Source organism: Streptomyces spiralis (genome assembly GCF_014654675.1).
GTDB classification, from domain to species: domain Bacteria; phylum Actinomycetota; class Actinomycetes; order Streptomycetales; family Streptomycetaceae; genus Streptomyces; species Streptomyces spiralis.
In genome coordinates this window covers 1-57671 of the sequence record NZ_BNBC01000015.1, presented here as the reverse complement: position 1 = coordinate 57671, position 57671 = coordinate 1, and the positions used below count along the sequence as shown (strand labels likewise).

At 72.2% G+C, this 57671-nt stretch carries 42 protein-coding genes, 3 tRNA genes and 1 pseudogene (1 of these 46 running past the window's edge); 27 read left to right on the top strand and 19 right to left on the bottom strand.

Going from position 1 to position 57671, the window contains the following annotated elements; genetic code table 11:
- On the bottom strand, window positions 1-729 hold the 5' portion of the coding sequence (locus IE318_RS17380) for an NADP-dependent oxidoreductase (protein ID WP_030173363.1). Its footprint begins 294 nt before the window's first position; 729 of the gene's 1023 nt are visible here — the first part of the coding sequence; it begins with the start codon at window positions 727-729; its stop codon lies beyond the left edge, outside the window.
- Between the two features lie 145 nt (window positions 730-874).
- Here IE318_RS17380 and IE318_RS17375 point away from each other — a divergent pair, with 145 nt between their 5' ends.
- Complete coding sequence (locus IE318_RS17375; RefSeq protein ID WP_030173358.1) at window positions 875-1318, top strand: MarR family winged helix-turn-helix transcriptional regulator; 444 nt, start codon at window positions 875-877, stop codon at window positions 1316-1318.
- A 94-nt stretch (window positions 1319-1412) separates the two neighbouring features.
- Here IE318_RS17375 and IE318_RS17370 read toward each other — a convergent pair whose 3' ends face one another.
- Window positions 1413-2210: an SCO2400 family protein gene (locus IE318_RS17370; RefSeq protein WP_189901370.1), complete on the bottom strand. Its 798-nt coding sequence runs from the start codon at window positions 2208-2210 to the stop codon at window positions 1413-1415.
- Between the two features lie 191 nt (window positions 2211-2401).
- On the opposite strand from IE318_RS17370, the gene IE318_RS17365 reads away from it, so the two are divergent.
- From IE318_RS17365 to IE318_RS17330, 8 genes are all read left to right on the top strand, one after another.
- Window positions 2402-3565: a mandelate racemase/muconate lactonizing enzyme family protein gene (locus tag IE318_RS17365; protein WP_189901368.1), complete on the top strand. Its 1164-nt coding sequence runs from the start codon at window positions 2402-2404 to the stop codon at window positions 3563-3565.
- An 8-nt stretch (window positions 3566-3573) separates the two neighbouring features.
- Window positions 3574-4578 (top strand): zinc-dependent alcohol dehydrogenase, encoded by a 1005-nt coding sequence (locus tag IE318_RS17360; protein ID WP_189901366.1) that lies wholly within the window; start codon window positions 3574-3576, stop codon window positions 4576-4578.
- A 138-nt stretch (window positions 4579-4716) separates the two neighbouring features.
- Window positions 4717-5685, top strand: coding sequence for a hypothetical protein (locus tag IE318_RS17355; RefSeq protein ID WP_030173346.1), 969 nt, complete (start codon window positions 4717-4719; stop codon window positions 5683-5685).
- 221 nt (window positions 5686-5906) lie between these two features.
- The gene (chvE, locus tag IE318_RS17350; RefSeq protein WP_189901363.1) at window positions 5907-7016 is read left to right on the top strand and encodes a multiple monosaccharide ABC transporter substrate-binding protein; all 1110 of its coding nucleotides are present in this window, start codon (window positions 5907-5909) and stop codon (window positions 7014-7016) included.
- 42 nt (window positions 7017-7058) lie between these two features.
- Window positions 7059-8609: a multiple monosaccharide ABC transporter ATP-binding protein gene (gene mmsA, locus IE318_RS17345; protein ID WP_189901362.1), complete on the top strand. Its 1551-nt coding sequence runs from the start codon at window positions 7059-7061 to the stop codon at window positions 8607-8609.
- Entirely contained in the window at window positions 8606-9850 is a 1245-nt protein-coding gene (gene mmsB / locus IE318_RS17340) for a multiple monosaccharide ABC transporter permease (protein ID WP_189901360.1), read from the top strand. Before mmsA ends, mmsB begins: the two co-directional genes overlap by 4 nt.
- A gap of 53 nt (window positions 9851-9903) precedes the next feature.
- Window positions 9904-11067, top strand: a complete 1164-nt coding sequence (locus IE318_RS17335; RefSeq protein WP_189901358.1) for an aldose epimerase family protein — start codon at window positions 9904-9906, stop codon at window positions 11065-11067.
- 111 nt (window positions 11068-11178) lie between these two features.
- Window positions 11179-12930: a pyridoxal phosphate-dependent aminotransferase gene (locus IE318_RS17330; protein WP_189901356.1), complete on the top strand. Its 1752-nt coding sequence runs from the start codon at window positions 11179-11181 to the stop codon at window positions 12928-12930.
- Between the two features lie 47 nt (window positions 12931-12977).
- On the opposite strand, the gene IE318_RS17325 is transcribed toward IE318_RS17330, so the two are convergent.
- Together IE318_RS17325 and IE318_RS17320 are read right to left on the bottom strand one after the other, a co-directional pair.
- Window positions 12978-14462, bottom strand: a complete 1485-nt coding sequence (locus IE318_RS17325; RefSeq protein ID WP_189901353.1) for a hypothetical protein — start codon at window positions 14460-14462, stop codon at window positions 12978-12980.
- 41 nt (window positions 14463-14503) lie between these two features.
- Window positions 14504-15154, bottom strand: coding sequence for a DUF4360 domain-containing protein (locus IE318_RS17320; RefSeq protein WP_030173324.1), 651 nt, complete (start codon window positions 15152-15154; stop codon window positions 14504-14506).
- A gap of 358 nt (window positions 15155-15512) precedes the next feature.
- Between IE318_RS17320 and IE318_RS17315 the strand changes: the two genes are divergently transcribed.
- On the top strand, window positions 15513-18482 hold the full coding sequence (locus IE318_RS17315; protein ID WP_189901351.1) for a glycoside hydrolase family 35 protein: 2970 nt from the start codon (window positions 15513-15515) through the stop codon (window positions 18480-18482).
- A 13-nt stretch (window positions 18483-18495) separates the two neighbouring features.
- On the opposite strand, the gene arfA is transcribed toward IE318_RS17315, so the two are convergent.
- Both arfA and IE318_RS17305 read right to left on the bottom strand, forming a co-directional pair.
- Window positions 18496-20001 (bottom strand): arabinosylfuranosidase ArfA, encoded by a 1506-nt coding sequence (gene arfA, locus IE318_RS17310; protein WP_189901349.1) that lies wholly within the window; start codon window positions 19999-20001, stop codon window positions 18496-18498.
- Between the two features lie 158 nt (window positions 20002-20159).
- A pseudogene (locus IE318_RS17305) lies at window positions 20160-20318 on the bottom strand (extracellular solute-binding protein); the annotation flags it as partial.
- A gap of 365 nt (window positions 20319-20683) precedes the next feature.
- Here IE318_RS17305 and IE318_RS17300 point away from each other — a divergent pair.
- Genes IE318_RS17300 through IE318_RS17285 form a run of 4 tightly spaced genes read left to right on the top strand, consistent with a single transcriptional unit; the run spans window position 20684 to window position 25247 of the window.
- Window positions 20684-21208 (top strand): toxin, encoded by a 525-nt coding sequence (locus IE318_RS17300; protein WP_189901347.1) that lies wholly within the window; start codon window positions 20684-20686, stop codon window positions 21206-21208.
- Window positions 21205-22554: an MAB_1171c family putative transporter gene (locus IE318_RS17295; protein ID WP_189901344.1), complete on the top strand. Its 1350-nt coding sequence runs from the start codon at window positions 21205-21207 to the stop codon at window positions 22552-22554. The genes IE318_RS17300 and IE318_RS17295 overlap by 4 nt, the downstream gene beginning before the upstream one ends.
- Window positions 22555-22609: 55 nt before the next feature.
- A complete protein-coding gene (locus IE318_RS17290) occupies window positions 22610-23791 on the top strand; it encodes an MAB_1171c family putative transporter (RefSeq protein ID WP_189901342.1) in 1182 nt (393 codons plus the stop codon).
- 25 nt (window positions 23792-23816) lie between these two features.
- Window positions 23817-25247 carry an NAD(P)/FAD-dependent oxidoreductase gene (locus tag IE318_RS17285; protein WP_189901340.1) on the top strand — a complete coding sequence of 477 codons (1431 nt, stop codon included), beginning with the start codon at window positions 23817-23819 and terminating at the stop codon, window positions 25245-25247.
- A gap of 8 nt (window positions 25248-25255) precedes the next feature.
- On the opposite strand, the gene IE318_RS17280 is transcribed toward IE318_RS17285, so the two are convergent.
- Window positions 25256-26113, bottom strand: a complete 858-nt coding sequence (locus IE318_RS17280; RefSeq protein WP_189901338.1) for an SMP-30/gluconolactonase/LRE family protein — start codon at window positions 26111-26113, stop codon at window positions 25256-25258.
- Entirely contained in the window at window positions 26110-26883 is a 774-nt protein-coding gene (locus tag IE318_RS17275) for an IclR family transcriptional regulator (RefSeq protein WP_189901336.1), read from the bottom strand. The genes IE318_RS17280 and IE318_RS17275 overlap by 4 nt, the downstream gene beginning before the upstream one ends.
- A gap of 165 nt (window positions 26884-27048) precedes the next feature.
- On the opposite strand from IE318_RS17275, the gene IE318_RS17270 reads away from it, so the two are divergent.
- Entirely contained in the window at window positions 27049-27642 is a 594-nt protein-coding gene (locus tag IE318_RS17270; protein ID WP_189901334.1) for a hypothetical protein, read from the top strand.
- Window positions 27643-27654: 12 nt separating this feature from the next.
- Here IE318_RS17270 and IE318_RS17265 read toward each other — a convergent pair whose 3' ends face one another.
- A complete protein-coding gene (locus IE318_RS17265) occupies window positions 27655-28554 on the bottom strand; it encodes an ATP-grasp domain-containing protein (RefSeq protein WP_189901332.1) in 900 nt (299 codons plus the stop codon).
- Window positions 28555-28767: 213 nt separating this feature from the next.
- Here IE318_RS17265 and IE318_RS17260 point away from each other — a divergent pair, with 213 nt between their 5' ends.
- Both IE318_RS17260 and IE318_RS17255 read left to right on the top strand, forming a co-directional pair.
- Entirely contained in the window at window positions 28768-30225 is a 1458-nt protein-coding gene (locus IE318_RS17260; RefSeq protein WP_189901329.1) for an acyl-CoA synthetase, read from the top strand.
- Window positions 30218-31654 (top strand): carboxyl transferase domain-containing protein, encoded by a 1437-nt coding sequence (locus IE318_RS17255; protein ID WP_189901327.1) that lies wholly within the window; start codon window positions 30218-30220, stop codon window positions 31652-31654. The genes IE318_RS17260 and IE318_RS17255 overlap by 8 nt, the downstream gene beginning before the upstream one ends.
- A 25-nt stretch (window positions 31655-31679) precedes the next feature.
- Here IE318_RS17255 and IE318_RS17250 read toward each other — a convergent pair whose 3' ends face one another.
- Entirely contained in the window at window positions 31680-35420 is a 3741-nt protein-coding gene (locus IE318_RS17250; protein WP_189901324.1) for a S8 family serine peptidase, read from the bottom strand.
- A gap of 349 nt (window positions 35421-35769) precedes the next feature.
- On the opposite strand from IE318_RS17250, the gene IE318_RS17245 reads away from it, so the two are divergent.
- The 3 genes from IE318_RS17245 to IE318_RS17235 all read left to right on the top strand — a co-directional run bounded on the left by IE318_RS17245 (window position 35770) and on the right by IE318_RS17235 (window position 38189).
- Window positions 35770-36813 carry a rod shape-determining protein gene (locus IE318_RS17245; RefSeq protein WP_189901322.1) on the top strand — a complete coding sequence of 348 codons (1044 nt, stop codon included), beginning with the start codon at window positions 35770-35772 and terminating at the stop codon, window positions 36811-36813.
- 204 nt (window positions 36814-37017) lie between these two features.
- Complete coding sequence (locus IE318_RS17240) at window positions 37018-37173, top strand: hypothetical protein (RefSeq protein WP_189901320.1); 156 nt, start codon at window positions 37018-37020, stop codon at window positions 37171-37173.
- 227 nt (window positions 37174-37400) lie between these two features.
- Window positions 37401-38189, top strand: a complete 789-nt coding sequence (locus IE318_RS17235) for a VOC family protein (protein WP_189901318.1) — start codon at window positions 37401-37403, stop codon at window positions 38187-38189.
- Between the two features lie 120 nt (window positions 38190-38309).
- On the opposite strand, the gene IE318_RS17230 is transcribed toward IE318_RS17235, so the two are convergent.
- From IE318_RS17230 to IE318_RS17220, 3 genes are all read right to left on the bottom strand, one after another.
- Window positions 38310-38386: transfer RNA gene (locus IE318_RS17230), tRNA-Ile, on the bottom strand.
- 279 nt (window positions 38387-38665) lie between these two features.
- A tRNA-Asn gene (locus IE318_RS17225) sits at window positions 38666-38738 on the bottom strand.
- Between the two features lie 5 nt (window positions 38739-38743).
- Window positions 38744-38816: transfer RNA gene (locus IE318_RS17220), tRNA-Asn, on the bottom strand.
- Window positions 38817-38961: 145 nt separating this feature from the next.
- On the opposite strand from IE318_RS17220, the gene IE318_RS17215 reads away from it, so the two are divergent.
- From IE318_RS17215 to IE318_RS17200, 4 genes are all read left to right on the top strand, one after another.
- A complete protein-coding gene (locus tag IE318_RS17215) occupies window positions 38962-39261 on the top strand; it encodes a hypothetical protein (RefSeq protein WP_030173178.1) in 300 nt (99 codons plus the stop codon).
- 65 nt (window positions 39262-39326) lie between these two features.
- Window positions 39327-40781 (top strand): FGGY family carbohydrate kinase, encoded by a 1455-nt coding sequence (locus IE318_RS17210; protein ID WP_189901316.1) that lies wholly within the window; start codon window positions 39327-39329, stop codon window positions 40779-40781.
- Between the two features lie 172 nt (window positions 40782-40953).
- Window positions 40954-42687 (top strand): ABC transporter ATP-binding protein, encoded by a 1734-nt coding sequence (locus IE318_RS17205; RefSeq protein ID WP_030173172.1) that lies wholly within the window; start codon window positions 40954-40956, stop codon window positions 42685-42687.
- A complete protein-coding gene (locus IE318_RS17200) occupies window positions 42687-44615 on the top strand; it encodes an ABC transporter ATP-binding protein (protein ID WP_189901314.1) in 1929 nt (642 codons plus the stop codon). The genes IE318_RS17205 and IE318_RS17200 overlap by 1 nt, the downstream gene beginning before the upstream one ends.
- 72 nt (window positions 44616-44687) lie before the next feature.
- Here the strand turns inward: IE318_RS17200 and IE318_RS17195 are convergent, their stop codons facing one another.
- The 5 genes from IE318_RS17195 to IE318_RS17175 all read right to left on the bottom strand — a co-directional run bounded on the left by IE318_RS17195 (window position 44688) and on the right by IE318_RS17175 (window position 52059).
- Window positions 44688-45974: an RNA polymerase sigma factor gene (locus IE318_RS17195; protein WP_189901311.1), complete on the bottom strand. Its 1287-nt coding sequence runs from the start codon at window positions 45972-45974 to the stop codon at window positions 44688-44690.
- A gap of 228 nt (window positions 45975-46202) precedes the next feature.
- Window positions 46203-48122 carry a DNA primase gene (gene dnaG / locus IE318_RS17190; RefSeq protein ID WP_189901309.1) on the bottom strand — a complete coding sequence of 640 codons (1920 nt, stop codon included), beginning with the start codon at window positions 48120-48122 and terminating at the stop codon, window positions 46203-46205.
- A gap of 114 nt (window positions 48123-48236) precedes the next feature.
- Entirely contained in the window at window positions 48237-49502 is a 1266-nt protein-coding gene (locus IE318_RS17185) for an NAD(P)/FAD-dependent oxidoreductase (RefSeq protein ID WP_189901307.1), read from the bottom strand.
- A 195-nt stretch (window positions 49503-49697) separates the two neighbouring features.
- Entirely contained in the window at window positions 49698-51032 is a 1335-nt protein-coding gene (locus IE318_RS17180) for a deoxyguanosinetriphosphate triphosphohydrolase (protein ID WP_189901305.1), read from the bottom strand.
- A gap of 109 nt (window positions 51033-51141) precedes the next feature.
- Entirely contained in the window at window positions 51142-52059 is a 918-nt protein-coding gene (locus IE318_RS17175; protein WP_189901303.1) for a sirohydrochlorin chelatase, read from the bottom strand.
- A gap of 168 nt (window positions 52060-52227) precedes the next feature.
- On the opposite strand from IE318_RS17175, the gene IE318_RS17170 reads away from it, so the two are divergent.
- On the top strand, window positions 52228-52932 hold the full coding sequence (locus tag IE318_RS17170; protein WP_229903560.1) for a SanA/YdcF family protein: 705 nt from the start codon (window positions 52228-52230) through the stop codon (window positions 52930-52932).
- Between the two features lie 119 nt (window positions 52933-53051).
- On the top strand, window positions 53052-55196 hold the full coding sequence (locus IE318_RS17165; RefSeq protein ID WP_189901300.1) for a molybdopterin oxidoreductase family protein: 2145 nt from the start codon (window positions 53052-53054) through the stop codon (window positions 55194-55196).
- Window positions 55197-55299: 103 nt separating this feature from the next.
- Here the strand turns inward: IE318_RS17165 and IE318_RS17160 are convergent, their stop codons facing one another.
- A complete protein-coding gene (locus IE318_RS17160) occupies window positions 55300-55743 on the bottom strand; it encodes a gamma-glutamylcyclotransferase family protein (protein ID WP_229903559.1) in 444 nt (147 codons plus the stop codon).
- A gap of 151 nt (window positions 55744-55894) precedes the next feature.
- Between IE318_RS17160 and IE318_RS17155 the strand changes: the two genes are divergently transcribed.
- A complete protein-coding gene (locus tag IE318_RS17155; protein ID WP_189901298.1) occupies window positions 55895-57538 on the top strand; it encodes a M4 family metallopeptidase in 1644 nt (547 codons plus the stop codon).
- Window positions 57539-57671: the final 133 nt, after the last annotated feature.

The window sequence follows — 57671 nt, the reverse complement described above, 5'->3', positions numbered from 1 at the left end:
GTTCAGGGAGCCGATGGCGGCCTCCAGGTGGTCGCCGCCGACGTTGTCGAAGTAGACGTCGATGCCGTCGGGGGCGGCGGCGCGCAGCTGCTCGCTCACCGGGCCGCTCTTGTAGTTGAAGGCGGCGTCGAAGCCGTACTCCTCCAGGAGCAGCTTCACCTTCTCGTCGGAGCCGGCGGAGCCGATCACGCGCGAGGCGCCCTTGAGCCTGGCGAGCTGCCCGACCTGGCTGCCGACCGCGCCGGCCGCGCCGGAGACGAACACGACGTCGCCCTCCTTGAAGGAGGCGGTGCGCAGCAGGCCCGCGTAGGCGGTCAGCCCGGTCATGCCGAGCACACCGAGGTACGTCGACAGGGGCGCGGCCTCCGGGTCGACCTTGACCGTGTGCCGGGCGTCCACGGCGGCGTACTCGCGCCAGCCGCCGAAGTGCAGGACGTGGTCGCCGACGGCGAAGCCCTCGGCGCGCGAGGCGACGATCCGGCCGACCGCGCCGCCCTGCATGGGCTTGTTCAGCTCGTACGGCGCCACGTAGGACTTCGCCGCACTCATCCGGCCGCGCATGTACGGGTCGACGGAGAGGTACTCGTTCCGTACCAGGATCTGACCCTCGCCCGGCTGCGGGAGCGGGGCCTCGACCAGGGCGAAGTCCTCGGGCTTCGGCCAGCCGACCGGGCGGCTGAGCAGGTGCCATTCACGGCTGACGGCGGGGAGTGTGGGGGTGTCGGACACGGTGGCGCCTCTCGTCGGTGCGGTGCGGTTCCTGGCGGGTCTGGTGCGGTCCTGGCGGGGTGTGACGCCCAAAATACTTCAGTACCTGAAACAACCATGCGCCTGAATATTTCAGGATGTCAAGTAAGTGGGTACTCTGGATGCCATGGCCACTCCATCGAAGACACACCGCCCCGATGCGCTGACCCAGGAGGTCGTCGAGCTCATCGGCGACGTCGTGGCCCGGTTCTACGAGGACTACGAGGACGCCGCCGGGGAGCACGCGCTGACCGGCGCGCAGGCGCGGCTGCTGAGTCTGCTGTCGCTGGAGCCGCTGCCGATGCGGAAGCTGGCGCAGAAGCTGAAGTGCGAGCCGTCGAACGTGACGGGGATCGTGGACCGGCTGGAGGCGCGGGGGCTGGCGGAGCGGCGGCCCGATCCGGCGGACCGGCGGGTGAAGCTGGCGGCGGCGACGGAGGAGGGGCGGCGGGTGGCACGGGAACTGCGGGAGGGGCTGCGGTTCGCGCGGGAGCCGTTGGCCGGGCTGAGCGAGGGGGAGCGGTTGGTGTTGCGGGATCTGTTGCGGCGGATGCTGGGTGAGGGAGCTTGAGTGAGCGGGCGTCGCTGCAGCAGCTGACCTGAGTTGCAGCCGGCGTGGGGCGGGGGTGCCTGCCCGCGCTTGCGGGGTGCCGCCCGCAGCTACGTCACGTGCACCACCACAGGAAGCGTTCGCACTTCGTGTGTGTCGGGGTCGGGGTGGGTGCTGGAGCCGAGGGCGCCGGTTGGCTTGTGGGGGTGCTGCTCGGGCGGGGCGGCGCCGCGGTCGTACCGGAGGAGCCGCCGCTCGTGCCCGAGCCTGTCCCCGTGCCCGTCGACGCCGGTGCCGAAGGTGCGGAGGATCCCGAGGCGCTCTCGTCCGGTTTCGGTTTCTTGTCCTTTGCGGAGGCCGACGGGGACACCGAAGTCGTGGCCGAGGCCTTGTGCGCGGTCGTGCTGCCGCCGGGGATGCCGCCCGGCGGCCGGGCCGCCCCGGACGCGCCGGGGCTCGCCGTGCCGCCGTCGGCCGCCTCGTCGCCCGCGGCGGCCGGCTCCGGGCTGGAGAAGCCCGGCAGGATCGGGGCGTCCGTGCCCAGTTCGGCCAGGCTCAGGCCGCCCGCCGCCAGGACGAAACCGGCGCCGATCAGCAGGGTCCGGCGGCGGCGCCTGCGATGGGCGGCGGCCTTGCGGTCGCGGCGGCTCGCCACGGGGCCCTGCCGGTCCCCCTCGGGCGTACCGCGCCCGCGCCCACGGCCCCGGCGCCGATCCACCCGGCCCCGGGGTTCCTCGGGGCCGTCCCCGCCGTCACCCGCGCCGTCCTCGAACTCCCGCTCCTCCTCGAGGGGTTCCAGGGGTTCGGCCGGCGCAGCGTCCGCGTACTCCTGGAGCGCTGCGGCCGAAGCGCCGCAGCCGGGGCAGGTGAGCGCGCCGTTGAGATGGCGTCGGCACGGGTGGCAGTAGTTCATGACGCGGGAAGACTAGATTCCGCGCGCGTCGCGTTCCTAGGCATCGCTGTGAAGGTTCCGTGGGGAAGCGTCGAAAGGCTTGCCTAAACCGTTACGTGTCGGACCCATTGACACTCCCCACCGCGCGTCCTTACTGTCACGCCAGCATTTCGAACGGGTGACGAAATATCGAACAGCGAGAGGCAACCGCCGTGCGCATCACCGGAATCAGCACACACGTGGTCGGAACGCCGTGGCGCAACCTGACCTACGTCCAGGTGCACACCGACGAGGGGATCACGGGGGTCGGCGAGACCCGGATGCTGGGTCACACCGACGCGCTGATCGGCTATCTGCGGGAGGCCGAGACCAACCACATTCTCGGATCCGACCCGTTCGCTGTCGAGGACCTGGTCCGCAGGATGAAGTACGGCGACTACGGGCGCGCCGGCGAGATCGTCATGTCGGGCATCGCCGTCGTGGAGATGGCCTGCTGGGACATCAAGGGCAAGGCCCTGGGCGTACCGGTGTGGCAGCTGCTGGGCGGGAAGGTCACGGACAAGGTCAAGGCGTACGCCAACGGGTGGTACACCACCGAGCGGACGCCGGAGGCCTACCACAAGGCCGCCCAGGGGGTGATGGAGCGCGGGTACCGGGCGCTGAAGATCGACCCGTTCGGCACCGGGCACTTCGAACTCGACCACGAGCAGACCCTGTACGCCGTCTCGCTGATCGAGGCCGTGCGCGACGCCATCGGGCCCGAGGCCGAGCTGATGCTGGAGATGCACGGCCGCTTCTCCCCCGCCACCGCCGTGCGGCTGGCCAAGGAGCTGGCCCCCTTCAAGCCGGCCTGGCTGGAGGAGCCGGTGCCGCCGGAGAACCTGAAGGCGCTGGAGAAGGTCGCCGCCAAGGTGGACATCCCGGTCGCCACGGGCGAGCGCATCCACGACCGGATCGAGTTCCGGGAGCTGTTCGACAGCCAGGCCGTCGACATCATCCAGCCGGACGTCGGCCACATCGGGGGCATCTGGGAGACGCGGAAGCTCGCCGCGACCGCCGAGACCCACTACATGCTCGTCGCCCCGCACAACGTGGGCGGGTCCGTGCTGACCGCGGCCTCCCTCCAGGTGGGCTTCACCTCCCCCAACTTCAAGATCCTGGAGCACTTCAACGACTTCGCCGACGCGGAGATCAAGAAGGTGGTCAAGGGCGCCCCGCAGGTCGACCCGGAGGACGGTTGCTTCCACCTCTCCGACGCGCCGGGTCTGGGCGTGGAGCTGGACGTGGACGCGGCCGCCGAGTTCCCGCAGCAGCAGGCCCGGTTCGACCTGTGGGCCGAGGGCTGGGAGCAGCGCAAGCCCAAGGCCACGAAGTGAGCACGGCCGTGAGCACCGCCGTCGTCGTGGAGGCGCCGGGCGTGCACCGGCTCGCCGAGCACACCCCGCGCGAGCCGGGTCCGGGCGAGGCCCTGGTCGCCGTGCACGCCGTGGGGATCTGCGGCAGCGACCGCGAGGTGTACCAGGGCAACCGGCCCGAGGGGTACGTCCGTTACCCGCTCACGCCCGGCCACGAGTGGTCCGGAACCGTGCGCGCGGTCGGCGCGGGGGTGCCGGGGGACCTGGTGGGCCGCAGGGTGGTCGGCGAGGGCTTTCGCAACTGCCAGGTCTGCGACCACTGCCACGCGGGCGAGACGACCCTGTGCGGCGCGGGGTACGAGGAGACCGGTTTCACCCAGCCGGGGGCGATGGCGGCCACGCTGACGCTGCCGGCCCGGCTGCTGCACGTGCTGCCGGAGGACGCCGACCTCACCGCCGCGGCGCTGCTGGAGCCGGCCGCCTGTATCGCCGCCGCCGCGCTGAAGGCGGACGTCCGTCCCGGTGAGCGGGTCGCGGTGGTGGGCACCGGGACGCTCGGGATGTTCGCCGTGCAGTTCCTGCGGGCCGTCTCTCCGGCCCAGTTGCTGGTGGTCGGCACGCGGCGGGACCGGGAGGCGCTGTCCCGGCGGTTCGGCGCCACGGACTTCCGCACCAAGGACGAGGACCTGCCGGGCGGCTTCGACGTGGTCGTCGAGACCGCCGGGTCCGCGGACGCCGCCCGCACGGCCGCCGCGCTGCTGAAGCGGGGCGGACGGCTGGTGCTGACGGGCATCCCGGCGCCGGGCGCCGAGGGGCTCGACCCGACCGACCTGGTGGTGCGGCAGCTGGAGGTGCACACGGTGTTCGGGGCGCCGCCCGCCGCCTGGGCGCACACGGTACGGGTGTTCGCGGCCGGGCTGCTCGATCCGCTGCCGCTGGTCACGCATGAACTCCCGCTCACCGAGTTCTCCCAGGCCATCGAGCTGGTCGGGGCCGGCGATCCGAAGGTGGGCAAGGTCCTGCTCCGCCCCTAGTCGTGCGCCGGTCACGGCGCGACCTGACACGCAGCAACACGCCGTGACCGGCGCACCCCACCCCTCTTTTCATACCCCGGGCCACGAACTTCGTTCGACATATCGAACGAGTGGCCCGGCGAACCCGAAGGACAGCTTGTGACCGACGCTTCCGCCACGGCAGCCCGCAGGCCCGGTGAGCAGCTGCTCACCGCGCTCGGCCTGGGCGCCCCCGCCCTCGACCCCGCCGACGCCTCGCCGCACACCTTCCCCGGCGGCGGCCGCTGGCGCACCGAGATCCCCTCGTGCGAGGGTCCCGAGGCGCTGGCGGTGGTCCTGAAGGAGTCCGCACGGCTCGACGTCCCGATCCACCGGATCAGCCAGGGCAGCGGCGTGTGGATGCTCACCGACGACGAGATCACCGAGATGGTCGAGGCGACCGCCGAACGCGACATCGAGCTCTGCCTGTTCACCGGCCCCCGCGGCACCTGGGACACGGGCGCCTCGGTGCGCTCGGACTCGCGGGGCGCCGGGCTGCGCGCCCGCGGCCACGACGCGGTCGCCGGGTGCGTCGAGGACGCCGTACGGGCGACGGAGCTGGGCGTCAAGTGCCTGCTGGTCGCCGACGAGGGTGTGCTGTGGACGCTGCACCGGGCGCGCACGGCGGGCATCCTCCCCGCCGACACCACGCTCAAGGTGTCCGCGCTGATCGGCCCGGTGAACCCGGCCTCCTACGCCGTCTACGAGCACCTGGGCGCCGACTCCGTCAACGTGCCCAGCGACCTGACGCTCGATCACCTCACCGAGATCCGGCGGGTGTCGGCCGCCCCGATGGACATGTACATCGAGGCGCCGGACGATCTGGGCGGCTATGTCCGGATGTACGAGGTGGCCGAGCTGATCCGGCGCGGGGCGCCGCTGTATCTGAAGTTCGGCCTGTCCAAGGCGCCCGGGATCTACCCGTACGGCCACCAGCTGCGCGAGGTCACCCTGGCCACCGCCCGGGAGCGGGTGCGCCGCGGCCGGCTCGCGCTGGATCTGCTCGAACGCCACGGCGCCACGGGGGACATGGCGCCGCTGGGCTCCCGACTGCCGGGCGCGCTGCGCCGGTTCGAAACACCGGCATAACGTTCCGGAAAACCAGCTTCACAGAACACCACACGTCCGCGCACAATCCCACACAACCGTTCCCGGTCCACCAGTGCTCCGCCCCACACGTCCGTAGGCACCATCCCGACGCATCACCGCAGGACCACGCCGAGCACCACCCCGGGCACCACCTAGGCGCAGCGCCCCGCACGGCCCTCGCACCACCCGACCGACCCCGCCACACACCAAGGATGATGACCATGCGCAACCGCAGAGCCGCACTCGCCGCGATGGCCACCGCCGCCTCGCTCGCCCTGACACTCTCCGCCTGTGGCCAGAGCGGCGAGGGTGGCAGCAAGGAGAAGTCGGGCGACGCCAAGGGCGCCACCATCGGCATCGCGATGCCGACCAAGTCCTCCGAGCGCTGGATCGCCGACGGAGCCAACGTCGTGAAGGACCTCAAGGCCAAGGGCTACAAGACGAAGCTCGTCTACGGCGAGGACGACCCGGACACCCAGGTCTCCCAGATCGAGAACCTGATCACCCAGGGCGTCAAGGGCCTGATCATCGCGGCCATCGACAACAAGTCCCTGAACAACGTGCTCCAGGAGGCCGCGGACGCCCACATCCCGGTCATCTCCTACGACCGCCTGATCCTCGGCACCAAGAACGTCGACTACTACGCCTCGTTCGACAACGAGAAGGTCGGCAAGCTGCAGGGCACGTACATCGTGCACAAGCTCGGCCTGGACAGCGGCAAGAAGGGCCCGTTCAACATCGAGCTGTTCGCCGGCTCCAACGACGACAACAACACCCGCTACTTCTTCAACGGCGCGATGAGCGTGCTCCAGCCGTACATCGACAAGAAGCAGCTGGTCGTCAAGTCCGGGCAGACCGAGCTGACCAAGGTCACCACCCTGCGCTGGGACGGCGCCACCGCACAGAAGCGCATGGAGGACATCCTCACCTCCAAGTACACGAGCGGCAAGGTCGACGCCGTGCTCTCGCCTTACGACGGCATCTCCATCGGCATCCTCGCCGCGCTGAAGTCGGACGGCTACGGCTCCAAGAGCAAGCCGCTGCCGGTCATCACCGGCCAGGACGCCGAGGTCGCCTCGGTGAAGTCGATCATCGCGGGTGAGCAGACGCAGACGATCTACAAGGACCTCCGCAAGCTCGCCGAGGTCGCCACCACCATGGTCGACGACGTGCTCAAGGGCAAGAAGCCGGAGGTCAACGACACCAAGTCGTACAACAACGGCACCAAGGTCGTCCCCGCCTACCTGCTGCAGCCGGTGAGCGTCGACAAGAGCAACTACGAGGATGTCCTGGTCAAGGGCGGCTACTACACCGACGCCCAGCTCAAGTAATCCCGCCAACCGACCGACCCACACTGATTGGAAGGCACAACCATGGCGGGACCCGTCCTGGAAATGCGCTCGATCGTCAAGACCTTTCCCGGTGTCAAGGCGCTGTCGGACGTCACTCTGACGGTACGGCAGGGCGAGGTCCACGCCATCTGCGGGGAGAACGGCGCCGGCAAGTCCACCCTGATGAAGGTGCTCTCCGGCGTCCATCCGCACGGCACCTACGACGGAGAGATCCTCTTCGAGGGTGAGGTCTGCGAGTTCAAGGACATCCGTGCCAGCGAGCAACACGGCATCGTGATCATCCACCAGGAGCTCGCGCTGGTGCCGTACCTCTCCATCGCGGAGAACATCTTCCTCGGCAATGAGCACGCCAGCCGCGGCTTCATCGACTGGAGCGAGACTCTGAGGCACGCCACCGAGCTGCTGCGCCGGGTCGGTCTGACCGACCACCCGGAGACCCGCGTCGCCGACATCGGTGTGGGCAAGCAGCAGCTCGTGGAGATCGCCAAGGCGCTGTCGAAGAAGGTGAAGCTGCTCATCCTGGACGAGCCGACGGCGGCGCTCAACGACGAGGACAGCGGCAAACTCCTCGACCTGATCCTGGAGCTGAAGAACCAGGGCATCACATCGATCATCATCTCCCACAAGCTGAACGAGATCCGCCGGGTCGCCGACTCGGTGACGATCATCCGCGACGGGCGCTCCATCGAGACGCTCGACGTGAAGTCGAAGGAGACGACCGAGGACCGGATCATCAGCGGCATGGTCGGCCGCGACCTCGACCACCGGTTCCCCGAGCGCACCCCGCACGAACCGGAGGAGGGGGCGGCCCCCGCCCTGGAGATCCGTGGCTGGACCGTGCACCACCCGATCGACCAGCAGCGCAAGGTGGTCGACGACGTGTCGATCCAGGTGCGGCGTGGGGAGATCGTCGGCATCGCGGGCCTGATGGGCGCGGGCCGTACGGAACTGGCGATGAGCGTCTTCGGCCGCTCCTACGGCCGGTACGCGGGTGGCACCGTCCTGAAGGACGGCACCGAGATCCGTACCAGGACCGTCGCCGACGCCATCCAGCACGGCATCGCCTACGTCACCGAGGACCGCAAGCACTACGGCCTCAACCTCATCGACACCATCAACCGCAACGTCTCGCTGACCGCGCTGAAGAAGGTCGCCAAGCGGGGCGTGGTGGACGAGCACGAGGAGCGGCAGGTCGCCGAGCGCTTCCGGAAGTCCATGAACATCAAGGCGCCGACCGTCTTCGAGCCGGTGGGCAAGCTGTCCGGCGGCAACCAGCAGAAGGTCGTCCTCAGCAAGTGGATCTTCGCGGGTCCGGACGTGCTGATCCTGGACGAGCCCACGCGCGGCATCGACGTGGGCGCCAAGTACGAGATCTACACGGTCATCGACCAACTGGCCGCGCAGGGCAAGGCGGTCGTCTTCATCTCCTCCGAGCTGCCGGAGCTGCTCGGCATGTGCGACCGCATCTACACCATGGCCGCGGGGCGGCTGACCGGCGAGTTCTCGCGGGCCGAGGCCTCGCAGGAATCGCTGATGCGCCAGATGACGAAGGACAAAGAGGTAACCCGATGAGCACGGATGTGACCGCCAAGACCCCGGCCCCCGCGCCGCCGGGCAAAAGCGGATCGGCCAGCGACGAGGGCCTGCTCCAGCTGATACTGGGCGGTCTGCGCCGCAACATGCGGCAGTACGGCATGCTGATCGCGCTCGGCCTGATCGTCGTCCTCTTCCAGATCTGGACGGGCGGGGACCTGCTGCTGCCGCGCAACGTCTCCAACCTGGTCCTGCAGAACAGCTACATCCTGATCCTCGCGATCGGCATGATGCTGGTCATCATCGCGGGACACATCGACCTGTCGGTCGGCTCGCTCACGGCGTTCGTCGGCGCGACGGCGGCCGTACTGACGGTGAACCACCATGTGGCCTGGCCCCTCGCCACGGCGATCTGCCTGCTGACGGGTGCGGTCGCGGGCGCGATACAGGGCTATCTCATCGCCTACTTCGGCATACCGTCGTTCATCGTCACGCTCGCCGGGATGCTGCTCTTCCGCGGCCTCACGGAGATCGTGCTCAAGGGTCAGACCGTCGGCCCGTTCCCGGGCGGTCTGCAGAAGCTCGGCAACGGCTTCCTGCCGGAGGTCGGCCCGAACACCAACTACCACAACCTGACGGTGCTGCTGGGTCTCGTCCTCCTCGCCTCCGTGGTGTGGCAGGAGGTGCGTGACCGGCGCCGGCAGCAGGAGTTCGCGCTCGACGTGCTGCCCGCGAAGGCGTTCGCGCTGAAGCTCGTCGCGCTGGTCGCCGCCGTCCTCTCCGTCACGCTGCTGCTGGCGAGTTACAAGGGCGCGCCGATCATCCTCATCGTCCTCGGTGTCCTGGTGGTCGGCTACGGCTACGTCATGCGCAACGCGGTCTTCGGTCGCCACATCTACGCGATCGGCGGCAACCTGCCGGCCGCGAAGCTGTCCGGCGTGAAGGACAAGCGGGTCACCTTCCAGGTGTTCCTGAACATGGGCGTGCTCGCGGCCCTGGCGGGTCTGGTGGTCGCCGCCCGTCTGAACGCGGCCTCGCCGAAGGCGGGCGTCAACTTCGAGCTCGAGGCGATCGCCTCGTCGTTCATCGGTGGCGCCTCGATGAGCGGCGGTGTCGGCACCGTGCTCGGCGCAATCGTCGGCGGTCTCGTCCTCGGCGTGCTGAACAACGGCATGAACCTCCTCAGCGTCGGCACCGACTGGCAGCAGGTCATCAAGGGTCTGGCCCTGCTGGCGGCGGTCGGGTTCGACGTGTGGAACAAGCGCAAGTCCGGTTCGTGAGTCAGCTCGGGCCCCGCGGGACGGCGGGGCCCTTCCTCTTACGGGAGCAGCAGATGGAACTGAACAGACGAACGGTCATCGCAGGAGCAGCGGCGGCGGGGATGGCCGCCACCACCCTCGGCTCGGGCACCGCCCAGGCCGCCGACCGCAACTCCGGAGTGGGCAGGCCGGTGAAGGAGCTCTTCGGCAAGCTCGCCGACGGCACGAAGGTCTACCGCTGGTCGCTGGCGAACGGCGGCACCCGGCTGAAGGTCCTCTCCTACGGCGGCATCATCCAGTCGCTGGAGATCCCGGACCGCCACGGTCGGTACACCAACGTCTCCCTCGGCTACGACAACCTGGAGGCGTACGTCAAGGGCACCACCTTCTTCGGTGCCACCATCGGCCGCTACGGCAACCGCATCGCCAAGGGCCGCTTCACCCTGGACGGCAAGACCTACCAGCTCTCCGTCAACGACGGCGAGAACAGCCTGCACGGCGGCGCGCAGGGCTTCAACACCAAGGTGTGGGACGTCGAGCCCTTCACCTCCGGCTCCGAGGTCGGCCTGCACCTGTACTACACGAGCGTCGACGGCGAGATGGGCTACCCGGGCACGCTGAGGACGAAGGTCACCTTCACCCTGGACCGGCACGGCGACTGGAGGATCGACTACGAGGCCACCACCGACAAGCCGACGGTCGTCAACCTCACCAACCACACGTACTACAACCTCGCGGGCGAAGGCAGCGGCAGCATCTACGACCACGAACTCTGGCTCGCCGCGGGCCGCTACACCCCCACCGACTCGGGCCTGATCCCCACCGGCGAACTGGCCGGGGTCAAGGGCACCCCGTTCGACTTCACCCGGGCCAAGCCGATCGGCCGGGACATCCGCATCGGCCACCCGCAGCTGGTCACCGCCAAGGGCTTCGACCACAACTTCGTCCTCGACAAGGGCGTGACCGCGGCGCCGGTGCACGTCGCCACCCTGCGCGACCCGGAGTCCGGCCGCACCCTGAAGATCTCCACCGACCAGCCCGGCGTGCAGTTCTACTCCGGCAACTTCCTCGACGGCACGCTCACCGGCCCGTCCGGGCACACCTACCGACAGAGCGACGGCCTGTGCCTGGAGACCCAGCACTTCCCGGACTCGCCGAACCAGCCGTCGTTCCCCTCGACCGTGCTCCGGCCGGGCCAGACGTACCGGTCGACGACCATCCACTCGTTCGACGCCTGACCAGGGTCAAGTCACCCGCGTACCACCTCGGTTGAACGGCACCACCAGGACCACCGTATGTAAGGGCGGCCCGTGCTCCCCCGCACGGGCCACCCACGGACGGAGGTTCCCTTGGCCGGCAACGTCACCTCGCTCTTCCGCGGCCCGTCGGCGCACAGCCCCTCGATGGCGGCGCTGACGCGGGTGGGCGGCGACGGGGAGGGCGGCCCGGTCGACTTCTGCATCCCGTGCAACCCGTACTTCCCCACGCCCGCCATGTTCCAGGAGATGGCGGCCGGGCTGCGCGAGATCCTCACGTACTACCCGAGCGGCGCCGAGACGATCACGGCCGAACTGTGCGACCTGCTCCAACTGCCCCCGCAGTGCGTGGCCATGGGCAACGGCTCCACCGAGCTGATCACCTGGATCGACCACCTCCTGGTCCGCGAGTCCCTCGCCGTCCCCGTCCCCACCTTCGGCCGCTGGACCGACCAGCCGATGGAGACCGGCAAGCGGGTCGACATGTTCCCGCTCCAGGAGGCCGGCGGCTTCGCCCTGGACCTGGCGCAGTACGCCGAGTTCATCCGCAGGCGCGGCACCCGGGTCGCGGTCGTCTGCAACCCGAACAACCCCGACGGCGGCTTCCTGCACAAGCAGGCACTGGTGCAGTTCATGGACGCCATGGCCGACCTGGACCTGGTGGTGATCGACGAGTCCTTCCTGGAGTTCGCCGACGCCGAGGCCGAGCCGAGCGTCGTCCAGGAGGCGATGCTGCGCCCCAACGTGATCGTCCTACGCAGCCTCGGCAAGAACTTCGGACTGCACGGCATCCGCTTCGGCTACCTGGTGGCCAACCCCGCCCTGGCCGGCCGCGTCCGCGCCATGCTGCCCAAGTGGAACCTCAACTCCTTCGCCGAACACGTCGTCTTCATGCTGAAGGAGCACGGCGCCGAGTACCGGCAGAGTCTTCAGCAGGTGCGCCGCGACCGTCTGGAGATGGCCGGCCACCTCTCCACGCTGCCCGGTCTGACGGTGTACCCGTCCCAGGGCAACTTCCTCTTCGTACGCCTTCCCGTGGGTGCCGAGGGGACCGTGGTCCGCGACCGGCTGCTCGCCGAGCACCGGATCCTGGTCCGCGAGTGCGGCAACAAGATCGGCTCCTCCAGCCGCTTCCTGCGGCTCGTGGTGCGCCCCGAGGTGGACGTGCGTCGCCTGGTGTCCGCCCTTGAACAGGTGCTCTACGGGACCAGGAGGGGAGCCGCCGTACCCGAGCAGGCCACCGGGACCGGCTACAGCTCGGGTACGGCGGCGGTGGACCGGCTGATGAGCCAGACCAACGGGTCCGGTGCGCGGCTCGCCGCTCAGGCCGCCGCCGGTCCCGTCCCGGCCGTCGGCACCGGCATGCCGCTCCCCGCCGCCGTGCCCGCCGCACCCGCGGCGGGGCCGGGCGACGGGATGCCGATGCCGGCGGCAGCCCAGGTCGCACCGGGCCGGCAGCCACTGCCGGCGGCTCCGCTGCCGGCCGCTCCCGCACCGGCGCCGATGCCCACGCCGACCCCCGTCCCCGCCCCGGCACCGGTCCCCGCGCCCTTCCCCGCACCGGCCCCGGCGGTCGCCTCCATGCCGGTCCCCACCGCCACACCGTTTCCCGCCGCCACGCCGTTTCTCGCCGCCACACCGTTCCCGGCCCCGGCGGCGGCCGGTCCGACCCCGCCCGGTGTCCCGGCCCGGGGCGGCCTGACCGCCGCCCAGGTGCGCGGTATGACGGCCCCGGCCGCCGCCCCCGGCCTTGCCCCCGCGCCCGCGACCGGCTGGCCCGGCGCGCAGAGCCGGCCGAACGGCCAGAATTGGCCGGACGCGGCCGGGATGGGGCAGGCGGGCTAGACACCCCTAGGAACCCGAGTGTCTCGGGCTCCTGGGAAGCCGTCGGCTCAGGGGCCGTACTCCACCTTCACCGGCGCGGTGTTGTTCCGCTGGTCCGGGTCGACGGACGGGTCGGAGTGGAACGTGACGCTGCCGCGCGCCCCCTCGACGCGCTTGTCGATGCGGACGCGCATCACCGTGCCGGGCGGCTCCGGGCCGGAGCAGACGGCGCGGCCCTCCTTGTCCGGGTCCGGGGAGCAGTAGGGGATGTCGCCGGAGTGGGACTCGGGGGGCACGTCGATCACGGTGACGCCCTGGGGCAGGGTCACCCAGAAACTGCCCGACCGGCCTCGCGGGGTCCATCCCTCGCCCAGCGGGTACGGGACGGTGACGTCGAGCACCTGGCCGACCTTGCCCTTGATGGTGAAGCCGACGGCCTCCACGTCGTACTTCTGCGTCGTCTCGAACGACAGCCCCGCTCCGGCGGACTCGCTGCGCCGCAGGTCCACACCGGTGAACGCGCTGCCGTCGACGGGCCGCAGCCGCAGTGGAGCCCCGCTGCCGCGCGGGGCGGACGCGGGCAGCCGCGACAGGTAGTCGCCGTCGACGGTGCGCCACACGGAGAAGCGCATCTCGCCGGTGCGTGCCTCGGCGTCGGCGACGGCGGTGACCGGGCCGTCGGTCTCGTACGCCGCCCCGGCGGGCAGCGGCCCGGGAAGGTCGCACCAGGCGAAGGTGGCGCCGGTCGCCTTGTTGTAGCGGCAGTTGCCGTACCGGAGCGGCAGGGTGGCATCGCGGGTCGAGATCAGCAGGGTCAGGCCGCCGTCGACGGCGGTGTCCCCCTTGTTGCCGAAGGCCGGGGTGAGCCGGATCTCGCCGCCGGGGCGCACTCCCGTGAGCCTGGGGTAGTCCTGCCGGGCGGTGAGGTACGGAGAGCCGACGATCAGGCGGGTGGTGTGCCGGAGGGTGGGCGCGTTGGCGCTGCGCACGGTCATCTTCAGCGAGCCGGCGGGGCCGCGGGCCGTGTCGGGCTTCGGCTTGGCACGGAAGGGGACGAAGATCGCTCCCTGCTCGATGCCCCCCAGCGCGCAGTCCAGGTGGAAGTCCGTGCGGACGCAGCCGTATCCCTTGTTCACGTCGTAGATGTCCGCCTTGCCCTTGAAGGCGGAGAGATCGAGGGAGACGCGCACGTCCCTGACGGGCGTCGGGCTCTGGCCGGGCGAGGCCGGGAGCGACTTGAGGTCGATGGTGTACTCGGGCGCGAACGGGGCCCCGGCGGGCGGGCTGTAGCGCGGCAGGTAGAAGACGTTCAGGGCGAAGCGGAGCCCCAGCACCGCCTTGCCGGTCCCGGTGGCCGCGGTCGTCCCGTGGGGGTCGGGCGTCCATACGGTCCTGGCCGCGGTGCCCGGTGCCCGTGTCCCGGCCGCCCCGCCCGCCTTTCCGCTCCCGCGCGTGATCAGGGCCACGGCGCACACCACGGCCACCACCAGGACCGTGGCGCACGCCATGACCGCGTAGCGCCGCCGTTCACGGTTCGCCCACAGAGCACCCATGTGACTTCAGACGGCGTGGAGCACGCGGTGGTTGCCCTCGGTCAGGACTTCGGGCACTCCTTCCACGCCAGGTGGTACACCGTGCTGATGTCGCCGTCCGTCGAGTCCATGGTCATGAAGCTGACCTTGCCGGGCGCCGAGGTGCCGGCGTTCACGCGCAGCTCGGTGTTGATGTTGAAGTTGCGCAGCACGCCGCAGGGGGACCAGACCAGTTGGGCCCAGTCGGTGCTGTCGGTGGCCTGCCAGTCGTCGTTGTACGGGCCGTTGAACGGGTGGGTTCTGAACGCCGTGCTCGACGAGCCCTGGAAGTAGTACGAGGCCCGCTGGGTGCCGGTCGCGCCGGGCTGGAGGGAGAGGAAGCCCCGGTAGTCGGCGCTCGCGATGGCGTAGGTGAAGCCCTGCGGGACGTGGACGATCAGGTTGAGCTGGCAGTTCTTGCGGAAGGCGGTGGGGTCGGAGTTGCCGCCCGCCTGGGCGAGGTAGTCGCTGTAGGTGACGGTGAAGGCGGTGTTGTCCGGGGCGACGGCGACGGCGGCGGTGCCCTGGGGGCAGCCCGAGCCGTTCACCGTGGCGACGTCGATGACGATCTTGTCCGGGGGCGGGTCGGTCACCACCGGGGACGACGGGTGCGCGGGAAGCGCGGTGGTCAGGAGCGCGGCGATCGCACTGCTCAGGAGCAGTCCGCCAGCCATGGTTCTCCATCCGTTCGGTGGGGGGTTGTCGGCGCCTTGCGTCCGTGCGTCTGTGCCTGTGCCTGTGCCTGTGCCTGCCGGAATAGACATGTTCATGCCAAGCCCGCGCACGCATGCTCCCCGTCCGTGAAGGAATCATGGATGCCCTGTGAAGGCCGGGAGCGGTCGCATCGTACGCAGCGCTCGGCGGGGCGATAAGGTCGCTCTCCGGCCAATCACGGATTTCGAACGACCGGTTCGCAAGCCGCCCGTACCACGTAATCCGCCCGACCGGGATCCTCCTGGGTCCGATGTGGCCTCCGGGGCCATGGAGAATGGCGCCACCGCACGCCGTAAGATCCGCCCGGGAGGCACAGCTTTGGCGCTCAGCAGACGTACATTCAGCGCCCTCGCCGGCACCGCCGCGCTCGGTCTGGCCCTGGGCGGCAGCGGCGGTACGGGGGCGTTGTCGGCCTACGCGGCGCGCGAGGTGCCCACGGGTCCGCCGCCGCCGGCGCCGAGCGTCGACGGGCGGCGCCACACCGTCGGGTTCGACCACTACTCGCTGCTGGTGGACGGCAGGCGGCTGGTGCTGTGGTCCGGCGAGATGCACCCCTTCCGGCTGCCCAGCCCCTCGCTGTGGCGGGACGTCCTGCAGAAGATGCGCGCCCACGGTCACAACGCCGTCAGCATCTACGTGTCCTGGAACTACCACTCCCCCGCCCCCGGCCGGTACGACTTCACCGGGGTCCGGGACCTGGACCTCTTCCTGCGCACGGCCGCCGAGACCGGGCTGTACGTCGTCCTGCGTCCCGGCCCCTACATCAACGCCGAGATCGACGGCGGCGGCTTCCCCGGCTGGCTCACCACCACCGAAGGCAGGGCGCGGACCGCCGATCCGACGTACCTGAAGCACGTCGACGAGTGGCTGACCCACGTCGACTCCATCGCCGCCCGGCACCTGTTCACCCGGGGGCGTGGCACGGTCCTGCTCTACCAGATCGAGAACGAGTACGACTCGTACGTCCATGACGCCACCGGCCGCGCCTACATGTCCCATCTGTACAAGAAGGTGCGCGCCGACGGCATCGACGTCCCCCTCTTCCACAACGACAAGAGCAGAAACGGCTACTGGACCCCGGGCACCTTCGACACCGGCGGGGAGAAGGGGCGGTGGCTGTACGGGTTCGACGGGTATCCCTCGCCGTCGAAGACCCCGCCCGACTGGGGGAGGTTCGGCACGGGCGGGGCGACGGGCGGGACCACCGCCAGTCCCCGTACGCCCGGGTTCGTGCCGGAGTTCGGAGCCGGCTGGTTCGACCCGTGGGGCGGGTACTGGTTCAAGGGCGAGGGCTACGAGGGGTCCCGGCGCACCCGGGACGCGGCGTACGAACGGCGCTTCTACCTGACCAACCTCGCCAACGGCATCACCCTGCACAACACCTACATGGCCTTCGGCGGCACCTCCTGGGGCTGGCTGCCCGCGCCGGTCGTCTACACGTCCTACGACTACGGGGCCGCCTTCACCGAGGGACGGCAGCCCACCGACAAACTGGTGCCGATGCACCAGATCGGGCACATGCTCCAGCGCGTCCCGGACTTCGCCAAGCTGGACCGGGCGCCGGACGTCGAGGCGGCCGGGCTGACCACGTACCACCTGAAGAACCCGGACACGGACGCGCACGTCTACGTGCTGCGCAACGACGGCGACAAGGAGGTGTCGTCCACACTGCGCGCCGGCGGCGAGGACCTCCCGGTGACCGTGCCGGGCCGGGACGCCCGGCTGCTGGTGGCCGGACTGTCGCTGGGGCAGCGCAGGCTGCGGTACGCCACCGCGCAGCCGATGCTGTTCCAGGCCGCCGGGCGGCAGGACGTCGCCGTGTTCTGCGGACGGCGCGGCGACATGGCGCGGGTGGTCGTCGAGTGCGCCGAGGAGCCGCTGGTCAGCCGGCTGAGCCAGCAGGCCGCGTACGTCTACGACCGGGGTCTGCTGCGGGTGACCGTCCCGCTGGGCGCGGGCGGGCTGATCGGGGCCCGGGTGGAGGGCGGCGACGGGGTCGACCGGCCGCTGCTGCTGCTCTTCGCCGACGAGACGACCTCCCTGCGCCTGTGGCCCTACGACACCCCGTCCGGGCCCCTGCTGGTGTACGGCCCGAAGCTGCTGCGCACCGCCGTCCTGTCCGGCTCCACCGTCCATCTGACCGGTGACACGGTGGAGGCGACCGACCTGGAGGTGTGGGGTCCGCGGGGCATCGACACCGTGACGTGGAACGGCCGGGCGGTGCGCACGAGTGCGACCGGCTCGGGCAGCCTGCGCGCCGTCGCCCCGCTGGCCGGTGTGCCGAAGGTGGAGCTGCCCGCGCTCGGCGGCTGGCGGATGCGCACGGAGAACCCGGAGGCCGGGCCGGACTTCGACGACACGGCCTGGCAGGTCGCCGACAAGGCCGCCTCGCACAGCACCACCGCCGTCCCCGCGGGGCAGCCGGTGCTGTTCGCCGACGACTACGGCTTCCACTACGGGGACGTCTGGTACCGGGGCACCTTCACGGACGCCACCGGCATCGAGTCGGTCTCCCTCGCCCACAGCACCGGCACACAGGGGCTGCTGATGGCGTGGCTGGACGGGGAGCCTTTGGGCTCGCACCGGATGCCGGTGCCGGACGGCGACACGATCCGCCGGGGCACGTGGACGGACACGGCCGTCCTCCCGGTGCCGCGGCGGTTGCGCACCGGCGGCCGGCACGTGCTGTCGGTGCTGGTGCGGCGGATGGCGCACGACCAGGACGGCAAGGCCCAGGACACGCACAAGGCGGCACGCGGGCTGACCGCGGTCACCTTCACCGGGGGCTCGCCCCGGGTGCGGTGGCGCGTCCAGGGCGGGACCGCACCCGACCCCGTGCGCGGGCCGCTGAACAACGGCGGCCTGTACGGGGAGCGGGAGGGCTGGCACCTGCCCGGCTTCCCGGACGGCGACTGGGAGCCGGTCGCCTTCCCGCGGGCCGCGCGGCGGCAGGGGGTGACCTGGTACCGGACCACCTTCGAGCTGGCGGTGGCCCCGGGCGTGGACGCGTCGGTGGGACTCACCCTGGACGACGACCCGAACCGGGCCTGGCGGGCGCAGATCTTCCTGAACGGCTGGAACATGGGCCAGTACATCAACGACGTCGGCCCTCAGCACACCTTCGTCCTGCCCAACGGCATTCTGCGCACTCGGGGCACCAACACCCTGGCCCTGGCCGTGCTGTCGGAGCGGACCACGCTGTCGGGTCCGGGGCAGGTGCGGCTGACGCTGCTGGGCAGCGCGGCCGGAGGAGTGCCGGTGACACCGGTGCCCTCCCCCGGCCGCTGAGGCCCGAGGGCTGTCAGGCGAGGCGGATCACGTTCCAGGACAGCGGTTCCAGGGTCGCGGTCAGCGTGCCGTCGGTGAGGGTGGCGCCCTCGACCGGGTGCGGGGTGACGCGCTCGGGGTCGGTGAGGGTGTTGCGGGCGTCGGGGTCGGCGTCCGCGAGGGCGCTGTGCTCGACGACCCTGGACAGGTTCAGGCCGGCCAGAGCGACCTCCAGGGGCAGGGGTTCGGTGCGGGAGCGGTTGACCGCGAAGACGGTCACCGTGCCGTCCTCGGCGCGGACCGCGGTGGCGTGCAGCAGGTCCGTATCGCCGTACTTGCCCGTCGGGTACGTCGGCGAGTCCACGCGCACGTCGAGGACCTGGCCGCGGCCGTACTTCGAGGCCTGCGCGAACGGGAAGAACGTGGTCTGCCGCCAGGCCGGGCCGCCCGGCTCGGTCATGATCGGGGCGATGACGTTGACGAGCTGGGCCAGGCAGGCGACGGTGACGCGGTCGGCGTGCCGGAGCAGGGCGATGAGCAGGGAGCCGAAGACGACGGCGTCCAGGACGCTGTAGTTGTCCTCCAGCAGGCGGGGGGCCTCGGGCCAGTCCAGCGCGCTGACCTGGGCGTCCGTCCGGGACATGTACCAGACGTTCCACTCGTCGAAGGAGAGGTTGATCTTCTTCTTCGACTTCAGCCGGGCGCCCACGTGGTCGCAGGTGGCGACGACGTTCTCGATGAAGGACTCCATGTCGACGGCGGAGGCGAGGAAGGAGTCGATGTCGCCGTCGAGCGGCTCGTAGTAGGCGTGCAGCGAGATGTGGTCGACGAGGTCGTACGTCTCCTGCAGGACGGTGGCCTCCCACTCGGCGAAGGTGGCCATGGACTGGCCGGAGGAGCCGCAGGCGACGAGTTCGAGGTGCGGGTCGATCTGGCGCATCGCGCGGGCGGTCTCGGCGGCGAGGCGGCCGTACTCGGCGGCGGTCTTGTGGCCGGTCTGCCAGGGGCCGTCCATCTCGTTGCCCAGGCACCACAGGCGGATGCCGAAGGCGTCCTTGTCGCCGTGCGCGATGCGCAGGTCCGACAGCGCGGTGCCGGAGGGGTGGTTGGCGTACTCCTGGAGTTCCAGGGCCTCGGCGACGCCTCGGGTGCCGAGGTTCACGGCCATCATGGGCTCGGCCTGCGGGCCGATCTTCTTCAGGAAGGCGATGTACTCGGACAGGCCGAAGCGGTTGGTCTCCGTGGAGCGCCAGGCGAGGTCGAGGCGGCGGGGCCGCTCCTCGACGGGGCCGACGGAGTCCTCCCATTTGTAGCCGGAGACGAAGTTGCCGCCGGGGTAGCGGATGGCGGTGACGCCGAGTTCGCGGACCAGCTCCAGTACGTCGGTGCGCAGGCCGGAGGCGTCGGCGGAGGGGTGGTCCGGTTCGAAGATGCCGGTGTAGACGCAGCGGCCGAGGTGTTCGACGAAGGAGCCGAAGAGACGGGGGTCGACCGTGCCGACGGTGAAGGCGGGGTCGAGGGTGAAGCGGGCGGAGCGCATGGGTTCCCTTCGAGGAAGAGGGTGGGCTGTGGGGCTGTGGGGCTGTGGGGCTACTCGAGGGTGGGCCGGCCGTCCTTGGACCGGACCAGCCGGTCCAGCCCCGGCTTGGCCGTGCCGTTGTCCTCGGCGTCGTAGTGGTGGTACGCCAGCCGGTCCTGGCCGCCGCTGAAGAGGTGCCAGTAGCGCACGCGGGTGCGCGCCCCGGAGGCGAGTGCGTCGGCGCCCGTGCCGAGGGCGGCGAAGCCGAAGCTGCCCGCGACGGCCAGGCCGCCCGCGGTGGCCAGAAGTTGCCTGCGATTCAGGCCAGGTCGTCCCATTGCCCGCCCTTGCGTTCCGGAGGTGTGGTGCCCTGTGCCGCGGCGCCGTTCGATGTCCTCGCCACCTGATTTCGTCCGACATTTCGAATGCTGATCGTAAGCTCGAACGGGACCGTAAAGTCGAAGCGCCTGCACGTCAATGGGTCCGGCAAGACTTTCGAGCAGCTGTGCGCCCCGGGGCAGGGCGGCGCACCGCACCGGTCGTTTCCGGCCGTTCTGAGATCGTTCCCCGTTGAACGACGTCCATCGGGGCGCATGACGTGGACACTTACGTCCACGTAGGCTCGGACGACCGTCCGGCCGGAGCCGCGCCAGCGAAGATCGATTGAGGGGACGAGGGGTAACCGGTGCGTAGGAAAAGGGAGATGCGGCGGCTCGCCGACACTCTCATCGACCCGATCCAGGTGCCGGTGCCCGCCGACCCCGAGGCGCTGTTCACCGCGCTCGTCGACTCCGTCGCCGCGTGGCGGGGCCGTCCGGTCGTCGTCCGCCGGGAGGTCTTCCCGCCGCACACCGCCAGCGGACTGTGGCTGGAGGCGGAGACGCAGGACGTGGTGGTCGTCGACCGGCGGGCCGCCGTGTGGCACCAGATCGTGATCTTCTGCCACGAGGTGTGGCACATGAACCGGCGGGACGCGGACACGGCCGACGCGGACGCCGCCGCCGGACCGGCCCCCGCCGGCGTTCCCCGGCCCGTCGCGGCGCGCACCGACTTCAGCCTCGCCGACGAGCAGGAGGCGGACCGGTTCGGCATGCTGATGGGCGGCCGGCTGCGCGACTGGCTGGAGTCGGCCGCGGAGCCGGCGTCCGCCGCGGACCCCGGCGGCGACGCGGACCTCGCCGGACGCATCGGGGCCGCGCTCAACTACCGCGGGATCCGGAGAAGATGAGCGGCGTGATCAACTACGTCAGCTGCGGCGCGCTGTGGCTGGGCCTGGCGGCGAAGACCCCGGACCTCGTCCGCCACCCGCGCGACCCCTACCTGCGGGCGATCTGCACCGTGCTGGGCCTGGCCGGCGCGTGCTTCCTGCTCGGGGCCGCGCCCACGGTCGGGGCGATCAACCGCCTCAGCGGTGTGCCGAACCTCGCGGCGCCGCTGACCTACGCGTCGATCATCGCCTACAGCGCGGCCTCCCAGGTCCTCGTCGTCCACTGGCGGGGCGGCGCACGGGTGCGTCACGTGGCCCGCCGCTGGGTGGCGGCGTACACGCTGGTGGTGGTCGGCATAGGGGTCACGTTCGCGCTCGGCGACGCCCCGGTGGAGCGGCGCACCGACCTGGACACGTACTACGCGACGACGCCGTTCATCGCCGAGATGATCGTGCTGTACCTGGTCGGGCACCTCGTCGCCGTGAGCGTCACCACGGTGCTGTCGCTGCGCTGGGCGCGCGAGGTGGACGGCTGGCTGCGCGCGGGGATGGTCGTCCTCGGGCTGGGGTCGCTGTGCGGCGCCGGCTACAGCGTCACCAAGCTCACCGCCGTGGTCGCCCGCTGGTGCGGGGGCGACTGGTCGGAACTGAGCACCGACGTCTCGCCGGTGGCCGCCGGACTGGGCGCCATGCTGATCTCGGTCGGCATCCTGACGCCGCTGGCCGGGCCCCGGCTGGCCCAGTGGCGGCGGTCCTGGCACACGTACGCCCGACTGGCGCCGCTGGAGCGCGAGCTGGACGACCTGCTCACCCGGCACTCCCTCCGGCTGCCCCGCCCGCGCTGGGCCTCCCCCACCACGCTGCTGATGTGGCGGCAGACCAGCATCCACAACGCGCTCGGCCATCTGGACGCCTTCTTCGACCGCTCCCGCTACGAGCGCGTCCACGAGGCCGCCCTTCAGGCCACCGGCGACAAGGAGCACGCCGAGGCCGCCGCGTGGGCAGCGGTCATCGCGGCAGCGGCCCGCGCCCAGCACGCCGGAGGCACACCGCTCCCGGCCGCCGGAGGGGCGTTCGCGCTCGGGGAGGGCGCGGCCGGCCGGGAGGAGCGGGGCGAGGCGGCCGGTCCGCCGCCGTTCGAGGCGGCGTGGGCCGCCACGTGGCCGGTGGCGGCCGAGCGGGCCGGCGCTCCCTCACCGGGCGGCGCTCCGTCACCGGGCGGCGGGAGCGTCTTCGGGCGGCTCGGGGACGGCGTGCCGGGCCCCGCGGTGCTGGTGCGGATCGCGCAGGCGCTGGACTCCGCCGAAAACCCGGGCGGGGCGTCCCAAGGCGTGTGCGGTGGTACGACCCCTTCGGGGGCCGCGTGATGACGTGGCCGGTGGTGGCGTCGGCCGGCCGGCCGGCGGGGCGGGGGTGCCGCCCGTGAGTCTCGTCGTCTATCTCGCGGCCGGGCTGCTGGGGCTCTCCGCGGTCGTCCTGCTGCGCCGGCCGCGCACCGCGGTACGGGATCCGCTGACCGTGTCCACGTGTGTGTCGATCGTCCTGGGCTCGCTGGTGTTCGTCTGCTCGGCGCCGCTCACCCTGGCCGCCGTCAACCGCCTCACCGGCGTCCCCAACTTCGGTGCCCCGCTGACGTACGGCATGCTCAGCGCGTACAGCTGCTCGCTGCTGGTCCTGCTCGTCCACTGGCGGGGCGGCCCCCGCGAGCTGGTCCGGCGGCTGGTGCTGCGCAGCATCGCCGCGTACGTGCCGCTGGTCGCCGCGATCGTCGTGCTGTTCACGCTGGGCGACGCCCACACCGAACGGCTCACCGACCTCGACACGTACTACGCCAACACCCCGTACGTGCGCGAGATGATCCTGCTGTACCTGATCGGGCACACCGCGGCGACCCTGGCGATGTGCGCGCTGTGCGTGAAGTGGAGCCGGGAGGTCACCGGGCTGCTGCGGGCCGGACTGCGGCTGATCATGGCCGGGTCGCTGCTGGACGTGGTGGGGTTCCAGCTCACCAAGTACACGGCCGTCGCGGCGCGTTGGTACGGCCACGACCTCGACGTGCTGTCCACCAAGGTGGCGCCGCCGTCCGCCTCGCTCGGCGCGCTGCTGTGTTCCGCCGGTTTCGTCCTGCCCCGGCTGCTGCCGGCCGCCGCCGCCCAGCTGCGCGGCCTGCGCGACTACCGCAGGCTCGGGCCGCTGTGGTCTCGGGTGCGGTTCGTGTCCACCGCGCCCAAGCCGCCCAGCGGCTGGTGGCAGTCGCCCCGGGCGCGGCTGCACTGGCGCGAGATGTCCATCCACGACGCCCTGCTGGCCCTCGCGCCCTACTTCGACGACCAGGTCCGCGCCCGTGCCCTGGCCGCCGCCCGCGAGGCGGGCCGGAGCGCGCACGAGGCGCGGATCGCCGCGGAGGCGGCGATGCTCGCCGACGCCGCCCGCCGCGCCGCCGCCCGCGAGGCGCCGCTGGCCGCGCCGAGCGGATACCGCCTGCACGCCACGGAGGTGTCCGGCACCAGCGGCCTGGTGGAGCTGGCGCAGGCTCTGCTGCCGCTTCCCGCGCCCGCCCAGGCCGCGGCCCGAGAAGGAACGTTGAGGACCTCCCATGGCTGAGCCATGGCCTACTCAGAGGAGTCCCATGCCCCCTGGTCACAGCCGTCGCAGAGCTGTCGTCGTCGGTGCCGGCCTGGCCGGCGTGCTGGCAGCGGCGGTGCTGTCCCGCTCCGTGGACGACGTGGTCGTACTCGACCGCGACGACCTGCCCGACGGGCCGGAGCACCGCAAGGGGCTGCCGCAGGGCCGCCATGCCCATCTCCTCATGGCCGGGGGCCTGGCAGCGATGGAGGACGTGGTGCCGGGCGGGAGCATACGGCGGCGGCTGCTGGCCGCCGGCGCCCACGAGATACCCCTCGGCCACGGCATCGTGGCCCTCACCCCCGAGGGCTGGTTCCCGCGCTGGCGGCACGACGGGCCACGCATGCTCAGCTGCACCCGCGCCCTGCTGGACTGGACGGTGCGTCAGGCCGTTCTCGCCCACACGGGCGTGGAGGTCCGCAAGGCGCAGGCGGTCGGGCTCGCGGGCGACGCGGGGCGGGTGCGCGGGGTGCGGATCGCCGTTCCCGGCGGGCAGGAGACGGAGCTGGCCGCGGACTTCGTCGTCGACGCGAGCGGGCGCGGGTCCCGTGTGGTCACCTGGCTGCGGGAGCTGGGCATCACCGACGTACCGGAGAAGAGCGTGGACTCGGGCCTGGTCAACGCCACCCGGGTGTACCGCACGCCCGCGGGCGCCGAGCAGTTCCCGCTGACGATCGTGCAGGCCGATCCGTACGGCGGCGAGCCCGGTCGCAGCGGCATGATGCTGCCCGTCGAGGGCGACCGCTGGATGGTGAGCCTGGCCGGCACCCGGGGCGGGGAGCCGCCCGCGGATCCGGAGGGCTTCCTGCGCTACGCGCTCGGCCTGCCGAGCCCGCTGGTGGGCCGGCTCGTCTCCGGCGCCGAACCCCTGACCGACGTACATGTCAGCCGCAGCACCAGCAACTCCCGGCGGTACCTGGAGAAGACCGCGCGCTGGCCGGAGGGGTTCGTCGCCCTCGGCGACGCGGTGGCCACCTTCAACCCGGCCTACGGCCAGGGCATGTCGGTGGCCGCGCTGGGCGCCCGGCTGCTGGGCGAGGAGCTGCGGCGCGGCGGGCTCGCCGCGCCCGGCCTGGCCCGGCGGGTGCAGCGCGGGGCCGCCCGGTCGGTCGACTCGGCCTGGGCGGCGGCGGTCGGCCAGGACGTCTGGTACCCGGGCACGCGCGGCGCCCGGCCGGGCCTGGCGGACCGTCTGGTCACCGCCTACAGCCGCCGCCTGACCAAGACGGCCACCGGCTCCTACCGTGCGGCGGCGGCCCTGTGGGACGTGACGAGCATGCGCACCGGCCCCGAACGCCTCTTCCGCCCCGGCACGCTCCTGGACGTCCTCACCGGCCCCCTCCTGCCCGCCCCGTCCGGCCCCCCGCTGACCCCGGCGGAGCACAAGATCGTGACCACACTGGGCCGGACGGGGGCCGGAGGAACCGGCGCCTGAGCCGCGGGTCAGCCCGCGAAGGCCGGCTGGGGCAGGCCCCGGCCCGCCCCCGGCAGCACCAGCAGGGAGCCCGCGAGGGGGTGGGGCGCCGTCAGGCCCGTGCGGGCGGTGGTGACGTAGAGGTCGGTCAGGGTGGGGCCGCCGAAGGCGCAGGCCGTGGGGCGGGGGACGGGGAGGGTGAGGACGCGGTCCAGTTCGCCGGCCGGGGTGTAGCGGCGCACCGCCCCGCCGTCCCACAGGGCCACCCAGACGCAGCCCTCGGCGTCGACCGTCAGGCCGTCCGGGAAGCCTGCGTCCTCCTCCACCCGCGCGAACTGCCGCCGGTTCACGGCCCGGCCGTCGGCGAAGTCGAACACGTCGATGCGGCGGGTCGGCGTGTCGATGTAGTACATCAGACGGCCGTCGGGGCTCCAGCCGGTCCCGTTGCTGACCGTCACGTCGTCCAGGACCGTCTCCGCCGCGCCGTCGCCGGTCAGGCGGGTCAGCGTGCCGCCGCCCGGGGTCTCGTCGTAGCGCATCGTGCCCGCCCACAGGGAGCCGTCCGGCGCCACGGCGGCGTCGTTGCCGCGGCGGCCGGGCACCGGGTCGCGGTGCAGCCAGCGGAAGCCGCCGTCGGGGTCGACCAGGCCCACCCCGTCGCGCAGGTTCAGCACCAGCCCGCCGCCGGTGCGCGGCTTGGCCGCGCCGACGTGCTGCTCGGTCCTGCGGACCGTGCGCGCGCCCGACGCCGGGTCGTAGGTGTGCACCCGGGAGGAGAGGATGTCGACCCAGATCAGCCGGCCGGTGGCCGGGTCCCACGTCGGGCCCTCGCCCAGTTCGGCCCGCGCGGGCACCGCGACCTCGTGAACGTCGTACGTCGTCGTCATGCCACGCTCCTGTGTCCGAGGCGCTCCGACAGCTCGGCGGCGCCCTTCACGGCCAGCTGCTCCAGCTCGGCCAGGCGTTCGTCGCTCCAGCGGATCATGGGGACGGAGATGGACAGGGCCGCGACCACCTGCCCGGTGCGGTCGCGCACCGGGGCGGCCACGCAGCTCACGTCCGGGTTGGACTCTCGGCTCTCCACGGCCAGGCCGCGCTGCCTGATCTCGGTCAGGGCCTCGCGCAGGGCGGCCGGGTCGGTGATGCTGTTGGGGGTCATCGCGACCAGTTCGGCGTCGTCCGGGACGCGCGCGGCGAGCTCCGGCTCGGGGAGGGAGGCGAGCAGCATCTTGCCGACCGAGGTGCAGTGCGCCGGGAGGCGGCGGCCGGCCGCCGAGACCATGCGCACGGCGTGCGTGGAGTCGACCTTGGCGATGTAGATGACGTCGGTGTGCTCCAGGATCGCCACATGGACGGTCTCGTCGCAGGTCTCGGCGACCGACCGGGCGACCTGCTGGCCCTCGGCGGCGAGGTCGAGCTGCTCGGCGTAGCGGCTGCCGAGCTGGTACGGGCGAACGCCGAGCCGGTAGCGTCCGGGCTGACCGGTCACCGGCACGATGTACTGGCGGGCGGCGAGCGTGGTGACCAGCTCGTGCACCGTCGTGCGCGGCAGCTGGAGCTTGCGCACGATGTCGGGGGCGGAGAGCGTCCCGTCCCCGTCGAGGAACAGCTCCAGTATGTCGAGAGCCCGGGTCACGGCTGGTACGAGACGTCCCACGACCGGCCCCCTCCCTTGAATCCAGGCCTGTTCGAGATTTCAACAGGCGGTCGGCATCACGAACACAGGCTAGCCAGAGTGAGGTGGGCGGGCAATGGGTGCGACCACCGAGGGCGAACCGTTGCGACCACCGAGGGCGAACGGGTGCGACCACCGTGGGCGACGATGGTGTCCATGCCCGCCTCGACGCCCGCGCCCTTCACCCCGCTCGACTTCCAGCTGGTGCTGCTGCGCCGCATGGCCGACCACAATCCGGACCTGGTGGAGGACGCCCGCCACACCCTGGGCGTGTCCATCGCCCGGATGCGGGAGGCCAACAAGCGCTGGCAGGCGATGGTCCGCTCACCGAGAACCCGTTCGGCCGCCTCCCGCTACCGCTCCGTCCTGGGGGCGCCCGAGTCGACGGCGACCCGCCGGATCGGCGACCTGGACTGCGAGGCCCGGCAGTGGCCCCTGCCCCTCTGGCCCGGCCTGCGCTTCGAGGTGCTGGCCGGGCCGAACGGCCAGGTCTGGAACGAGTGGCTGGTCCGCGCCCCGGGAGCCGAACCGCCGTCACTGCGCACCCTCGACGACCTCACCGCCTGGTCCTGCACGGTCGACGAGGCCGCCCGCGCCTTCGCCCCGGCCCGCCCCCTGGAAGGCACGGCGCCCACCCGGTGGGGGCTCGCCTTCACGGCCCCCGACGCGCAGGGCGTGCGACGTGAGGTGGTCGCGGAGTTCACCTGGGGCCTGCTCCAGCGGACACGGGTCAGCGGGTGAGGGGACGGCAGGTCAGCCGGTAGCGGCGGCCGCGTCCAGGATCGCGTCCACCACCGTCGGCAGCGACGTCGGGTGCAGCCACAGGAACAGGTTCGGCTCGACCAGTTCCAGCTCCATCACGCGCGGTGCGCCGTCCTCCCCGTCCACCAGGTCCACACGGGCGTAGAGCAGCTCGGGAGTGTCCGGCACGGCGGCCAGGGCCCGCTCGGCGACGGCGAGTTCGGCGGCCGTCGGGGTCCAGGGCTCCAGGTCCGGGTGGGCCACCTTGTCGGCGTCGTAGGCGGTCCCGGGCGACAGCACGGCCCGCTTGCGGCTGGCGTGCAGCAGCCGGCCGCCGAAGAACTGCAGCGCCCGCTCCCCGCTGACGTCGATGCGGGTCAGGTAGGGCTGCACCATCGCGGTCAGCCCCTCCGCGTGCATCCGCGCCACCTGGGCGACGGCCGTCTCCCGCTCCCCGGGCGTGTACCGGGCGGCGAACCGGGCACCGGCCCCGAAGACCGGCTTGACGACGAATTCGCGGTCGCCGGGAAGGTCGTCGACACCGAGGGTCTGACCGGGGTTCTGTCCGGGGGCGAGGTAGCGCGTCGGGACGACCGGCACACCGGCCGCGGCGAGGTCTCCGAGGTAGCGCTTGTCCGCGTTCCAGCGCACGACGTCGACCGGATTGGCGATCCGGGTCACCTGCCCGCACTTCTCGGCCCATGCCGTGAACTCGGCGGCCCGCCAGCTGTAGTCCCAGGTCGAGCGTATGACGACGAGGTCGAACGCCGCCCAGTCGGCGCTCTCGTCGTCCCAGGGCACGGCCTCGGCCTCGGCTCCGGCATCCCGCAGGGCCCGCACCAGCACGGGAAGATCGCGGTCCTTGCTCGGCCCGGTCCGGGGGTCGTAGGTGGCGAGTGCGACACGGGGCACGGCGGGCTCCTCTTCCTGACACGGTCCGAAGTGCGGCCCCCGCACGCTAACAACCGCCCCCCGGAACCACCGCACCCGCCTTGACCGGCGACTCCCGCACGGCGGCAGGACGTGACCGGCTCCACGCCCCGCCGGCGACGAACCGAGCCGGCCGTGGGGTAGGACGGTGGTGTCGTCCATCGGTCAGCACGAGAGCCACTAGGAGTCCGCCGCGTGTCCTCCCTCTTTCCGGCCCTGACGGGTGATCCGGGGGCGCGAGCCGCCCTGCGGTTCGGTGATCGGTCGTTGACGTATGCGGAGCTCGCGGCGGCGGCCGGGGCCGTCGCCGAGCGGGTGCGGGGGCGGGAGAGGGTCGCCGTGTGGGCGACGCCGACGCCGCAGACGGCCGTGGCCGTGGTCGGCGTGCTGCTGGCCGGGGCCGCCGCCGTGCCGCTGAACCCGAAGTCCGGGGAGAAGGAGCTCGGTCACATCCTCGGTGACAGCGCGCCCTCGGCCGTGCTGGCGGGCGCCGGTGAGGCGCTTCCCGCCGCGTCGGCGGGCCTGGAGCGCATCGACGTGGAGGTCGGCGGACGGGGTCCCGTTCCCGGGGACCTCTCCGAGGAGCACCACGGCGACGGCGACCCCGCCCTGGTCGTCTACACCTCCGGCACCACCGGGCCGCCCAAGGGCGCCGTCATCCCGCGCCGGGCCGTCGCCACCACCCTGGACGCCCTCGCCGACGCCTGGCAGTGGACGGGCGAGGACGTGCTGGTGCACGGGCTGCCGCTGTTCCACGTGCACGGGCTGGTGCTGGGCGTCCTCGGTCCGCTGCGGCGCGGAGGGTCCGTACGGCACCTGGGGCGTTTCACCACCGAGGGGGCGGCGCGGGAGCTGAACGCCGGGGCGACCATGCTCTTCGGCGTGCCCACGATGTACCACCGGATCGCGGAGGCACTGCCCGGGGATCCCGAGCTCGCCAAGGCGCTCGCCGGGGCGCGGCTGCTGGTCTCCGGGTCCGCCGCCCTGCCCGTGCACGACCACGAGCGGATCGCGGCCGCCACCGGGCGGCGGGTGATCGAGCGGTACGGCATGACCGAGACCCTGATGAACACCAGCGTGCGCGCCGACGGCGAGGCGCGGGCCGGCACGGTCGGGGTCCCGCTGCCGGGCGTGGAGCTGCGGCTGGTGGAGGAGGACGGCACGGCGATCACGGCGTACGACGGTGAGACGGTCGGCGAGATCCAGGTGCGCGGGCCGAACCTGTTCACCGAGTACCTGAACCGGCCGGACGCGACGGCCGCCGCCTTCACCGCCGACGGATTCTTCCGAACCGGGGACATGGCGGTGCGCGACCCCGACGGCTACGTCCGCATCGTCGGGCGCAAGGCCACCGACCTGATCAAGAGCGGCGGTTACAAGATCGGCGCGGGTGAGATCGAGAACGCGCTCCTCGAACACCCCGCGGTCCGCGAGGCCGCCGTCACCGGGGAGCCCGACGCCGACCTCGGTGAGCGGATCGTCGCATGGATCGTCCCGGCCGATCCGCAGTCCCCGCCCGAGCTGGAGGAGCTGGCCGACCATGTCGCCCGGCGGCTCGCCCCGCACAAGCGGCCCCGGGTCCTCCATCTCCTCGGTGAACTCCCCCGCAACGACATGGGCAAGATCATGAAGCGGGCGCTGACGCATGGCTGAGCGTCTCTCGGCCCGGCAGGCCATCGCCCTCGTCAGCGAGGACTTCCGCGAACTCGCCCCACCCGCAAGGGAGTCGGAGCCCGACGGGCCGCTCGGCTGGGAGGGCTACGACGCCTCGCGGGCACGCGCCGCCGAGCGCACCGGCGAGCAGGAGTCCGTGGTGTGCGGCACCGCGCGCATCGAGGGCACCCAAGCCGTGCTGATCGCCTTCGAGTTCGGCTTCCTCGGCGGCTCGCTGGGCCGGCGCACCGGCGACCGTCTGGAGGCGGCGTACGCCCACGCCCGCGAGCACCGCCTTCCGGTCGTGCCGCTGGTCGCCACCGGGGGCAGCCGCATGCAGGAAGGCATGCTCGCCCTGACCCAGTTGCAGCGGGTGGCCCGGCAGTCCGCGCTCACCCGGGCGGCCGGACTGCCGCAGATCGCGGTGGTGCGCGACCCGACGACGGGCGGCGGCTGGGCAACCCTGGGTGCGGGCGCGGACGTGATCCTCGCCCTGCCCGGCGCCCAGGTCGCCTTCGCCGGCTCCCGGGTGCGGCCGGCGGACGCCGACCCCGCGGCCTACCGGGCCGAGGCGCAGATGGCCGCGGGCTCGGTGGACGCCGTGGTGCGGCCGGAGGAGCTGCGGGCGACGCTGGGGCTGTGGCTGCGGCTGCTTTCGCGGCCGTCGACGGCCGCCGTCGCCCCGCCGCGCGGCCTGCCCACGACAGGGCCCGCGACCGGATCCGGATCCCCCACCGGGTCCGCGACCGGCCTTCCCACCACCGGGCTTCCCATCACTGGCCTTCCCGCCACCGGACTTCCCGCAACCGGCTGGGACGCCGTCCGGCGGGCCCGCTCCCCCGAACGCCCGCGCGCCGAGCGCTACCTGGACTCCTGCTTGACCCGGCGGGTGGCCCTGCGCGGCGACCGCTGCGGCGGCACGGACGACGGGATGCTCTGCGGGTTCGGCGAACACGACGGCCGTACCGTCGCCTACGCCGCGCAGACCGGCACCGCCACCCGCCCCGCCGGGTACCGCACCGCCACGCGGCTGATCCGCCTCGCGGACCGGCTCGGGATCCCGGTGCTGACCCTGGTGGACACCCCGGGTGCCGCGAACGACGCCGAGGCGGAGCGGCAGGGGGTCGGCGCCGCGATCGCCGAGCTGTTCGGCGCGGTGGCGGCCGCCCGGACGCCGATCACCACCCTGGTGATCGGCGAGGGCGGTTCGGGCGGGGCCCTGGCCCTGGCCGCGCCCGGCAACACCTGGGCCACGCCCGACAGCTACTTCTCGGTGATCGCGCCCGAGCTGGCCGCCGCCATACTCAAACGCCCGCCGGACCAGGCACCGACCACGGCCGAACAGCTGCGGATCCGGCCGCAGGACCTGGTGGAGCTCGGAGTGGTCCGGGGGGTGGTGCCGGTCGTCGGCGATCCGGACGCGACCTGACGGTGGTCCGGGCGGTGGTCCGGGCCTACCTCACCCCCACGGCCCGGACGATCTCCTGCCGTACCGAACCGCCCCGGTCGTCGCTCGCGGAGGCGCGCAGTGAGACGGTGGCCGCGCCCCGGGGCACGGTCAGGCTGCCGTGCCACGAGGCCTGCTCGCCCTGCCCTCCCCCGCCGCCGTGCTCGCCGGTGAGCCCGACCGTCCGCCAGGTCGCGCCCCCGTCGTACGACACCTCCAGCTTCCCGGCGCCGATGGTCCCGGTGCCCGGCGCGCCCGCCACGTACTCGGCGTGCAGGCCGACCGGGACCCGCCCGCCGGCCTTCAGCAGGCCCGCGAGGTCGGTGTCGAGGTCGAAGGCGAGGTTGATCAGGGGCAGCGCGGTCCAGTGGTCCTCGGGGGTGGCCGACGACCGGAACGTCCACTCGGCGTGCCCCTGGGTGGCGAGCTTGAAGTGCGCGGTGTCGAGCGCGGTGTCCGTGACGAGCTTGTACGTGTGCTCGTCGGCCGGCGCGTCCCACACGTACGCGCCCGAGCCGTTCCGCCGGTCGGCCTGCTCGCCGTCCACGTAGACCGTGGTCGTCTGGGTCATTCCGCTGTCCTCGCTCCACACGTCGCCGAAGCCGGTGTGGTCGGGGCCGGAGTCGCCCCAGCCGGGCGCGTTGAACTGGAGCTGGTTCCCGGCCCGCTGCTGTCCCCAGCCGAGTCCGGTGCCCAGCCAGGGGTGCCAGACGGGCTTGAACCAGTTCAGGGTGGGGTGCGTCCCGCCGTCGTAGCGGACCAGGCCGCTGCGCTCCTCCAGGGTGGCGGCCCCGAGCGCCACGGACTCGTGCCAGAGCTGGCCGGGTCCGGTGGAGACGTAGTCGGTGCGCTCGGCCGGGTAGTCGATCCGCTCCTGGAAGCCGAGGCCGATCGGGAAGGTGTCGGTGATCGAGTACCGGAACTCGCCGCCCTCCGCCGGCTGCGCGGCATGGAACCGCGCCCGGACGGTGGCGAGCCGGCGGCCGGTGGGCGCGTACGTCAGGTCGCGGTCGGGGATCGCTCCCGGATGGCCGTCCGCGAGGTCGTAGACGTACGGCGTGTCGCGGGTGCCCGTCATGTCGACCTCGCGGGCGGTGCGCAGCCGGGCGGCGTCGGCGGCGTCGACGGTGGCGATCTGGAGGGGCCGGTCGGCGTTGTCGTCGGTGCCCCACCAGGCGGTCAGCCGGCCGGGTGCGTCGTCGGTCACGAACAGCGCCTTGGCGCCCGCGTCCTGCGCGGCCTGGGCCAGCGCGGCCGGCTCGGTGCCGTCGGCGAGCCGGGCCAGGACCGCCTTGCCGCGCACGTCCTGGCCGGTGAAGTCCCCGGCGCCCACATCGACCAGGGGCAGCCTGCTGCGGCCCTCGACGAGGGTGCCGCCCGGCTGTACGACCGCGTCGCCGACGCCCTTGACCTCCAGCAGCGGTTTGCCGAGCCGCCACACGGTCCGGTACTCGAAGGTGCCCTGCTTCACGGGTGCCGTCGGCGCGGCGAAGACGCTGTCGTAGGCGAGGGGCACCTGGACGGCGTCGAACAGGTCGGAGCCGCCCGCGTTCCGGTCGTACTCCATGAGCAGTTGCCGGGTCTCGGTGCGGCGGCTGACGTCGGCGCGGATCTCCCGCAGCCGCCGTCCGTCCAGGGTGATCTCGCGGTCCCGGTCGAGGGTGATCTCGGGGGCGGCGAGGAAGCCGAGGCCGAGCGAGTCGGCGCCGTGGCTGCCGCGCACGTCGAGGAAGGAGGTCACGCTGTACGTCCCCGGCTTCAGCCGCAGTTCCAGGGTGCCCAAGTCGCCGACGTGGACCGGGAACGGGTCGGTACCGGCGGCGAGTTGCTGCACGGCGAGGTCGGCGGCCGCGGCGGCGCCGTCGCGGTCCTTGACGTGCACGGTCAGCGTGTACCGCTCGTCCTCCTTGACCAGCCCGAACGCGGTGTGCGCGACGGGAGTGCCGGCGGCGGAGGCGACGATCTGCCCGCTGGTGTCGCCTACCTCGGCCTTGGCGCCGTCACCGGTGACGGTCGTGGAGGCGGTGCCGTGCGCGGGAACGGTGAGCGTGGAGTCGGCGAGCGTGGCGACGCCGTCCGGGGCACCCCGCACCGACAGCGCCAACCGCACGTCCTGGTCGGAGGAGTTGGTGTAGGTGAGCGTGCGGGTGACCGGCTTGTTCGCGGGGTACGGCCAGCGGTAGAAGCCGAGGTCGGCGCTGCCGGTGGCGGTGATCCGGGCGTCCACGGCGTCCGGGACGCTGAGCCGGCCCGCCCCCAGCACGTACGCCGACGCGTCGAGTTGCCTGCTCGACGACATCAGCGCGTCCTTGATCCGGGCCCCGCTCCAGTCGGGGTGCTCCTGGGCGAGCAGGGCGGCGACCCCGGCGACATGGGGCGTGGCCATGGAGGTGCCGCTCATGGAGGTGTAGTAGCCGCTGCCCTCGGTGAGCTGGGAGCGGGCGGCGAGTATGTCGACACCGGGGGCCGAGAGGTCGGGTTTGAGCGCGTTGTCCCCGAAGCGGGGTCCGGCGCTGGTGAAGTAGGCGGCCTGGTCCGCTGAGTCCACCGCGCCGACGGTGAGGGCGTCGTCGGCCGCGGCGGGCGAGCCGATGGAGGAGGGTGCCCCGGTGTTGCCGGCGGCGATCACGAACAGGGCGCCGGTCTCCTCGGTGAGGGTGTTCACGGCCTGCGCCATCGGGTCGGTGCCGTCGCTGGGGTCGGTGGAGCCCAGGCTCATGGACACGATCCGCGCGTGCACGTCCCGCGCGGCCCACTCCATCCCGGCGATGATCTGCGACTCGCTGCCGGACCCCTGGTCGTCGAGCACCTTGCCGACGGCGAGCGTGGCGTCCGGGGCGACGCCCTTCTCCCTGCCGTCGGAAGCGGCGCCGCTGCCGCCCACGGTGGAGGTGACATGGGTGCCGTGGCCGTTGCGGTCGGCGACGTCCTCGCCGTCGACGAAGCTCCTGGTCCGGCTCACCCGTCCCGCGAGGTCGGGGTGGGAGGTGTCGACGCCGGTGTCCAGCACGGCGACGGTGACCCCCTTGCCGGTGAGCCCGGCCTCCCATGCCGTCGGCGTCCCGATCTGCGCGTTGCTGTCGGCCATGGCGGCGGTGACCCGTCCGTCCAGCCAGACCTTGTCGATGCCGTTCGCCGGCGCGAGGCTCCTGCCGTCCTGCGAGGTGCCGTGCGGGGTGCGCCCCCGGTCGTCGTCCCGTCCGGTGAACTCCCGCCAGAACACCCGTCCCTTGCCCGCCTTCACGGCGGCCCCGTGCACACTGGCGAGGTTCCGCGTGCGCTCCGCCCCGCGCGGGGTCGCCATGCGGGCGTTCTTGCCGTAGGTCACGATGAGCGGCAGTTCGCCGGTGCTCGCGTCGCCGAGTCCCTGTCGCAGCAGCTCACCGACGTCGAACAGCCGCGGGTCCAGCCGACCCGCCCGGAGGTAGGGCCGCGCCTCGTCCGGTACGACGGTGACGGTGCCGTTCGCGACCTGGGTGCGCACGGCTCCCGTGGCGCCCTGCGGCCGTCGCACCGAGACGGTCTTCTTCCCGCCGCCGAGGTCGGTGACGGTGACCTTGTCACCGGTGACGAGGGTGACCGAGCGGGCGTTGCCGGGGGTGCCGGCCTCGGTCCGGGGTGCGGTGTTCTGCCGGGCGGCCGCCTGCTGTGCGGCGGCCTGTCCCATGGGCAGCAGGGCGGTCACGAGTCCGGCCGACAGGAGGGACGACAGCAGGGTCGCTCTCCGTCCGCCTGGTCCTCTGCTCATCCGTGCCTCTCTTCGTCTCTTCGTCGGACGCTGCGTCGAGTGCCAGTGAGTGCCGTGAAGTGCTGCGACTGCTGGTGCGACAGCTGGTGCGAAGAGTGTCAGAGGGCTTGTGCGGTACGGGAGTTGACGGGAGGTGGCGGATGAGTGCCGTGGCAGGTTCCCGCCACGGGCAAGCCGCCCAACTTGACGCTTATCTGGTGCTTATTCGGCCGATAACCGTAAAATGCACTCGTCCAGTGGCACCCGCCCGGCCCCCTTGAACAGGCGCCCACTCCCCCGCCGCCCGCACGATGCCTATGTGGCCGCAGCCCGGCGGCCGCCACGGCCCGCGCTCTCGGGAGGATCTGCCATGACCGCGACCGCCAGTCTGGAGCAGTTGCGCCGCTGTCACTTCGCCGTCGACCTGGGAGCCGCCCGGACCCGTGTGTACGTCAAGGGCGCCGGGCTCGTCGTCGACCAGCCCTCGGTGGCCGCCGTGAACACCCGCAACGGCGCACTGATCGCGGTCGGCGAGTTCGCGGAGCGGATGACCGGCCGCACCCCCGACTACATCCGCGTCGTCCGCCCGGTCTCCGGCGGCACGGTCGTCGACATCGAGATGGCGCAGCGTATGCTGCGGCACCTCCTCGGCGACCGGATGCGCCGCTCGCTGCGCCGCAGGCCCCGGCTGCGGGCCGCGGCCTGCACCCCGCACGACGCCGACCCGCTGGCCCAGCGGGCCACGATCGAGACGCTGGTGGGGCTCGGCGCCCGCCGCGTGGAACTGGTCGACACGCTGATCGCCGCGGCCGTCGGCTGCGGGCTGCCCGTGGAGCGGGCCGAGGCCACCATGATCCTGGTGTGCGGGGCCGCCGCCACCCAGGTGGCCGTGCTCTCCCTGGGCTCGATCGTCACCGCGCAGCGGATGCCCGTCGGCGGCGAGGCCGTCGACCGCGCGATCGTGCAGCACCTGCGCCACGAGCACGCGTTGATGCTGCCCAGCCAGTCCGTCCGGCCCCTCCAGGTGGCCCTGCACGGCAACGGGCTCACCGCCGATGGTCCGGCGTCCACGGAGATCCACGGCCGGGACGTGGCGACCGGCCTCGCCCGCTCGGTCCTGGTCGACACCGCCGCGGTGCGGGAGGCCATCCAGACCCCGCTGACCACCGTGCTCGACGGCATCTACAAGGTGCTCCGTGACTGCCCGCCGGACCTGGTGGCCGACCTCGCCGACCGCGGCATCATGATGGTCGGCGGCTCCGCCCTCCTCCCGGGCCTGGACCAGATGCTCCGAGAGGCCACCGGCATGCCGGTCAACATCGCCGAACGCCCCGACGTCTGCGCGGTCCAGGGCCTGGGCGACATGCTGGAGGGCAAGGTGGAGCCACTGGTCCTCGACCCGCTGGGGGCGTAGCCGGGGGTGCGCCTTCGACGGCGCCGTACCGCGCGCACCGCACCGCGCGCACCGCACCGCGCGCACCGCACCGCGCGCACCGCACCGCGCGCACCGCATCGGGCGCACGGCACATGCCACGCAGCACGGGTCGTACGGGGTGCGCCCGGCGCTCGGGGGTACCCGGTCGCCGAGTGACCAGCCCCGTCCGCAGGAGTCGCCACCATGAGAGAACGCACCCCCTCCCAGGCCGAAGGCGAGCGCGACGACAACGAGGCCCGGCGCGTCGCCGAGCTGCCAGACACGCCGTACCCGACGCCCTCCCAGGCCGAGGGCGACCGCGACGACCTCCCCGAGACGGCCGACGCCGCCGACGCCTGACCACGGCGTCGGCCACCGCTCGGCTGTGAGAAGTCCACGCGCTGTGAATGCATGGATGACATGCCCATGGCAATCATGTGATCGCTCGTCACTCCGGAGCATGAATCGCCCCGGCCCGCCGGACCGGATGTGAGGGCGGGGCGGCCGAAGGTGGGCATCGTGGCCGGCGTCGTGCGGGGCCGCCGATGGATGAGTGGTCCCGCGGAGCCGTCGTCGGAGGGACGCGCATGCTCGGCACAGACTTCACCCACGGATCACCCTGCTGGATCGACCTCGGCAGTCCGGACACCGACCGGGCGGCCGCCTTCTACGGCGCTGTCTTCGGCTGGCGGTTCGTCCCGGCGGGGTCCGAGGCCGGCGGGTACGGGTTCTTCCAGAAGGACGGCGGCACCGTCGCCGCGCTGGGCCCGCTCACCGAGGAGGGCGCGAGGAGCGCCTGGACGGTGTACTTCCGCACCGATGACGCCCGGGCCACGGCCGACGCCGTCGAGCGCGGCGGCGGCACCGTGCGGGCGGCGCCGATGGACATCCCGGGCGGGGGACGGATCACCCAGCTCACCGACCGGCAGGGAGCCAGGTTCGCGGCGTTGCAGCCGGGCGGGACGCCGGGAGGGGGGCTGGAGCGGACGTCCGAGGACGACACGCTGGTGTGGGTGGAGCTGCACGTGCCGGACCCGGAGGCGGGGATCGCCTTCTACCGCGACCTCTTCGGGTGGCGCTCACAGGAGATGCAGGCGCCCGGGATGACGTACCGGGTGCTCAGCCTCCGGGACGGGGACCAGCAGGCCACGTCCTTCGGCGGGGTGGCGCCGCTGCAGGAGGGGGGCCTGGAGCCGGGCTGGGTGCCGTACTTCGCGGTCGCGGACGCCGACGAGACCGCGCGGAGGGCGGAGCGGAACGGCGGCTCGGTGCCGATGCCGGCGACGGACGTGCCGGGCGTCGGCAGGATCGCCTGGCTGGCGGACACCTCGGGCGCGATCTTCGCCGTACTCAAGCCGAACCCCCGACAGGAGTAGTCGGACGGGCCACCATGTTCGGGTCTTGGTCCTGACGAGTGAACGGGGGCCACCACGCCCGCGTGGCGGCCCCGGTCCGCGTGTTTCCGCGGATAGAAACGCTTCTGCACGCAGAGCGCCTGGTGGGGCGGGTGGGACTCGAACCCACGGCCGACGGATTATGAGTCCGCTGCTCTAACCGGCTGAGCTACCGCCCCGTGCGGCGTGTCGCGCACACTTGTACGCGCCGTCTGCCGCAGCATAGCCGCTCATACGATCTCCTGCTTCGCCATGGTCGGCTTACCGCGGCCCTTCATGACCTTGATGGTCTTCACGACCTTGAGGACTCCGCCGGGACCGCGATGGTTCCCCCGCGACGGGACGGATCGGTGGGAAGCCGGGCCGGAGACCGGGAGTCCCACGGCGAGGCCCACGGCAAGCAGGCGGGCAGGAAAGCGGACATGAAAAAGGACCCCGAAGGGTCCTCGTTCAGCATGCTCCCCCGACTGGACTCGAACCAGTAACCTGCCGGTTAACAGCCGGCTGCTCTGCCAATTGAGCTACGGAGGACCGAGCTCCCCCGACTGGACTCGAACCAGTAACCTGCCGGTTAACAGCCGGCTGCTCTGCCAATTGAGCTACGGAGGAATGCCTCGTTGCATCGAACGTGCCTACCTGGGTATTGGCCAGGGGGCGCTCGCTCGCTGCGACACATACATTAGCGCAAGCAGGGGGGTGCTCCGCCAATCGGTTCCCTCCGGCAACGACGTCGAGGCAAGAAAGGGTGGCAGCCATGCGCTACCGGCTCGTGTTCATCGCAGGACTGGCTGTCGGTTACGTACTGGGCACGAGGGCGGGACGTGAGCGCTACGAACAGCTCCGGAAGTCCGCGCGGCAGGTCGCGCAGAACCCGGCGGTGCGCAACACCGCCGAGAGCGCGGCGCAGCAGGGCCGCCAGTTCGCGGGCCGGGCGTACCACGCGGTGAGCGAGAGGGTCGGCGACCGGATGCCCGACTCCGTCGCCCGGCGCGTGCGCTCGCTGCGCGAGCGCGGCACCGGCGGCACGGACGACTGGGGCACCAGCGCCACGTAGGGCGTGTCTCGCCGATCCCGCGCCCACGGCCCGAGCAAGCTCTCCGGTGCGGCAGAATTTTGGTCATGGGGATAGTCGCCGGGTTGGACAGTTCACCCGATTTCACTCGCATCGTGGTCTGCGACACGGACACCGGGGCCGTGCTCAGGCAGGGCTACGCGCCGCATCCGGTGGAGAGCCCCGAGGGCGGAGGCCGCCCTGCCGACGTCGATCCGCAGGCGTGGCTGCTCTCGCTCGGGGAGGCCGCGGGCGGCGGACTGCTGGAGGGCGTGCAGGCCATCGGCGTCTCGGCCCAGCAGAACGCGCTGGTCCCGCTGGACGGGCAGGGCGCCACCGTGCGGCCCGCGCTGGTCGGCGGCGACCGGCGGGCCCAGGTCGCCGCGGCCGACCTGATCGACGCGCTCGGCGGACGGGAGGCCTGGGCGCAGGCCGTGGGATGCGTTCCGCAGGCCGCGCAGCCCGTGACCAAGCTGCGCTGGCTCGCGAAGAACGAACCCGACGCCGCTCGGCGTGTCGCCCTGCTGATGCAGGCGCACGACTGGCTGGTGTGGCAGCTGCTCGGCCGGCCGGTGCGGCGGACCACCGACCGCGGCGGCGCCTCCGGCACCGGCTACTGGTCGGCGGCCACCGGCGCCTACCGGCCCGACCTGGTGGAGCTGGCCCTCGGTCACCAGGCCGCGCTGCCGGAGGTGATCGGCCCGGCGGATGCCGCCGGTACGACACCCGAGGGGCTGCTGATCTCCGCCGGCACCGGGGAGACCATGGCCGCCGCCTTCGGGCTCGGCCTGGGTCTCGGTGACGCGGTGGTCTCGCTGGGCGCCTCCGGCTCGGTGATGGCCGTCCACCCCGAGGCGCTGGTGGACCAGACCGGGATGATCACCTCGCTCGCCGACGCCACCGGCATGCACCTGCCCGTCGTCACCACCCTGAACGCCGTACGGGCGCTGCGCGGCACCGCCGAACTGCTGGGGCTGCCCGACCTCGAAGGCCTGTCCGACCTGGCGATGAAGTCGACGCCGGGCGCGCACGGGCTGGTCCTCCTGCCGTATCTGGAGGGCGAGCGGACCCCGAACCTGCCGCACACGGCGGGGACTCTGGCGGGCCTCAGGCGCGAGTCGATGAAGCCGGAGCACCTGGCGCGGGCCGCGTTCGAGGGCATGCTGTGCGGGCTCGCGGACGCACTGGACGTGCTGCGCGGGCGGGGCGTGGAGGTGCGGCGCGTCTTCCTGCTCGGACCGGCCGCCGAGCTGCCCGCCGTACAGGCCGTGGCGCCCTCGCTGTTCGGCGCGCAGGTCGTGGTCCCGCAGCCCGCGGACTACGCCGCGATCGGGGCCGCCCGGCAGGCCGCGTGGGCGCTCGGCGTGTCGCAGGGCACTCTCGACCCGCGCACCCCGCCGCGCTGGCAGGGCGCCGTCGCCCAGATCCTGGAGCCGGGCGAGGAACTGGCGGTGGGCCAGGCGGTGCGCCAGCAGTACGTGTCGGTGCGCGAGCAGACCCACCCGGGTGCGTTTCGCCCGTAATACCCCTCGAATTCCCCTACGCCACCCGCACGGAGTAGGTCCACCGGCTGACGGCGCGTCGGTCGGTGGACCGCTATCGGCTTAATCAGTTGAGGTAACGCGGGTGGAGTGTTCGACGATAGGGGCCAGGGGACATCGACCGCCCCCGACCGCCGACTCCGAGAGACCCAGCGTGCTCATAAGACTTCTGCGGACCTATCTCAGGCCCTACAAGAAACCCCTGGCCGTACTGGTGCTGCTGCAGTTCCTGCAGACCTGCGCCACCCTCTACCTGCCCACACTGAACGCCCACATCATCGACAACGGTGTCGTCAAGGGTGACACGGGGTACATCCTGACGTTCGGTGCCGTGATGATCGGCATCTCGCTGGCGCAGGTCGTGTGCAACATCGGTGCCGTGTACTACGGCGCCCGGACCGCCTCCGCGCTCGGCCGGGACGTGCGCGCGTCCGTCTTCGACCGCGTGCAGTCGTTCTCGGCGCGTGAGGTGGGGCACTTCGGTGCGCCCTCGCTCATCACGCGTACGACCAACGACGTCCAGCAGGTGCAGACGCTGGTCCTGATGACGTTCACCCTGATGGTGTCGGCACCCATCATGTGCGTGGGCGGTGTGGTGCTGGCCCTCGGGCTGGACGTGCCCCTGTCGGGCGTCCTGGTCGCCGTGGTACCGGTGCTGGGCATCTGCGTGACCCTGATCGTGCGCCGGCTGCGCCCGCTGTTCCGGTCCATGCAGACCCGCCTGGACACGGTGAACCGGGTGCTGCGCGAGCAGATCAGCGGCAACCGCGTGATCCGCGCCTTCGTCCGCGACGAGTACGAGAAGGAACGCTTCGGCAAGGCCAACGGGGACCTGACGGACATGGCGCTGGCCACCGGCCGGCTGCTGGCGCTGATGTTCCCGATGGTGATGACGGTGGTGAACCTGTCGTCCATCGCCGTGGTGTGGTTCGGTGCGCACCGCATCGACAGCGGCGGCATGCAGATCGGTGACCTGACCGCGTTCCTGGCCTATCTGATGCAGATCGTGATGTCCGTGATGATGGCCACGTTCATGTTCATGATGGTGCCGCGCGCCGAGGTGTGTGCCGAGCGCATCCAGGAGGTGCTGGGCACCGAGTCCAGCGTCGTGCCGCCGCTCGCGCCCGTGCGCGAGCTGCGCCGGCACGGGCATCTGGAGATCCGTCAGGCCGGCTTCCGCTACCCGGGCGCCGAGGAGCCCGTGCTGAAGGCCGTGGACCTGGTGGCCCGCCCCGGCGAGGTGACCGCCGTCATCGGCTCCACCGGCAGCGGCAAGTCCACCCTGCTGGGCCTGGTGCCGCGCCTGTCCGACGCCACCGACGGCGAGGTCCTCGTCGACGGCGTGGACGTACGGACCCTGGACGCGAAGCTGCTGGCGAAGACGGTGGGCATGGTCCCGCAGAAGCCGTACCTGTTCGCCGGCACGGTCGCCACCAACCTGCGCTACGGCAACCCGGACGCCACCGACGAGGAGCTGTGGCACGCACTGGAGGTGGCGCAGGCCAAGGACTTCGTCTCGAAGCTGGAGGGCGGGCTGAACGCGCCGATCGCGCAGGGCGGCACCAACGTCTCGGGTGGTCAGCGCCAGCGCCTGGCCATCGCCCGTACGCTCGTGCAGCGGCCCGAGATCTACCTGTTCGACGACTCCTTCTCCGCCCTCGACTACGCCACCGACGCGGCCCTGCGGGCGGCGCTGTCGCGGGAGACGGCCGAGGCGACCGTCGTCATCGTCGCCCAGCGGGTGTCGACCATCCGCGACGCCGACCGGATCGTGGTCCTGGACGAGGGACGCGTCGTCGGCACCGGCCGTCACCACGAACTGATGGCGGACAACGAGACCTACCGGGAGATCGTGCTCTCCCAGCTGACGGAAGCGGAGGCTGCCTGATGGCCGGGCCCATGGGTCGGATGATGGCCGGCGGCGGACCCGACAGCCGCTCGATGGACTTCAAGAAGTCGGGCAAGCGGCTCGTCTCCCACTTCCGGCCCGAACGGGTGACGATCGTCACGCTCGTGCTGTGCGTGGTCCTGAGCGTCGGGCTCAGCGTGATCGGGCCGAAGATCCTCGGCCGGGCCACCGACCTGGTGTTCGCCGGGATCATCGGACGGCAGATGCCGTCCGGCGTGACCAAGGACCAGGTCCTGCACTCCATGCGCGAGCGCGGGCAGGGCTCGGTCGCCGACATGCTGAAGAGCACGGACTTCACCCCCGGCAAGGGCATCGACTTCGGTGCCGTCGGCGAGGTCCTGCTGCTGGCGCTCGGCACGTTCCTGGTCGCCGGCCTGCTGATGGCGGTGGCGACGCGGCTGGTCAACCGCGCGGTGAACCGGACCATGTTCCGCATGCGCGAGGACGTGCAGGGCAAGCTGTCGCGGCTGCCGCTGTCGTACTTCGACAAGCGCCAGCGCGGCGAGGTGCTCTCCCGTGCCACCAACGACATCGACAACATCGGGCAGACGCTCCAGCAGTCGATGGGCCAGCTCATCAACTCGGTGCTGACCATCATCGGCGTGCTGGTGATGATGTACTACGTCTCCTGGCTGCTGGCGCTGGTCGCGCTGGTGACCGTGCCGCTGTCGTTCGTCGTGGCCACCCGGGTGGGCAAGCGGTCGCAGCCGCACTTCGTGCAGCAGTGGCGCACCACCGGCAAGCTCAACGCGCACATCGAGGAGATGTACACCGGGCACTCGCTGGTGAAGGTGTTCGGGCGGCAGGAGGAGTCGGCGAAGCAGTTCGCCGAGCAGAACGAGGCGCTGTACGAGGCCGGGTTCAAGGCGCAGTTCAACAGCGGCGTCATGCAGCCGCTGATGATGTGCGTGTCGAACCTGAACTACGTGCTGGTGGCGGTCGTCGGCGGTCTCAGGGTCGCCTCGGGCTCGCTGTCCATCGGTGACGTGCAGGCCTTCATCCAGTACTCGCGGCAGTTCTCGATGCCGCTGACCCAGGTCGCGTCGATGGCGAACCTGGTGCAGTCCGGCGTCGCCTCGGCCGAGCGGATCTTCGAACTCCTGGACGCCGAGGAGCAGGAGGCCGACCCGGTGCCGGGCGTGCGGCCGGAGGAGCTGCGCGGGCGGGTCGCGCTGGAGCACGTCTCCTTCCGCTACGACCCCGACAAGCCGCTCATCGAGGACCTGTCGCTCACGGTGGAGCCGGGCCACACGGTGGCGATCGTCGGCCCGACCGGCGCGGGCAAGACCACGCTGGTCAACCTGCTGATGCGGTTCTACGACGTCACCGGCGGGCGGATCACGCTCGACGGCGTGGACATCTCCCGGATGTCCCGGGACGAACTGCGCTCCGGCATCGGCATGGTGCTCCAGGACACCTGGCTGTTCGGCGGCACCATCGCGGAGAACATCGCCTACGGTGCCTCCCGCGAGGTCACCCGCGGGGAGATCGAGGAGGCGGCGCGGGCCGCGCACGCGGACCGCTTCATCCGCACCCTCCCCGACGGCTACGACACGGTCATCGACGACGAGGGCTCCGGGGTCAGCGCCGGTGAGAAGCAGCTCATCACCATCGCGCGGGCGTTCCTGTCCGACCCGGTCATCCTGGTCCTGGACGAGGCGACGAGCTCGGTCGACACCCGTACCGAGGTGCTGATCCAGAAGGCGATGGCCAAACTCCAGCACGGCAGGACGTCGTTCGTCATCGCGCACCGGCTGTCGACGATCCGGGACGCGGACACGATCCTGGTCATGGAGAACGGGTCGATCGTCGAACAGGGTTCGCACACCGACCTGCTGGACGCCGACGGGGCCTACGCGCGGCTGTACAAGGCGCAGTTCGCGCAGGCGGTGGCGGAGGTCGACTGACCGTCCGGGTCACGTGTCGGGGGCCGCTCGCTTCGGGTCGATCACGCCGACCCCGGGGTGAGCGGCCCCTCGTCAGTCGAGGTAGCCGCGCAGCTGGTCGGCGAAGGCGTGGTCGCGGAGCTTGTTGAGGGTCTTGGACTCTATCTGCCGGATCCGCTCGCGGGTCACACCGAAGATGCGCCCTATCTCCTCCAGGGTGCGGGGCCGGCCGTCCACGAGCCCGTACCGGAGCTGGACGACCTTCCGCTCCCGCTCCCCCAGTGTCGACAGCACGGCCTCCAGGTGCTCGCGCAGCAGCAGGAACGCCGCCGACTCCACGGGGGACGCGGCGTCGCCGTCCTCGATCAGGTCGCCGAGGGCGACGTCCTCCTCCTCGCCGACCGGGGCGTGCAGCGAGACGGGTTCCTGGGCCAGCCGCAGCACCTCGCCGACCCGCTCGGGCGGCAGTTCGAGCTGGGCGGCGACCTCCTCGGGGGTCGGTTCGTAGCCGCGCTCCTGGAGCATCCGCCGCTGGACGCGCACGACCCGGTTGATGAGCTCCACGACGTGCACGGGCACGCGGATGGTGCGGGCCTGGTCCGCCAGGGCCCGGGACATGGCCTGGCGGATCCACCAGGTGGCGTAGGTGGAGAACTTGTAGCCGCGGGCGTAGTCGAACTTCTCCACGGCCCGGATCAGCCCCAGGTTCCCCTCCTGCACGAGGTCCAGCATGGTGAGCCCGCGGCCGACGTACCGCTTCGCCACGGACACCACGAGCCGCAGGTTGGCCTCGATGAGCCGGCGCTTGGCCACCCGCCCCATGACGACCAGCCGGTCCAGATCGCCGGCGAGACGGCTGTCCAGGTCCGGGGTGCTGCTCAGCTTCTCCTCGGCGAACAGCCCGGCCTCGACCCGCCGGGCCAGCTCCACCTCCTCGGCGGCGGTGAGCAGCGGAATCCGCCCGATCTCGCGCAGGTACTGCCGGAACAGGTCGGAGGAGGGCCCGCCGGTCTCGGGGCGGGCGGGTGCGGCCGGTTCGACGGGTTCGGGCGCGTCGCTCTCCAGCGCGCCGGCCGGGGGTTCCTCCGGCCCGGGCGGCGCCGGCTCCGCCTCGGGGTGGTGCGCGACCCGGTCCTGCGGGGGCACGGCCGCCCCGATGACGAGGTCGGGGGGGACATCGGTGGGGATGTCGGTCTGGGTGAGGGTCTGGGTCTGCACGGGGGCGACCTCCAGGATGATCGCTGCTGAACTGTGCGGCAGCGGTACTCGGGGGGCGGAGTCGGCGGCCTCGCCGCTGTCCGTCCCGTACGCGATGAGCGGAACCGCGGGGATGTAGGACCCGTGGGGGACGGATCGGCCGCGCTCCGAGGACTCAGGCACCGGACCCAGTGTGGGGTACGACACATCGCCGCCACGAGGGGCGTGCGGTGACTTTTTGCGTCCGGTCCGTGACCGGCCGGTTACTCAGGTCGTTTCACTCAGACGCGCAGCCGCTGCGCTCGTTGCTGGAGCGGCCGGCGGATCAGAGGAAGCTGCTGTCCTCCGTCATCGCCACCCAGGACGCGATCATCGACCACTTCGGAATCAAGGCGCCGTCACCGAAGTGATTCACAACGCCGCCGCGCCCCGCTCCCGCAGTGCCTGGTCGTACTGCTGGAGCACCCACAGCTCGTTCTGTACCGCGGCCAGCTGGGCCGGGTCGCCGCCGTTGCCGAGGCGGGCGACCGTGCTCTGGAGGTCGCGGATGCGGCGTTCGACCGCGCGGCGGCGGACGGTGACCAGCTGGGCGCCGACGTAGGCCTCGTCGACCTCCCGGCGGAGCAGGATGGCCTCGACCGCGAGTTCCGTGACCATCGCGCGGACCGTGTCGTCGGGGGCGGCGTCGCGGACGCGGACCAGGTACTCCTGCGGGTCGGCGACGCCGTACTCCGCGCCGCCCGCGTCCAGGATCGTCTGCCGTACGGCCGCGTACGGCGGGGCGGTGAACTCGTCCACGCCGTAGGCGTCGAAGGCCGGGGAGACCAGTTCGGGGCGCTGCAACGCCAGCTTCAGCAGCTCCCGTTCGGTGGCGTAGACGGGGTTGCGGAGGTTGAGCGCCGGGCCGCGGGCGGCGGTGGGGTGGGCGGGCGCGGCGGCGTACGGCTGCTGCGGTCCCCGCTGCTGCCGCTCCGGCGCCGGGCCGCGGCCGCCGCGCTCCCGGGCCCAGCGGGCCAGCTGGGCCACCCGCCGGACCACGAACTGCGTGTCCAGGATGCCGAGCAGACCGGCGAGCTGGACGGCCACCTCGTGCTGGGCGCCGCTGTTCTTGATCCGGGCGACGACCGGCGCGGCCTCGTCCAGGGCGGCGGCGCGGCCGGCCGGCGTGTTCAGGTCGTAGCGGGCCACGATCTGGCGCAGCGCGAACTCGAAGAGCGGCGTGCGCGGTTCGACGAGGTCCGCCACCGCCTCGTCGCCCTTGGCCAGGCGCAGCTCGCAGGGGTCCATGCCGTCGGGCGCGATGGCGATGTAGGTCTCGGCGGCGAACTTCTGGTCGTCCTCGAAGGCGCGCAGGGCCGCCTTCTGGCCGGCCGCGTCGCCGTCGAAGGTGAAGATCACGCGGGCCGAGCCGTTGTCCATCAGCAGCCGGCGCAGGATCTTGATGTGCTCGCCGCCGAAGGCGGTGCCACAGGTGGCGATGGCGGTCGTCACTCCGGCGAGATGGCAGGCCATGACGTCGGTGTAGCCCTCGACGACGACCGCGCGGGAGGTCTTCGCGATCTCCTTCTTCGCCAGGTCGATGCCGTACAGGACCTGGGACTTCTTGTAGATCGGCGTATCGGGGGTGTTGAGGTACTTGGGGCCGTTGTCCGCCTCGTAGAGCTTGCGGGCGCCGAAGCCGACGACCTCGCCGCCGATGTCCCGGATGGGCCACATCAGCCGGCCGCGGAAGCGGTCGATGGGGCCGCGGCGGCCCTCCTGGGCCAGGCCGGAGAGGATCAGCTCCTTGTCGGAGAAGCCCTTGCCGCGCAGGAAGCGGGTGAGGTGGTCCCAGCCCTGGGGGCTGTAGCCGACGCCGAAGTGGACGGCGGCGGCCTGGTCGAAGCCGCGCTCGGCCAGGAAGACCCGGCCGGTCTCGGCCTCGGCGGAGCCGGCGAGCTGCTCGGCGTAGAAGTCGGCGGCCAGCTTGTGGGCCTCGACCAGGCGGATGCGCTCGCCGCGCTGGTGGGCGGGGTTGTACCCGCCCTCCTCGTAGCGCAGGGTGATGCCGGCCTGGGCGGCCAGCCGCTCGACCGCCTCCGAGAAGGACAGGTGGTCGACCTTCATCACGAAGGTGATGGTGTCGCCGCCCTCCTGGCAGCCGAAGCAGTGGAAGAGTCCCTTGCTCGGACTGACCTGGAAGGACGGCGACTTCTCGTCGTGGAAGGGGCAGAGACCCTTGAGGTTGCCTCCGCCCGCGTTGCGCAGCTGGAGGTACTCGGACACCACGGCGTCGATCGGGACCGCGTCCCGTACCGCCTTCACGTCCTCGTCGTTGATCCGTCCTGCCACGCGTGAATTCTACGGGGCCGGACCGACACTCCTGGGGCGAGCTGCCCCGGCCGGGGGTCAGGGGGTCGACCCCCGGGAATTGCAGCACGGGGGCCCTACGACAGTGCCGCTCTGCTACGACGCGATGGTGTCCAGCGGCACACGCGGGTCCGCCAGGGCCTCCGTGTCCACGTGTGCCCTGGTACGGATCAGATGCTGGATCGGCTCTGTGACGTCCCACACGTTGACGTTCATCCCGGCCAGCACCCGGCCCTCCTTCACCCAGAACGCGATGAACTCCCGCTTTCCGGCGTCGCCCCGGATCACCACCTGGTCGTACGACCCCGGCGGCGCCCAGCCGCTGTACTCCATCCCGAGGTCGTACTGGTCGGAGAAGAAGTAGGGCACGCGGTCGTAGGTGACGTCCTGGCCGAGCATGGCGCGGGCGGCGGCCGGGCCGCCGTTGAGTGCGTTGGCCCAGTGCTCCACGCGCAGCCGGGTGTCGAACAGGGGGTGCGGGAAGGAGGCCGCGTCACCGGCGGCGTAGATGTCCGGGTCGGAGGTGCGCAGCCGCTCGTCGACCGCGATGCCGCCGCCGTGGGCGCGGTCGGCCAGCTCCAGGCCCGCCGCCTCGGCGAGGGCGACGCGCGGCGCGGCGCCGATCGCGGCGAGCACGTCGTGGCAGGGGTGCTCCTCGCCGTCGTCGGTGCGGGCGGCCAGCACCATGCCGTCCTGGCCGACGATCTCGGTCAGCACGGCACCGAAGTGGAAGCGGACGCCGTGCGCGCGGTGCAGCTCGGTGAAGATCTGACCGAGCTCGGGGCCGAGGACGTGGTGCAGCGGGGTGGCGGACGGTTCGACGACGGTGACCTCCGCGCCGTACTCGCGGGCCGCCGCCGCGACCTCCAGGCCGATCCAGCCGGCGCCGGCGATCACGATGTGGCCGTTGTCCCGGCCGAGGTGGGTCAGGACGCCCTTGAGCCGCTCGGCGTGGGCGAGGCGGCGCAGGTGGTGGACGCCGGCGAGGCCGGTGCCGGGGATGTCCAGGCGGCGCGGCTCGGCGCCGGTGGCCAGCAGCAGCTTGTCGTAGCGGACGTAGGTGCCGTCGTCGCCGAAGTGGACGGTCTTGGCGGCGCGGTCGATGGCGTCGACCGTCTGGCCGAGGTGCAGCTCGATGTCGTTCTGCGCGTACCACGCCGGTTCGTGCACGAAGACCGTGTCGCGTTCCTCCTTGCCCAGCAGGTAGCCCTTGGACAGGGGTGGGCGCTCGTAGGGGTGGTCGCGCTCGTCACAGATGAGGATGACGCGGCCGCTGAAGCCCTCCGCGCGGAGGGTCTCGGCCGCCTTGGCGCCGGCCAGACCCCCTCCGACGATGACGAATGTCTGATCCGCGTCGACCACTTGTTGCCTCCTCGTCAGGGTGCCGCCACATGCGAGCGTCCCGCACGGAGCGTGATGCGGGAAGAGGGAGTGGCCCGATCAGGCCACGGAGGGTCACCTGGGGACCTGGTCAGGGCCTCTGGATCACCTCTGGAACCAACTGTTGTCACAGGGGTATCACCGGTATCACGGACGCACGTAAGCACGCTGTCAGTGTCATGCGCGCCCGCTCAGACGCGCGTGGAGCGAGCGGGCCGAGGCGTCGGTGAGGGAGGCGATCTGGTCGACGATGACGCGCTTGCGGGCGCGGTCGTCCCGAGCCTGGTCGAACAGGGCCCGGAACTGCGGGTCCAGGCCCTCGGGGGCGCGCGCGGTGAGCGCCTCGGCCAGCTCGGCGACGACGATCCGCTGGTCGGCGCGGAGCCGTTCCTGTTCGGCGCGCTGCATGACGTAGCGGTCGGCGACGGCCTTGAGGACCGCGCACTCCATTCGGGTGCTTCTGGGGACGACCAGCTCGGCGCCGTAACGGCTCAGCCGTCCGCTTCCGTACGCCTGTCGCGTCGCGCCCTCGGCGGCCAGGCAGAAGCGGCCGATGAGCTGGCTGGTGGCGTCCTTCAGCCGGGCCTGGGCGACCGCCGAGCCGTCGTAGCCGTGCGGCCACCACTCCTGGTCCAGCAGGCGGTCCAGGGCCTCGGCCAGCTCCTCGGGGTCGGTGTCCGCGGGGACGTAGCGGCCGACGGCGACCGCGAACACCGCCTGCCGCTCGGGTTCGGCCTGGAGGCAGTTCGGGTCGATGTGGCCGGCGTGCAGGCCGTCCTCCACGTCGTGCACCGAGTACGCCACGTCGTCGGACCAGTCCATGACCTGGGCCTCGAAGCAGGTGCGGGTGCCGGGCGCGTCCTTGCGGAGCCAGTCGAAGACCGGCCGGTCGTCCTCGTAGACACCGAACTTGGGGGACGCCGGGTCGGTGGGGTGGGCGCCGCGCGGCCAGGGGTACTTGGTGGCGGCGTCGAGGGCGGCACGGGTGAGGTTGAGGCCGACGCTGACCAGCTCGCCGGAGGCGGGGTCGGGGACGAACCGCTTGGGCTCGATGCGGGTGAGCAGGCGCAGGGACTGGGCGTTGCCCTCGAAGCCTCCGCAGTCCCGCGCGAACTCGTTCAGCGCCTGCTCGCCGTTGTGCCCGAACGGCGGGTGGCCCAGGTCGTGGGAGAGGCAGGCCGCCTCCACCAGGTCGGGATCGCAGCCGAGGGCGGCGCCCAGCTCCCGGCCGACCTGGGCGCACTCCAGCGAGTGGGTGAGCCGGGTGCGGGGGCTCGGGTCCCAGGCCTGGCTGCGCTCGCCCGGCGTGACCACCTGCGTCTTGCCCGCCAGGCGTCTGAGCGCGGCGGAGTGCAGCACGCGCGCGCGGTCGCGCTGGAACGCCGTACGGCCCGGCCGCTTGTCCGGCTCGGCGGCCCACCGCTCGACGGCCGACGCCTCGTAACCGGCGGGCGGGAGGTGGTTCTCGTAGGGCCCTGCTGCCTCGGCTGCCCCGGGGGCGATCCCTTCCATGCCTCGACAGTAAGCGCAGCCGCCGACAATCGGGATGTCACCGTCCGGCTCCGGTCGGTGATCGTGGGACCAGTCGTGGCGCCTCCGCTCAGCGGCCGGTACGCCCGCGTCAGGCCGGTACGCGCGCGTCCTGCGCCGGGGTCGCCGGCGCCGCGAGGGCCTGGTCGTAGCGGTGCAGGACGAGCCGGGCCATCGCCGGGTGGTCGCCGAGCGGGGCGGAGGCGATCCAGGGGGCGGCCTCGGCGCACTGGGTGGCGAAGCGGCCGGGGGCGGTGAAGCAGGAGGCGACGGCGACGCGGTGGCGGCCCCGGGCCGCGAGGGCGCGCAGGGCGGCCGGGACGGTGGGGCGGGCGGCGGAGGCGTAGGCGGGCACGACGGGTACCCCCAGGCGGTCGGCGAGGAGCCGCGCGGTGCGGCGGGTGCCGGCCGCGGAGTCGGGGTCGCGCGAGCCGGCTGCGGCCAGCACCACCGCGCTCTTACGGCGCACGGCGTCGTCGGTCCCGGTCCGGGCGGCCCAGCCGGCCTCGACCAGACGGGCGTACAGGGTCTCCACGAGCAGCGGGTGCGGGCCGAGCGGTGCGGCCACGCGCGCGCGTGCCGGTGCGGCGGCGGCCATCTCGGGGATGTCCTGCTTGACGTGGTAGCCGGGGCTGAGCAGCAGCGGCACCAGGACGGCGTCGGCGTCGCCCAGGCCGGCGAGGGTGTCGGGGAGCAGCGGCTCGTTGAGCTCGATGTGCCCCAGGTGCACGGACAGCCGGGGGCGCAGCTCGCGGACGCGGTCCATGAGGGCCCGTACGGTGCTCAGCGCGCGCGGGTCGCGGCTGCCGTGCGCCACGAGGACGAGGGCGGGCGGAGCGGGTGGGGCGGGCCGCCGTCCGCCGCTGAGCGACACCAGGCTGAGCTGGCCGGCGAGCTGGTTGCTGATGCTGCTCATGATGTGCGCCGTACTGTCGAGGCGGACGCCGGGGGCCGGCGGCCCGCCGGGGCCGTGGAGGGACTCGTCGCGAGGAGGGTTCGACGCCGTCATGCACCGATCCTGACGGTGTGAGGTTGCCGCGCAGTTGCGTGGCCGTGACCGGGTTGTTTTCCGGCATTTCACGGGGCCGGGGTGGGGAGAGTGAGCAGGCTTCCCGCTCCCCGCCGCACCGGTGCGAACCGGGTCGTCGCTCACGGCGTCCCTATGGGCATGCCGGGCATGAAGATCCACAGACCGAGGCTGCCGCACGCCCCCTTCTTTCGGGGCTCGCTGCAGGGGCGCGCCGGGCAGCGGCGGCTGGTACAGACCCTGATGTCGGTGTGCGTACTGGCGCTGCTCCCGGCGACCTGGCTGTTCGTCGTGACCGGCGACCGGCTGCGGACCACGGCCGACGCGCCGCGCACCGAGGTCGGCGTGGTCTTCGGCGCGGGCCTGTGGGACGGCGAGCCGTCGCCGTATCTGGCGCACCGCCTGGACGCGGCGGCGCGGCTGTACCACGAGGGCCGGGTCGAGGTGCTCCTGGTCACCGGCGACAACAGCCGCGCGGACTACGACGAGCCGGACGCCATGCGCGCCTACCTGACCGAGCACGGAGTGCCCGCCGCCCGGATCGTCACCGACTACGCCGGCTTCGACACCTGGGACTCCTGCGTGCGCGCGAAGAAGATCTTCGGCGTGGACCGGGCGGTCCTGGTCAGCCAGGGCTTCCACATCCGCAGGGCGGTGGCCCTGTGCGAGGCGGCGGGCATCGACTCCTACGGCGTCGGTGTGGACGACAAGCACGACGTCACCTGGTACTACGGCGGCACCCGCGAGGTGTTCGCGGCGGGCAAGGCGGTGCTGGACGCGGTGTTCCACCCCGCCCCCACGTTCCTGGGGCCGAAGGAGCACGGGATCGCCCGGGCCCTGGCCACCGCCCGGTGAGAACCGCCCCCCGCCGACGGCGGCCTCACGGCGGGCGGGCCCGCGCTGCGAGGTCACCGTGCCGGGCGCGTAACAGCGGCCGTCCGGGCGCGTAACACGGCCGACGCACGCTGAGCGGCATGCAGCAACAGACCTCCGCGACGCCCACGCACTGCCCGTACTGCGCCCTGCAGTGCGGGATGAACCTGACCCCCGCCGCCGACGGGGGTGTGGAGGTGACCGAGCGCGCGGACTTCCCGGTGAACCGGGGCGCGCTGTGCGGCAAGGGCCGTACGGCGCACGAGGTGCTCTCCTCCCGGGTGCGGCTGACCTCCCCGCTGGTGCGCACCGCCGACGGCACGCTCGTGCCGGCCGGCTGGGAGGAGGCCCTGGACCGGATCGCCGGGGCACTGGCACGCGCGCGCGTGGAGCACGGCCCGGACGCCTGCGGGGTGTTCGGCGGAGGCGGGCTGACCAACGAGAAGGCGTACACGCTGGGCAAGTTCGCCCGGGTGGTGCTGGGCACCTCGCAGATCGACTACAACGGCCGCTTCTGCATGTCGTCGGCGGCGGCCGCCGGGACGCGGGCGTTCGGGCTGGACCGGGGGCTGCCGTTCCCGCTCGCGGACATCCCCCGGACGGGCTGTGTGATCCTGGTCGGCTCCAACCCGGCGGAGACGATGCCGCCCTCGCTGCGCTACTTCACCGAACTGCGCGAGAACGGCGGCACGCTGATCGTCGTCGACCCGCGCCGCACGAAGACCGCCGAGCAGGCCGACCTGCATCTGGCGCCCCGGCCCGGCACCGATCTCGCGCTGGCCCTGGGCCTGCTGCACCTGGTCGTCGCCGAGGGCCGCACCGACGAGGCGTACATACAGGAGCGGACGACCGGCTGGGAGGAGGCCCGGGCGGCGGCCATGGCGCACTGGCCGGAGTATGTGGAGCGGGTCACGGGAGTGCCCGTTCCGCAGCTCCGGGAGGCGGTACGGCTGTTCTGCGCGCCGGAGTCGGCGATGGTGCTCACCGCGCGCGGGCCCGAGCAGCAGGCCAAGGGCACGGACACGGTGGGCGCGTGGATCAACCTGTGCCTGGCGACCGGCCGGGTGGGCCGGCCGCTGTCCGGGTACGGCTGTCTGACCGGCCAGGGCAACGGGCAGGGCGGGCGCGAACACGGCCAGAAGGCGGACCAGTTGCCCGGCTACCGCAAGCTGACGGACCCTGCGGCGCGGCGGCACGTGGCCGAGGTGTGGGGCGTGGACCCGGACAGCCTGCCGGGACCGGGACGCAGCGCGTACGAACTCCTGGACGCGCTCGGCACGGACATCCGCACACTGCTGCTGATGGGCTCCAACCCGGTGGTGTCGGCGCCGCGCGCCGCTCATGTGGAGGAGCGGCTGAGGTCGCTGGACTTCCTGGCCGTCTGCGATGTCGTGCTGTCGGAGACGGCGGCGCTGGCGGACGTCGTCCTGCCGGTCACACAGTGGGCCGAGGAGACGGGTACGACGACGAACCTGGAGGGCAGGGTGCTGCTGCGGCGGCGCGCTCTCTCGCCGCCCGACGGGGTCCGCAGTGACCTGGAGGTGCTGCACGAACTGGCCGCCCGGCTGGGCGTGGAGAAGGGATTCCCGACCGATCCCGAGGAGGTCTTCGAGGAGCTGCGCCGTGCCTCGGCGGGCGGTCCCGCGGACTACTCGGGGATCACCTATCGCAGGCTGGCGGAGGAGAACGGCGTCTTCTGGCCGTGCCCGGCGCCTCCGGAGCCGACCGGCACCGTCTCCGCTCCCGCTCCCGCCCCCGCGTCCGCGTCCGGATCAGATGTGCACCCGGGCACGCCGCGCCTCTTCCTCGACCGGTTCGCCACCGAGGACGGCCGGGCCCGGTTCGCACCCGTCTCGCACCGGCCGAGCGCCGAGGAGCCGGACGAGGCATACCCGGTGCTGTTGACCACCGGGCGGGTCGTGTCCCAGTACCAGTCGGGCGCCCAGACCCGGCGCGTGGACGAGCTGAACGCCGCCGCACCCGGCCCGTTCGTCGAGCTGCACCCGCGGCTCGCCGCGCGGCTGGGGGCGGCAGAGGGCGACCCGGTGGCCGTCGTCTCCCGGCGCGGCCGTGCGGTGGCGCCCGCGCGCATCACGACCGGCATCCGCCCGGACACGGTGTTCATGCCCTTCCACTGGCCCGGCGAGGGCCGCGCGAACACACTGACCAACCCGGCCCTGGACCCGACCTCGCGCATGCCGGAGTTCAAGGTGTGCGCGGTGCGGGTGGAGGCGGTACGGCCGTGACGGGTGACGAGTGACGGCCGGCGACTGCCGGGTGAGGGCTGACGACTGACGGCTGACGACTGACGGCTGACGACCGCAGCCGACGGCTGCGGTTGACGGTCCGTCAGCGGCGGGACGACCACGCGCCGCTCTCGATGATCCGGCCGCCGTCCCGCAGCCGCGCGGTCACGGCCGTACCCGCGACGTAGACCCACGCACGTACCGCTGTCTCGTCGGCCTCGCGGACGACCTCGCGTGCGACGCGTTCGTACAGGCTGCGTGGGTCTCCGGCGACGTACCCCTCCAGCCGGTCCAGGACCGAGAGCAGTTCCTCGTACGTCTCGGGCCGGGCGGTCACCAGCTCGCCCCGCACCACGCCGCCCGGCTCCTCGACGGCGTACGGGAAGCCGGGCCCCTCGTACAGCACGGCGCCGGTGAGGCGCGCCGGTTCCTCGGTCCGGGTGCGGCCGCGCAGGAGGACGTCGTGGTTGCGTTCGCCGGGCCGCAGGGTGCCGTAGACGAAGAACGGGAGGGGCTCGGGCGGCGAGGAGGGGGCCGGAACGATCACGGAAACGATTCTGTACCCCCTCCACCTCCCCACACATCTCCATGGAGGCGGTATGGACACGACTTGTCATGGTCCCTTAAACCTGAACAAACGTCAGCGCCATCACCCCGACCCCCCACTCACCCTCGAAGGCGCCTTCCCAAGGAGACCGATGAGTCGGACACGGCACACCCGAGGCGGCCGCCTGGCCACGGCCGGCATAGCCGCCACCACCGCCACCCTGTTGGCCGCCGTACTCTCCCCCGCCGCGCACGCGCAGAACGGACCGACCCGGGCCACCGCGATCCAGAACGCCGCCTCGGCGCTCCTGGAGCACGCCACCGCCCTGGGGCTGACCTCCGCCGAGAGCGCCACCGTCCGGGACGTGATCGTCGACAAGGACGGCACACAGCACGTCCGTTACGACCGCACCTACGACCGACTGCCGGTGCTGGGCGGCGACTTCGTGGTCCACCTGCGCCCGGACGGCACCTACCGCGGAGCGAACCGGGCGACGAGAGGCACGGTCGCTCTGCCGACCACCACCCCGAAGCTCTCCGCCCCCAGGGCCGCCGACCTCGCGGTCAACGCGCTGCGCGCCGCGAACCTCGGCGAGACCCTGAAGAGCGTCAAGGCCAGGCCCGAGCTGGTCGTCGACGCCCTGCACGGCGCCCCGCGCCTGGCTTGGCGGACGAACGCGGCCGGGCTGGACTCCCTCGGCAACCCGGTCGCCCGTACGGTGCTGACCGACGCGCTCACAGGTGCGCAGATCGACGCCTGGGACAGCATCGAGACGGCGACGGGCGACGGCAAGTCCCTCTACAGCGGCACTGTAGGGCTGGAGACGACCCTGTCCGGCTCGACCTACCAGCTCAAGGACCCCACGCGCGGCAACACCTACACCGGCGACGCCGCCAACAAGACCGACCTGTGCTTCCTTTCCGTCTGCTTCCAGCGGGCGCCCGCGACCCTGTTCACGGACGCCGACAACCACTGGGGCACGGGCACGACGGCGGACCGCGCGTCGGCGGCCGTCGACGCCCAGTACGGGACGAACGAGACCTGGGACTACTACAAGAACGTCCACGGGCGGAACGGCATCGCGGGCGACGGCAAGGGCTCGTACAACCGCGTCCACTACGGCAGCAACTACAACAACGCCTTCTGGGACGACAGTTGCTTCTGCATGACGTACGGCGACGGTGACGGGACGACGTTCGGGCCGCTGGTGGCGCTGGACGTGGCCGGCCACGAGATGACGCACGGCGTGACGTCGAAGACGGCGGCACTGACGTACTCGGGCGAGTCCGGCGGCCTGAACGAGGCCACCTCGGACATCCTCGGCACCATGGTCGAGTGGTACGCGAACAACGCCTCCGACCCCGGTGACTACCTCATCGGCGAGAAGATCGTCCGCTCCGGCTTCGGGGGGACGGCACTGCGGTACATGGACAAGCCGTCCAAGGACGGCAGCTCGGCCGACTACTGGAGCAGTTCGGTCGGCAATCTCGACGTCCACTACTCCTCCGGCGTCGCCAACCACTTCGCGTACCTCCTCGCGGAGGGCAGCGGCGCGAAGACCATCAACGGCGTCGCCTACGACTCACCGACGTACAACGGCAAGACGGTGACCGGCATCGGCCGGGACAAGGTCGGCAAGATCTGGTACCGCGCCCTGACGGTCTACATGACGTCCTCGACCAACTACGCGGGCGCCCGCACGGCGACCCTGAACGCGGCCAAGGACCTCTACGGCTCCGGCAGCACCGAGTACGACGCGGTGGCGGCGGCCTGGAGCGCGGTCAACGTGAACTGACCACCTCCGGACGCGCGACGGCCGCCCCGCCCTCACGACCGGGCGGGGCGGCCTTCGTACTAGGGGGTGTCCGCAAAGTCAGGTCAGCCAGAGTCGGAGGCAGGCGAGGGTGACCAGGGCTTGGTAGTGGCGG

Coding starts and splice junctions, on each gene's coding strand:
- IE318_RS17375 (WP_030173358.1), top strand. CDS start 875: ATGGCCACTCCATCGAAGACACACCGCCCCGATGCGCTGACCCAGGAG.
- IE318_RS17370 (WP_189901370.1), bottom strand. CDS start 2,210: ATGAACTACTGCCACCCGTGCCGACGCCATCTCAACGGCGCGCTCACC.
- chvE (WP_189901363.1), top strand. CDS start 5,907: ATGCGCAACCGCAGAGCCGCACTCGCCGCGATGGCCACCGCCGCCTCG.
- mmsA (WP_189901362.1), top strand. CDS start 7,059: ATGGCGGGACCCGTCCTGGAAATGCGCTCGATCGTCAAGACCTTTCCC.
- mmsB (WP_189901360.1), top strand. CDS start 8,606: ATGAGCACGGATGTGACCGCCAAGACCCCGGCCCCCGCGCCGCCGGGC.
- IE318_RS17335 (WP_189901358.1), top strand. CDS start 9,904: ATGGAACTGAACAGACGAACGGTCATCGCAGGAGCAGCGGCGGCGGGG.
- IE318_RS17325 (WP_189901353.1), bottom strand. CDS start 14,462: ATGGGTGCTCTGTGGGCGAACCGTGAACGGCGGCGCTACGCGGTCATG.
- IE318_RS17320 (WP_030173324.1), bottom strand. CDS start 15,154: ATGGCTGGCGGACTGCTCCTGAGCAGTGCGATCGCCGCGCTCCTGACC.
- arfA (WP_189901349.1), bottom strand. CDS start 20,001: ATGCGCTCCGCCCGCTTCACCCTCGACCCCGCCTTCACCGTCGGCACG.
- IE318_RS17300 (WP_189901347.1), top strand. CDS start 20,684: ATGCGGCGGCTCGCCGACACTCTCATCGACCCGATCCAGGTGCCGGTG.
- IE318_RS17295 (WP_189901344.1), top strand. CDS start 21,205: ATGAGCGGCGTGATCAACTACGTCAGCTGCGGCGCGCTGTGGCTGGGC.
- IE318_RS17285 (WP_189901340.1), top strand. CDS start 23,817: ATGCCCCCTGGTCACAGCCGTCGCAGAGCTGTCGTCGTCGGTGCCGGC.
- IE318_RS17280 (WP_189901338.1), bottom strand. CDS start 26,113: ATGACGACGACGTACGACGTTCACGAGGTCGCGGTGCCCGCGCGGGCC.
- IE318_RS17270 (WP_189901334.1), top strand. CDS start 27,049: ATGGTGTCCATGCCCGCCTCGACGCCCGCGCCCTTCACCCCGCTCGAC.
- IE318_RS17255 (WP_189901327.1), top strand. CDS start 30,218: ATGGCTGAGCGTCTCTCGGCCCGGCAGGCCATCGCCCTCGTCAGCGAG.
- IE318_RS17250 (WP_189901324.1), bottom strand. CDS start 35,420: ATGAGCAGAGGACCAGGCGGACGGAGAGCGACCCTGCTGTCGTCCCTC.
- IE318_RS17245 (WP_189901322.1), top strand. CDS start 35,770: ATGACCGCGACCGCCAGTCTGGAGCAGTTGCGCCGCTGTCACTTCGCC.
- IE318_RS17240 (WP_189901320.1), top strand. CDS start 37,018: ATGAGAGAACGCACCCCCTCCCAGGCCGAAGGCGAGCGCGACGACAAC.
- IE318_RS17235 (WP_189901318.1), top strand. CDS start 37,401: ATGCTCGGCACAGACTTCACCCACGGATCACCCTGCTGGATCGACCTC.
- IE318_RS17215 (WP_030173178.1), top strand. CDS start 38,962: ATGCGCTACCGGCTCGTGTTCATCGCAGGACTGGCTGTCGGTTACGTA.
- IE318_RS17210 (WP_189901316.1), top strand. CDS start 39,327: ATGGGGATAGTCGCCGGGTTGGACAGTTCACCCGATTTCACTCGCATC.
- IE318_RS17200 (WP_189901314.1), top strand. CDS start 42,687: ATGGCCGGGCCCATGGGTCGGATGATGGCCGGCGGCGGACCCGACAGC.
- IE318_RS17180 (WP_189901305.1), bottom strand. CDS start 51,032: ATGGAAGGGATCGCCCCCGGGGCAGCCGAGGCAGCAGGGCCCTACGAG.
- IE318_RS17175 (WP_189901303.1), bottom strand. CDS start 52,059: ATGACGGCGTCGAACCCTCCTCGCGACGAGTCCCTCCACGGCCCCGGC.
- IE318_RS17170 (WP_229903560.1), top strand. CDS start 52,228: ATGAAGATCCACAGACCGAGGCTGCCGCACGCCCCCTTCTTTCGGGGC.
- IE318_RS17165 (WP_189901300.1), top strand. CDS start 53,052: ATGCAGCAACAGACCTCCGCGACGCCCACGCACTGCCCGTACTGCGCC.
- IE318_RS17155 (WP_189901298.1), top strand. CDS start 55,895: ATGAGTCGGACACGGCACACCCGAGGCGGCCGCCTGGCCACGGCCGGC.